Here is a 46,739-nt window from a genome sequence, read left to right as displayed (position 1 = left end):
GAGATGTTAAATAAGGGCGAGGCTGAAAATTTAGAAAACTAAACCCCCCATGTGGGGTGGCTCTCTTTTTTTAATCTCTCTTTTATTCTTTTATTTTTTTATTCCCTCTCTAACCTGTTAATTTAATTTTGTTTAAAATATATTATGTGTATAATCATAAGAATTTTAATCAAAGGTAGTGCCATGCTTATAAACGCTGTCATAGAAAAAGATGAGAATGGGTATTTTGCTTTTGTCCCCTTTCTAAAAGGTTGTGTATCACAAGGGAAAAGTTATGAAGAAGCCTTAAGAAATATTAAAGAAGCCATAGAGCTTCATTTGGGAGATTTAGAAGCCGATGAGTTAGCTTTTCTTTCTAAGAAAAATTCTGTAACCATTGAGATAGCTTTTGCCTGAATTGCCACGACTCACAGCTAAAGAAGCAGAGAAGTTATTATTGCAGAATGGATTTGTTTTCTCTAGGCAAAAGGGCAGCCATAGAATTTATGTGAAAGATAAAATCAGGTGAGTTTTGCCTTTTCATTCTGGCGAAATCTTGCACCCTAAAATAGTGAAAGAAATCATGGAAAATATCCTTAAATGAAATCTAAAGAAGTCTTAAAGATCTTAAACAATATAAAAACCCAACAAAAAGCGTTTTTAGTGGGTTTTTGCGTTTAAGAAATCGTGCGCAAATACCCGTTTTCGCTCAGCATGACATACAAGCGCCCCATGATTTCTTTCTTTTCTTCCATGTCCAGTTGGTTGTTGTCTTCAATTTTTTGTTTTAAAAGGCGCTCGATCTCTTTGGTGTCATAGTCCAAATCGTCTAGCACGTCTAAAATCGTTTGGGCTTCGCAAATATCTTCCACTTCATAATCGCCTTTTTCATCAAAAACCACGCTAAATTCCGTAGGGTGCGTGAATAAATTGTGTTTCATGCCTAAAACTTCTTGATACGCTCCCACTAAAAAGAACGCTAAAAAGTATTCTTCTTCATCTATGTCTATATCATGCAAAAACAAGGGTTTGGTGGAATCAAAAGCGATTTCCCCATCGCTATCGCAAGTAATATCCCACAAGCTCGCGCTCCTGGTGGGCTTTTCATCTAATTTATTCAAGGGCATGACCGGGAAATTCTGTCTCAAGCCCCAATAATCCGGCAAGCTTTGGAAAAACGAGCAATTCAATAAATAGCGCTCTTGGACCTGCTCTTGAATGCGTAAAATATCGTTATGATCCTTAACATAAAGCAATTGCACCGCTTTTTTGACGATCAAATGGGCTAAAACTTCAGTGTTGCTCCTGTCAATCAAATCAATATAGCCCAAATCAAAAAGCGTGAATAGCGACTCGGTGTGATCAAAACTATCATGCAAGTATTCAATGGCGTTTTTTTCATTGATATTAGCGAGCAAGTCTAGCATTTCATCAATCAAGGGGGGGTTATTATTTTCTTTGATTTTTAGGGATTTTTCATTGTATTCATGCGAAAACAATTCTAACACCGGAGCCACTAAAACGGCATGGTTAGCGGAAATGTAACGGCCTGATTCAATGAAAATATCCGGCTCTATTTCTTGCTTATTTTTCACAATTTCCCTCAATAAAAACACCACATCAGCGCTGAATTCTTCTAAAGTGTAGTTTTTATCTTGGTGGTGCTTGTGTTGGGTGTATTCTACGGCTAACCCCCCTCCAATATTCACGCTATTAAGATTTTTAGCGCCCATTTTACGCAATTCTGCATACAAGTTACCCGCTTCTCTTAAAGCCTTTTTTAAGGGCGAAATATCGCTGATTTGAGAGCCTATGTGGAAATGTATCATGTGGAAATGCTCTAGTAAGTCGTTTTCTTCTAAAAGGCGCATCGCTTCTAAAACTTCAGTGCTGCTAAGACCAAATTTAGAATTGATTCCCCCACTCTTTGCCCAAACGCCAGTGCCAGCACTGTGCAAACGGATGCGAATGCCAATTTTAGGGCATGCTACAAAATCGTTTTGTTTAGCCACGGCGATAATGGTTTTCAACTCATTCAAACCCTCAATCGTTAAAGTGATCTCATGCTGCATGCTTTTAGCGATAAAGCCAAGCTCAATCATTTCTTTGTCTTTAAAGCCATTCACGGTGATAGGGGCTGTGGGGTTAGTGTAACTCATCGCAATGATGAGCTCAGATTTACTCCCGGCCTCTAAACCATAATCCAAGCCCTTAGCCCCCTGAACTAAAGGCAAAACAAACGAGGGCATTTGATTGACCTTTAAAGGGAAAACCGCCTTAAAAGCCCCGCTGTATTGATACTCTTTAATCGCTGAAGAAAACGCATCAAACAGGCTTTTGATTTGTTTTTGCACCAAATGGGGGAATCGCACCAACAAAGGCCCTCTATAGCCCTTATCGCGCACGCTTTGAACGATTTCTAAAAGCGAGGGGTTTTTGCCATGACAAACTTTAACCAAGCCTTTTTCTATCTTAAATTCGTTATTGCTCCAAAAATTAATCCCATAATCATGGACTTCTTGCATTTTTTATCCTTTTATCACGATAAGGTTTTAAAGAGATGGGGGTTGTTTTTAAAATCTCTGATCGCTTCTTCATAAACTTTTTCAATTTGAATGACTGAATTTTCTAAAGTGTAATTTAAAGCGCTTTTAGCGTATTCGTTTTGCATTCTTTCTCTTTCAAGCTTGTTTTCTAACCACCAATCTATTTTAGAGCTCAAATCTTTAGCGTTATCAGGCTCAAATAACGATCGTTCATCTAGCGCAAATTGCCTGGTCGCGCTTAAAGGGCTATTAGCGATAACAGGCACAATCCCCACGCTAATGGCTTCTAAACACGCAATCGCTTCGCTTTCCACATTGGCCGTGTGCGCATAAAGGGTGCAAGTTTTTAAAATCTCTAACAATTCATTAGAATTGACAAACCCAAACTCCGTTTTTACGCCTAGTTTTTGGGCTAGAAGTTTGATTTTTTTCTCATCAGGCCCTTTGCCCTTGAGTAATAATACAATATCTTGTTTGTATTTGCTTAAAGCAATCGCTTTGATTAAAACGCTTTGGTTTTTTTCATTAGAATAGCGCCCTACCATAGCGATTTTAAAGGGTGTGGTGTCAAAAAGGCTTTTTTGTGGGTGTTCGCATTTAAACATGGGATCAAAGCCGTTAGAAATAGCGTATTTTTTCCCTCCATAATTGTATTTTTCTAATTCTTCTACAATGAATTTTGACGGGCAATGGATATGGTGGATATAGCGGTAATGCGAAGATTTAAACCACGAAAAAAGCGTCATGTTAAACCAAGAAAATTGCCCCAATTTCATGTTATAGGAAATATGCTCTGGCTGTAAATGGAAAGAGCCAATGTAAGGCACTTGCATTTCTCGCGCGATTTTTACGGCTGTTTTTTCTAGCAAAAAAGGCAAATAAGTATGGATTATATCCGCTCCCTTAAAAGCCTTTCTTAAGATTTTTTCATCCGGTTTAGCAAAAAGGATGTGTTGTTTGTGTGAGATTTCTGTAACTAGGGGGATATAGCGCTCTTTAAGGTTGTAATACCCTTCTTCTTCACTCCCTAAATTATCCACATAAGGGGCAACCACTCTCATCACATGCCCTCTTTTTTTCAGCGCTTCAAAAAAACGAAACGCTGTCATAGAAGTGCCATTACTGGTGTCTTTAAAGCTATCCACGACTAAAACAATAACCATTTAACTACTCTTCTTTAAAATTGAATTTAAAAGGCTTTTTATCAAACACCACGATTTCTATCATCCCCTCTAAAACCTGAATGTCTAACACAAACGCCTCTATTTTTATTTCAGCTTTTTTCACGCCATCTTGAATGACTTGCGCTTTAATGAGCGCTTCTTGATTCAATTCTAGGGGGGCGTAAAAATTGATGTTATTAGAAACCACCACGCTGTGCCTTTTATTCAACGCGCACAAGGCCGCATAATTGCACGCAATAAGCACAAACCCAGCATGCACAAAATTTTCTTCATACACCATGCTTTCATTGCCCTTGAAACGCGCATGGGCTATATCTTTTTCTAAAACGACTAGTTCAGTGCCAACGCTTGGTTTGAAATTCTTACAAGTCTCTAAAGAGTCATAATCCACACGAACGACTGATTCTTGCACTATTTAATCCTTTATTAAAGCTTGCTTGGTTTAAGCATCTTAAAATACCCCCTTAAAGGAGCGTCATACCCCTCTAAAGTTTTAGAATAATCCGTTTTATCCAAAAAATCTTCCAAACTCTGCCCCAAAATAAAATCCGTTTTACGCTGTTCTTTAGGCGTGGTCTTTGAAACGCTAAGAATCTCAAAATTTTCAAACCCCACCCTTTCGCACCACCCTTTTAGCGTGCTAACGCTAGGGATAAAATAAACATTTTTCATTTTAGCGTAAGTTTTTTTAGGGCAAAGGGCGATGTCTAGGGGCGAATTAATAATGAGCGTATCCAACACCAGCTCCCCTTTTATTTTTAAAGCATGATATAAGGCTTTTAAAGCCTCTAGCGGGCTTTTTCTGTGGTATAGCACTCCTAAGCAAAAAATGACATCAAAAGCGTTAGAGTATTTTTCATGCAGATCCTCTACCCCTAAAGACTCATAAATGATCTTTTGTTCTTTATCAAAAAAGGGGGCTAAAAATTCAAATTGTTTTTTGACTAAAACGCCCGGATCAAACCCCACCAAACTTTTAGGCTTATATTCTAGCATCTTAAACAAGTAATAGCCGTTATTGCAACCCACATCAGCCACAACCTTATCTTTTAAGGGAGTGGCGTTTTTGACTAGATCCCATTTAATGGAGCTATCCCATTCGCTATCAATCTTAATTTGAGAAATTTCAAAAGGGCCTTTACGCCATGGCCTTAGAGCCATGACTTCTTCTAAAAGGGTTTTTGGATTGAAATTATCGTTACAAATGAGCATGACTTACCATAGCGTGGGGGTTTTTCTAAAAAGAGGGGGGTTTAGAAGGGATTCTAAATGAGAATAGCTAATCCCATAAATAAAAGCGAAATTAAACGCTAAATTTTTTAATTGCTCTTTAAGGTTGTTATGAGTGGTGTAACAATAAGGGTTATTTTTTTCAAAGAAAGCCGCGCTGTTTTTACGACAAAACACGACAATTTTCCCCCACGACAAAGTCTCAAGGGCTTTTTGAAGCATCATTTCAAACAATTCTTTTGAAGTCTCAGCAACAACCACCCTTGCCGTTGTGCCATAAGGGGCTATTTCTAAATTTTTATTCACAAAAAAGGGTTTGCAATGATCTAAAGCAGGTTCTTTCTTGCTTAAAAGATTCAAATCAAATTCAATCTTTAATTTTTCGCACAATTGAATGACCCTTTTTAAAGGCTCTAAAAAGACGCATGGCATTTTTAATTCATACTCTTGTTTTTCATAGACTAAAGCGCTGCAAAAAAACGATTGGTTGAGAATCATTAAACGGCTTTCTTTTAGATATTCTTTCAAGCGCTCCTGCTTGTAAAACAAATGAAGCCACTCCAATTTATCAAAAAAGGCTATTTTACACCCATCTATAATGAATAAATCTTCAAGACTTTCTTTCAAACACCACACAAAATCGCTCACGATGATTTTAGAAGCGATCTCTAATTCTATGGGGCTTAACAACGCTCCGACCACGCGCTCGTTCAACAAGCAAAATTTAAACAAATGGTTCAAAGAATGCTCTATATCTTTAAGCTTGATCCATGCCACATCCTTATCGCTTAAAGGATATTCTCCTGTGTATAAGATCCCATAAGCCCCTAACTCTAAGGCTTTAGGAATGAGCGCATGATCTTTAGCGGCAAATAAAGAGCCTTTTTGGACTTTATTTAAGGACAAAACAATAGAATTAAAATAGCTGATTGAGGGCGTGTTTTGCAATTCACCCAAACTCAATTCTACGGCTTCATTCACCCCTAATCGCATTTAACTGATCAAACTTCCTGCGATTTTTTCTTTGGTAGGGCTGATTAAAGCCAGATTATCATTATCTCGCACCGCTAAAATCATGCCCTCACTCATTTCGCCCATGAGCTTGGCGGGTTTTAAATTGGCCACCACGCACACCATTTGTCCCACCAAACTTTCAGGCTCATAATCCAAAGCGATCCCTGAGATGATCTGCCTCAAACGATTTTCGCCTAAATCCACTTTTAAGCGCAGTAATTTATTGGATTTTTCAATCCTTTGAGCTTCTTTAATAAGCCCTACTTTAATCTCTACTTTTTTGAAATCCTCAATACTGATATAGTTTTCTTGTGTTGGTGGGGCTTTTTCTTTTTCTGCTTTTTTTTCTTTTTCTTGATTTTCTTTCAGTGGGGCTTTTTCCACTTTTTCCATTTTACAAAATAAAGGCTCAGTGTCTTGTAAAACCATATCTTGTAAATTTTTAAATTTAAAAAAGCGTTCGTAATTATTGGGCGTGATTTCTACATGAAAAGCGCTCGCTAATTTCATAGCGCTCTTTGGCATGAATGCATAGAGCAAGAAGCTTGATTGTAACAGCGCGTTTGCGATCAAACTCAACAAAGCTTCTAGTTTTTCTGATTCGTTGTTTTTGTACAAAACCCACGGCTCTTCTTTAGCGATGAGTTTGTTTAAAAAATCATAAACATTAAACAATTCCTCTAAAGCTTTATGCAACTGCATTTTAGGCACAAAAGAATTAGCGTTATCTAATATTTGATGCGCTTTTTCTAGCTCTTTAGGATAATACGCAGTGATTTTGGCGCTTTTTAAAGAATAATTGAAATATTTTTTAGCCATGCCTAGCAAGCGATTCAACAAATTCCCCAAATCGTTGTTCAAGTTCGCATTGATCCTTTCTACTAACGCTTTTTTAGAAAAATCCCCATCTTGTCCAAAAGGCACCTCACGCAATAAAAAATAGCGTAATTCTTCAATCCCATACTCCATGGCGAGCTTTTGAGCGTCTAAAACATTGCCCAAGCTCTTACTCATTTTCACGCCCTCTATCGTCCACCACCCATGCACACAGAGCTGTTTGAATAAGGGTAAATTCAAACTCATCAAAAAAGCTGGCCAATAAATGGCATGGAAGCGTAAAATATCCTTACCCACAATATGCCTAGTGCGTTCAAAATGCACCATTTTATTGTCTAAATCGTTCAAATACCCTAACGCGCTCGCATAATTCAATAAAGCGTCCAGCCAAACATACACCACATGTTTAGGATCGTTCATTTTTTTAGGTAAAGGAATGCCCCATTCAAAGCTCGTGCGCGTGATAGACAGATCCAATAAACCCTGCTCAATAAAAGAAGTTACCTCGTTTTTACGATAAATGGGCAAAATCGCTTCAGGGTTTTTAGCGTAAAATTCCAATAAAGGCTTTTCATACGCGCTCAATCTGAAAAAATAGCTCTCCTCTTCTAAAAGCGTGGTCTCTCTCAAGCAATCAGGGCATAGGACTTTACTATCTGTATTATCCACTTTAGAGATCGCGCAATAACTCTCACAGCTCACGCAATAATACCCGCTATAAGTGCCTTTATAAATATCCCCTTTTTCAAACATGATTTCAAAGGCGTTTTGCACGCATTTTTGATGCTCGCTGTCTGTGGTGCGGATAAAACCATCATAATCCAAATTGAAAAAATCCCACTGGTTTTTAAAAATCGCGCTAATGCTATCGGCGTAAGCTTTGGGGCTTTGATTCCTTAGTCTCGCGCTTTGTTCGATCTTTTGCCCATGCTCATCGGTGCCGGTTAAAAAAAAGACTTCTTCGCCTTGAAGCGTGTAATACTTCTTTAAAGTATCCGCAATCAAAGTCGTATAAGCATGGCCAATATGAGGGACATCATTCACATAATAAATGGGGGTTGTGATCAGTGATTTTTGCATCTTTATAATCGTGTTACCTTAAATTTGTTTGAAATCTCTTAATTTTAACATGCTTTTAAAAATTTAGAGAATAGAGGTTGAATTTATGCGTATTCATGGGGTGTTTTTAGCTTAAAATTCATTATAATTAACGCTCAAAAAATTGAAAAAAGAGTTCAAGGAATAGACAGATGATTTCAAAATTTTTGCTCAAAAGCATGTTCAAGCAGTGGAAAAACGGCGATTATCAGGTCGTTTTTTGGGATAATAGCGTTTATAGGAATGGCGAACATTCGCCTAAATTCACCCTTAAAATCCATCGCCCCCTAAAATTTAGCGATATTAAAAAAGACATGTCTTTAACGATCGCTGAGGCTTATATGGACGGCGTGATTGATATTGAAGGTTCTATGGATGAGATGATGCATTCTTTGTATTTGCAAACCAATTATGAGCATTTGCACAAACATGATAACGCTAAAGCTATCCAAAAGCCTGTCAAAGAAAGCTCCAACATTTCTAAACATTACGATCTAGGGAATGACTTTTATTCTATCTGGCTGGATGAAACCCTAAGCTATTCATGTGCGTATTTCAAAAAAGACGATGACACTCTCCATGCTGCCCAACTCCAAAAATTAGATCACACTTTAAAAAAGCTCCATTTAAAACCGGGTGAAAAACTGCTGGATATAGGCTGTGGCTGGGGCTATCTCTCTATAAAAGCCGCGCAAGAATATGGGGCGCAAGTGATGGGGATCACCATTTCTAGCGAGCAATACAAACAGGCTAACAAACGAGTCCAAGAGCTAGGGTTAGAGGATAAAGTAACGATCAAATTATTGAATTACCAGGATTTAGACGGGCGGTTATACCGCTTTGATAAGGTGGTGAGCGTGGGCATGTTTGAGCATGTGGGTAAGGATAATTTGCCCTTTTATTTCAAAAAAGTTAAAGAAGTGTTAAAAAGGGGCGGGATGTTTTTGCTCCACTCCATTTTATGCTGTTTTGAAGGCAAGACTAACGCATGGGTGGATAAATACATCTTCCCAGGTGGCTACTTGCCCTCTTTAAGAGAAGTGATGAGCGTGATGAGCGAGTGCGACTTCCACCTGCTCATGGCTGAAAGCTTACGAATCCATTACGCCAAGACTTTAGACATTTGGCGAGACAACTTCAACCACAATCTAGACCAAGTGAAAAGACTCGGCTATGACGAAAGATTTATCCGCATGTGGGATCTGTATTTAAGGACTTGCGCGTCCGCTTTCAGGGTAGGGAGCGCGGATTTATTCCAATTGCTTTTAACCAACAGCGTGGATAACACTTTCCCCTTAACCAAAGAATACATCTACCAATAATTGCAAGTTTTAGATTTTAGCCCCTTCTTTCAGGCTAACTTCTGGCAAACTCTCCACATACAAACTCTGTGATGGGAAAGCAAAACTCAAATGGTGCTTTTCTACAATCCCCATGATTTTTAGCATCACGTCTTCTTTGACTTCTAGCCACTCTTCCCAAACCACCGTCTTAGAAAAACAATACACTAAAATATTAATAGAACTGTCCGCAAACTGATCCAAAAAGACAAACAGATTGTTTTTATACCCTAAAAAATCGTCAATAGAAACAATATCTTTTTTAAACATGTAGCGGTAATCGCTCGCGTTTTGCAAAGTGCTATCGGCTCCATTAGCGATTTTGGGGTGGTTTTCTAACATTTCTTTAATGTCTTTCACGCAAAGCTGTAAGGCGCTTTGGCTGGAGCTATAAGTTAGGCCTATTTCCATTTTAATGCGCCTTCCCACTTTACGCCGGCTCCAATTCCTGATGGGTTTTCCGGCTAACTCTGAATTAGGCACGGACAAAAGAGCGTTATCAAAAGCCCTGATTGTGGTGCGCCTTAACCCCATTTCCACCACCGTACCTTCCACTTCACCGCACACGATCCAATCCCCTTGAGAAAACGAATTGTCTAACAATAAAATAACAGAAGCAAAAAAATTCGCCAACACGTCTTTAACCGCCAAAGCCACCGCTAACCCCCCAATCCCTAAAGAAGCGATGATGGCTGAAACGTTAAACCCTAGTTGCTTTAAAACCCCTAAAAGCGTGACAATGAAGATCAAAAAATACACGACTTTTAAGATCAAGTTGATCACTTCTTTTCTAAAATTGTGCGTGCTTTTGGTAGCCATATTCGTAACTAACGCTTCCCCATAGCCTTTAAAGAGTGCTATCACTAACCATGCTAAAAGCATGATATACACCGCGCCCACCCACATAGAAACTTTAGGGGGTGATGCGTTAGGGTAGTAGAAAATGTCTAAAGCTATATCGCAACTGAATAGGGCTAAAAAGACAGAAACGGGCGAAACAATGCTCTTTTGCACATTGACATGCATTGTTTTATTGCGTTGCATGATTTCAAAAATACGATCTAATAATAAGGCTAAAAGCCAAGTGATCAATTTCCTTAAGCCCAACAATAAAGCTAAAATCATCAAAGCCAGCGCGATCTTACTCACTTGCAAGCTATGGGCTGTGAAAGGCAAAAACTTGCTGATTTTGTTTAACACAAAATCCATATTCACTTCCATGATCAAGTTTTTAGGAAGCACTTCTTTAGGGTGGTTTTTGATGTAACGCAAGACTTCGGTATAGGTGTTCAAACGCAATTCATAATCGCTAAACATCTGCTCTAATTCATGCATTTTGACATTGCCTAAATTTTTAGGGAAAGTGTAGAGTTTGAATTGCCCTAAACGCAAAAGGAAAGCATCGCTGATACTTTCCACGTCTTTTTGTTCGCTAAAAATATCAATACTGCTCCTGATTTTATCTATAAAACGATACAAAATTTCATCTATCAACAAAATATCTAAAGACAATCTATCTTTCATGAAAGTGTAGAAATCATCGCCCTTAATGCTTTTAGACAAACGCTTTTTGATTTTTTCCTGCTCTTTTAAATTTTGGTTTATATCAATCCCGATCTTATCCCTTTCATTCAACACTTTAGAAGTCAAACTTTTAATCAAATCGTTCTTTTGGGTGTTATACAGAGAGATTTCAGCGCTTCTTTCAGGGTTTTTTTTGTAAGTTTCAATGACTTGATTGAGCTGGTTGATTTGATTGAAAATCAAAAACAAATCCACCGCATCTGTCTCATGCTCTTCAACCGCCCTCAAAGGATTTAAAAAGAGCGATAATACCAATACCCACCACAATAATAAACGCATGCAAAACCCCACTCAAACAAGATAAAATTTTTCTCACAATTTCTAGCGATTATACCAAAAATTAGAAACGCTTCGCCCCATAAAGTTACCCATGCAATTTGAAAGCGCTTTTTATTTATCCCTAAAAAGCGGGCTTTAACTCAATTGTGAGCCTCTTTTTAGATCGCTATATTACTTGATGCGATGCTTTGAGTATTTTTACATTTTATGATTGAGATTCAATTAAAAACAGAGCCTTAATTTTTAACAAGTCTTGCTTTATAGTAGGATTTCGCACAAGTCGTAGTCAAAAAGCTTTCCCTGTTCGGCGCGATAAAGTCACGGATAATGTGCATGTCTTTTATTCTTACATGTTTCACTTTTTAGGTTTTTATAACCGCTTTTATTGAATTTTTTCATGTAAGATCTGTGTTTTAGAGATTTCCAACCCTACCACTTGTCATTGGGCTATTTTGATGATCAATCTTTAGAAGAAAGAACCATAAAAATGTAGTACCCTATGCCTATAAGAAAAACAAGAATTAAGAAAATGAGTAATCCCCACTCTAAAGAATCCATAACTCCTCTTTAAAGAATGTCAAAAGTGGTGCGCTTGGCAGGACTCGAACCTGCGACCTACGGCTTAGAAGGCTGTTGCTCTATCCAGCTGAGCTACAAGCGCATTGAATGGTATTAATGTTAGGTGGTACGCCCGAAGGGAGTCGAACCCCTAACCCCCAGATCCGAAGTCTGGTGCTCTATCCAATTGAGCTACGAACGCTTACAATTCAAATAAAGGAATGACTAACATAAAACTTGGTAAAACGCTTATTTAATGAGATGGGGTGGAAGATGGGAATCGAACCCACGACCCTCAGGACCACAATCTGATGCTCTAACCGACTGAGCTACTCCCACCATTCAATGAAAGGAAGCGATATTCTACCAAAGAATTTTAAACAGAACAATAAATTATGCAAAAAAGTGGTCGGGGCGAAAGGATTCGAACCTTCGACCCCTTGGTCCCAAACCAAGTGCGCTAACCAGACTGCGCTACGCCCCGAAATTTTCACATGAAGCGTTATTATAACTGAATTTTTTGATTTTTGAGCGTAATTTTTCAAAAATGCCGCTAAAATCAAAAGCGGAACTCAAAAATTGTATTAATTCCAACTCCCCCACCCTTTTAAAAAGCTACTTTTTAAAAAAGCTCTCAATGATTTTAAGCTTTTTGTTTCTTAAAAACTACTTTCGTTTTTTCATTTCACTAGAAACTTTTTCATAACGTTCCATGTGTTTTTTGCTTAACTCTTTGGTAATATGCACCATCACTTTATGATAGGCTTGATTCATGATTTTTCTAATGGCTTGATCATGATCGGTTTCTTTAATCTTATGCACAAAAGTTTTGGGGACAAAACCTCCAGAATTGGTGCGTCGCAATTCCACTCTTTCAATCACAGCCTTAATCTTTGAAACATCAATACCAAAACTATGGATAATATCTTCACTTTTTGGCTCAACAAAATTCAAATTCAAATACCCCGAAGACATGTCTATCACCTTTTCTTCATTCGCCGCATCGTTTTCTTCCACAATATCTTCTAAGATAGCCACATTCCCATCCATGCGTAAAACGAGCAACGCTTTTTCTTTGATGTCTTGAGGGATTTCGCTAACGTCTTTAAATTGCGAAACGCTATAGCCTTTTCTCTCTAAAAAACTACTCAATTGGAGAAACAAAGATTTCTCAAACTCTTTTTGATAATTTTCAGGGATAACTTTATTAGCCTCTATCTTAGGATCGATTAAGACAACTAAATGGCCGTTTTTAGGCTCTTGCTTGCCTTTAATGGGGTAATGGAAATGCAACTCCACGGACTCGCCCATATTATTGTGCTGTTGCTTCATAGGCATTCCATCAGCTAGAGCCGTATAAAACGCCCCACTTGCTAACAACGATCCTAAAACGATTGCTAAACTACCTTTTTTCATTAACTTCCTTTCTTTCTTTTTATTTAAAATCAATTCCTAATCTTACCCAAAAAATCCCACTTTTAGCGCTATTTTTAAGATAATCATTCCCATTCAATCGTTCCTGGTGGCTTAGAGGTAATATCATACACCACCCTATTGATACCGCTCACTTCATTAGTGATGCGGTTAGAAACCTTTTCTAAAAAAGAATGCTCTAAAAATGAAAAACTCGCTGTCATGCCATCGCTCGCATTTACCGCTCTTAAACAAATAGCGTTTTCATAAGTGCGGTTATCCCCCATAACCCCCACAGAATTGACATTCAACAGCACGCAAAAAGCTTGCCAAACCTTGTCATACAAATTGGCTTTTTTAAGTTCCTCCATAAAAATAAAATCCGCTTCTTGCAAGCGTTTGATCTTACTCTCGCTGATCTCGCCTAAAATCCTTATCGCAAGCCCAGGCCCTGGAAAGGGGTGGCGCATTAAAAAATCCTGGCTAACGCCCAATTCTTTACCCAACAAACGCACCTCATCTTTAAACAATTCCCTTAAAGGCTCTATGAGTTTAAAGTCCATCCATTCAGGCAGTCCGCCCACATTATGGTGCGTTTTGATCACTTTTGAAGGCCCTTTAACGCTCACAGATTCAATCACATCAGGGTATAGAGTGCCTTGGGCTAAAAATTCAATCTTGCCTTTTAAATGGTGCTTTTTGGCTTCTTTTTCAAACACTTCAATAAAGGTTTCGCCGATGATTTTTCGCTTCAATTCAGGCTCGCTCACGCCCCTTAATTTAGACAAAAAGACTTCTTTAGCATCTATCGTGTTTAAAGGGATTTGCAAGTCTTTAAACATCGCTTGCACCCTTTCTTTTTCATTTTTACGCAACAAGCCATGATCCACAAAAACAGCGATCAAATTATCCTTAATGGCTCTGTGTAATAGCGTAGCGACCACCGTAGAATCCACGCCCCCACTCACCGCGCACAAAACCTTAGCGTTAGCAATTTTTTCTTTCAATCGTGCGATTTCTCTTTGAGCGAAATGCTGCATCCCCCAAGTTTTTTCACAGCCGCAAACTAAAAGGGCAAAATTTTCTAAAATCTTACCCCCTTCTTCGCTTTGAATGACTTCTGGGTGGAATTGCAAGCCAAAAATCTTATCGCTTTCAATCGCGCAATAGGGCGAATTAGGGCTTTTTGCAAGGGTAGTAAAGCCTTTAGGCAATTCTATGACTTTATCCATGTGGCTCATCCACACAAGGCTTTTAATCTTCACGCCTTCAAAAATCACAGAATTTTGAGCGATTTCTAAAACAGCCTTACCAAATTCTTGCTCATTCGTGCAAGCCACCACGCCCCCAAAAAAATCCACCAAATACTGCATGCCGTAGCAAATCCCTAAAATCGGCAAATTCAAATCAAAGATTTTCTCGTTAGGCTTGTAAGCGTCTTTAGCATACACGCTCGCTGGCCCCCCACTCAAAATCAAACCTTTAGGGGCTTTTTTTTGAATGTTTTCTATGCTTTCAAAAAAAGGGACTATTTCTGTATAAATCCCGCTCTCTCTCAATCTTCTAGCAATCAGCTGTGTGTATTGGCTCCCAAAATCTAATACTAAAATCATCGCTCATTCTTTATTTTTGTGGGATCTGTGTTTTATTGTATTGATTTTTGTAATTCACCCTATAGCTTTCAGCCAACTCAGGCGCTTTTTGCACAAACCAGCGTTCTAATTTTTCTAGTTCGTATCTGTAATTTCCACCTTTTGAGCAATATTGAGAATCAATCAGCGAAAACACATAGAGCGTCTTATTTTCTTTAGATTGGAATAAAAACTCCTTATGGAATAGCGCTTTTTTAGGCATGCCACTCATCAGAGTCTCAGGCAATAAAAAAGCGTCAAAATCACAAAGCACTTTTTTACTCAATTTGTTGCTTTTGGTAACCACAAAAATGATCTCTTTTTTCATGTCTTGTTTAAAAGCTAATGAAAGCACATTCAAAAAGGGCGGAGTCAAACTTTTATCCACCCTAACCTTAAAAGCTTTAGAATCCCCTAATAAGACCCCCATAAATAAAACCAACCCCACGCAACATTTCAAACTCGTTTGAAAAATATTCATCTTTTATCCTTTAAGTGTCAATATTGAAAACAGAAATTAAACGCATTGATTGGGTATTATAATATAAAAATTGAGAATTACGCTTTAGTTTGGCTAGTAGTCAAGTCTTTAGTTATTAAGTCTTTATTGGGTAAAAACACTCTCATGCTAGTATTTTCACTCCGTTTAAGCCCCAATGATGCTTGGTGTTGAAATAGAATGATAGGGTTTGACTAATTCATACCTTCTAAGTCTTCTAATATTGACTAAAGCGGTATTGGCTGAAATGGCTTGTGTCATGCTGCTTGTGGGGCGTAAAGAAGTGAGCGTATTCACATGCCCTGCATTGCATCGTGGGTTTCTAACCCTCCCATCTTCTGGGTCATACCATGCCCCTTTTTGGATACTCAAAACCCCTTGACGGATATTCTTAGTTACAAACGCCCCTGCTAACAACCTCCCCCTAGCGTTAAACACTTCTACAATTTCACCATGCCTAATGCCTAATTTATTAGCGTCTAGTTCGTTGATCATTACAGGCTCTCTGCCTTGAATTTTATACACATTCCTAACCCAAGTGTTATCAAGCTGTGAATTGACACGGTATTTTGGGTGCGGAGAGATTAAATGGAACGGATAAATCTCAGCCATTTTAGAGCCTAGCCACTCAGCTGGCTCAAACCAAGTGGGATGCCCTTTAAAATCAGCCAGTTTAAAATCCGCGCATTTTTGAGAAAAAATTTGAATTTTCCCGCTCTCTGTATCCAGCTTATTATTAATAGGGTCTTGCCTGAATTTCGCATGACGCACAAACTTTCGCGCATTTTCAGGGATTTCAAACTCCACAAAGCCATCCCTCCAAAATTGATCAAACGATTTCAAAGTAGGGCCATCGCTTTTTTCATAAAGGCTCTTAATCCATTCCATGTAACTCTTAGATTCAGTGAATCGCTGCTCTGTTTCATTGCCCCCAATGCGTAAAGCAAGCTGTCTGAAAATCTCATAATCGTCTTTGGATTCATAAACAGGCTCTACCACCTTACGCATGGCATAAACCACATTCTTAGAATAACTCCCCCCAAAAGTAATATCATCTCTTTCCATAGTGCTAGTGGAAGCAAAGACAATATCAGCAAATTTCGCTGTAGGCGTCCACCAAGGCTCATGCACGATCACGCAATCTAAGGTTCTTAAAGCGCGAATCAGCTCGTTCGTATCAGCTTCATGCCCTAATAAATCCGTCCCGCAATTGTAGATCATTTTGATTTTAGGTAATTTAAGTTTTTTACCCATAAAATCAATTTCTTTATCCGGATTCAAAATCGCTTCAGAAACTCTAGATGCTGGAATAACGCTTTTTACAGAATTATGCCCTTGCGAAATCATAGGAACAATTCTTGCCCCCGAGCTCGCTTGAGCGTTTCCTCCATAATGCATAGAAAAGCCAAAGCCCCCACCAGATAAGCCCACTTGACCAATCATACTAGCTAAAACAATTAACGCCCAATCCGGTTGCTCGCCATACTGAGCTCTTTGCATGGCCCAATTACCCGCTAAAAAAGTGCGTTTAGAGACAAACAAATCCGCTAATTCTTTGATCTTTTCTGCGCTCACTCCAGTGATTTGAGACGCCCATTCTAAAGTCTTAGGCGCATTATCGCCCTCTCCTAGCAAATAGGGTAAAAATTTATCAAAACCATCAGTGTATTTAGCGATAAACGCTTTATCATATTGATTGCTCGTATAAAGATAATGCATCATGCCTAGCATTAACGCTACATCAGTGTTAGGGCGAATGGGTATCCATTCAGCATTAAAGGCTTGAGCGGTTTCGGTATAAATGGGATCGATACTAATGAATTTAATACCGGCTCTTTTATACTTAGGGTAGTAGCTGTCATTGACATGGTTTGGCACAAAATAATCAATGCAGTTGCACTTGAGTAAATCCGCCCCCCACATGACATACACCTTACAATTTTTAATCATCTCTTCATGCGTGGTTTGTTGCGAATAAACTTCCATATCCCCTACAATCATAGGGTTTATTCTTGCGGCCGCACCATTACTATATTCCCCATCAGTGCCAATAGCCCCCCCTAAAGTCGTATTAAAAAAACGCCATGCTAAATGATGACAACGATGCAAGCTGCCCGCATGCCCCCAACCACCATAACTGGCATTATAGATATTTTCTTTAGGGATTTCTTTAAGCTTTTTAGCCGCTAAATCCAACGCCACATCCCAACTCACGCGTACAAACTCTTCTCTCCCGCGCAATTCTTTGTGGTTTTTTTTGTTTTCTAAAAAGCTCTTACGCACGCAAGGATACTTCACCCTACTATCTGAATACACCCTATCTGCCATCGCTTTTAACATCATAGTAGGGTTATAATCGCTCTTTTGAGGGACAATATCTTTAATTACTCCATTTTGAACCTTTGCGATAAAGGGGCCAAAATGCGTTGCATGCGGAATGGATTCCACTTTTTCAAAACTATTAATGGCTTTTAAAACATTAACGCTAGCGAACGCGATTGGGATTTTTTTTAGGATACTCCTGCGTGAAATGGACATGATTCTCCTTCAAGCTTGCATTCTGTTAAAATACCCCAAATTCTAACATATATTCACATAAAATTATCGCTAATAAGCTCTCAAAGCATGGGCGTTAATTGAAAACTACTTTTTATTCACGCTGCTCATGTCAGCGACTTTCCCCCACATCAAGCGGTATTTCCTCTTCATAAATTCAATTTCTTCTCTCGCTTGGTTGAGTTCATCTCGCAAAAGATCGATGGTTTTTTTATCTTCTTCATAGACTTCTTGCATAGAGATTAAAGCGTCTTTTAAAAACATGTTTTCATTTTTAAAGGCTGAAATCGTTTCATCTTTAGCGCCAATGACTTTATCATGCAAGTTTAAAATCGTGTTAATGGTCTTTTCCACAAACACAGGCTCTAAAGAACGCCCGTTCATATCCATAGAAATCAAATTATTTTCTACCTTTTTGATTAAAGCGTTTGTCCCGCTGCTCGCATCAATTAAAAGTTTGTTGTGGCTTATTTTGCTCTTGATTTTACCAAGATTCACTAATTCCAAAATCCTTTCTTTAGGAAGCCCTGAAAGGCGGCTGAACTCTTCTAATTCAAGCCATGCTAAAGCGCTCAAATCTTCTAAAACCACCGGCTCTTTAGACTCTTTTTCTTTATCCTCTACCTCTTGTTCATTTTGTTGCACCGCTTGCGCTTTATTCAAATCTAAAATATCCAAATTTTTCCTTAAAAATAGTTTTAGCTTAACGCAATTTTTTAACCGCTTTTTTCAAGCTGTCTAGCAAATAATCAATATCATTTATGGAATGCGTGAAGTGCAAACTCACTCTAAGCCATCCGGGTTTAGCGTTAAAATCGCTTGACTTTTGAGCGTTAAGATTCAATAAATCATGCCCATAAGGCCCCGCACAAGAGCAACCTGCCCGGGTCTCAATAGCGTATTCATAGCTTAAGATTCTCGCTAAATCATAGGGCGAAATCCCTCCAATATTAAAAGCCACTACCCCCACACGACTCGCTGTTAAATTCCCATAAATATTAATAGCGGGCAAGTCTTTTAAGCCATGCATTAGCACTCTTAAAAGGTTGTTTTCTTTCTTGTGGATAAAATCCAAACCGCATTCATCTCTCAATTGATACGCTAGAGCGCTCCTGTAAAATTGCAACAATCCTGGCGTGCCAAATTCTTCCCTCAAAGGCAATTCATCAATAAATTCATGCCGTGTGCGATTAGCGTATTTAATCACGCCCCCTGCGCTAAAACTCGGGGCGATCTGCGTGTCAATCAAATCTTTAGAAATGCCTAAAAGACCGCACCCTCCAATGCCCCCTAAAAGCTTATGAGGCGCATAAAAACCGGTTTGGTACTCGCAATCTTTAGGGTTAGCATGCGCGCTAAAATTCGCTAAATCCAAAGCTAAAGTGGCCTTATATTCCTTACACAATGATGAAACTTCTTTTAAGGGCGTAAGCAGTCCGGTTACATTAGAAGCCGCACTCATAGAAACCAGGCTGTTAGGGGATTTTTTTAAAGTTTGCTCTAAAATTTCTAAATCCAATAAACCATGTTCATTCAAAGGGATACGCACCACTTCACACAAGCCTTCACGCCAACTAATTTCATTAGAATGATGTTCATAAGGCCCTACAATCACACGCTTTAAAGCCATATCTTTCAAATACGGCTCTAAATTTTTCTTCGTTTTTGAAGGGATACACACCCCTAAAATTTCTTGAAATTTCTTAATCGCTGAACTCGCCCCATACCCCGCACTCAAGACGCAATGATTAGTGCTCAAATTTAAAGAATGCTTCAACTTTTCTTGGCATTCTTTTAAAAGCATGCCCATTAAAATCGCATGTTTAGAAGCGATGGAATGAGCGTTCGCGTAATAAGGCAGTAAGGATTTCACGCGCTTTTCCACTAAAACGCTCGCCAAACCTGAAGCCCCCCAGTCAAAATAAGACACCCCTTTTTTTAAAACAATACTGGATTTAACCTGTTCTAAAGGGCTCTCGTTAGGGTTGAGTAAGGGAGCAAAACTCCTGTTTAAAAACGCTTGCACGAAATACCACCAACGCTTTTAATGCATATCCTCGCTTAAAATATGAAAATGCAAATGCATCACCTCTTGCCCTGCGTTTTTACCCACATTCGTTAAAAGCTTGTAACCCTTCTCTTTGATGCCTAATTTTTCCACCACTTCAAAAATAAAACTTGTCATTTGCGCCATAAGCTCTGGGGTGATGCCATTAAAATCCTGAATGCTTTGCTTAGGGATCACTAACGCATGCACTTTGGCTTTAGGGTTAATGTCATAAAAGGATAAAAAACGATCGTTTTCTAAAATCTTAGAACAAGGGATTTCGCCTTTGATTATTTTTTCAAACACATTCATGCTTTTTTGCTACCTTTTAAGGTTTTTCTTTTATTAAAGTTGTATTATAGCTTTTTAAAAATAAAATATAAGGATCGTTATTGCACACCTTAATAGAGCGATTAGAAAAGGTTACTAATAGCAAAGAGTTAGAAGAAGCGCGCTTGAATGCTTTGGGCAAAAAGGGGGTTTTTGCGGATAAATTCAACCAGCTCAAACATCTGAACGGCGAAGAAAAAAACGCCTTTGCTAAAGAAATCCACCATTATAAACAAGCGTTTGAAAAAGCCTTTGAATGGAAAAAAAAGGCTATTTTAGAGTTTGAATTAGAAGAACGCTTGAAAAAAGAAAAAATTGATGTGAGTTTGTTTAACGCTATTAAAACAAGCTCTTCTCACCCTTTAAACCACACTAAAAATAAAATCATTGAATTTTTTACCCCATTAGGATACAAGCTTGAAATCGGCTCTTTAGTGGAAGATGATTTCCACAATTTCAGCGCTTTAAACTTGCCCCCTTACCATCCTGCAAGAGACATGCAAGACACTTTTTATTTTAAAGATCACAAGCTTTTAAGGACCCACACTTCGCCCGTTCAAATCCACACCATGCAAGAACAAACCCCACCCATTAAAATGATTTGTTTAGGCGAAACCTTCAGGCGCGATTATGATTTGACCCACACGCCCATGTTCCACCAAATTGAAGGGCTTGTCGTGGATCAAAAAGGGAATATCCGTTTCACGCACTTAAAGGGCGTGATCGAAGACTTTTTGCATTATTTCTTTGGCGGCGTGAAATTAAGGTGGCGCTCTAGCTTTTTCCCTTTCACAGAGCCAAGCGCTGAAGTGGATATTAGTTGCGTGTTTTGCAAGCAAGAAGGCTGTAGGGTTTGCTCGCACACAGGCTGGCTGGAAGTGTTGGGTTGTGGCATGGTCAATAATGCGGTGTTTGAAGCCATAGGGTATGAGAATGTGAGCGGGTTTGCTTTTGGCATGGGGATTGAAAGATTAGCCATGCTGACTTGTCAAATCAATGATTTACGCAGTTTCTTTGAAACTGATTTGAGAGTGTTGGAGAGTTTTTAATGAAACTGAGCGTCAATGATTTGAATGTTTTTGTCAATACGCCTAAAGATATAGCCAAACTCTGTGAGGATTTGAGCCGCTTAGGTTTAGAAGTGGAGAGCTGTATTTCTTGTGTTGCCCCTAAAAATGTGGTTGTGGGTAGGGTTTTAGAAAAAGCCCCCCATAAAAACGCTGAAAAACTCAGCGTGTGTCAAGTGGATATTGGCAAAGAAGTGTTGCCAATCGTGTGTGGGGCTAAAAATGTCGCGCCAAACCAATTCGTGCCAGTCGCCCTCAAAGGAGCGATCATAGGCTCAACCACCATCGCTAAAACGGAGCTTAGGGGGATTGAAAGCCATGGCATGATTTGCTCTAGCACTGAATTGGGCTTCCCTAAAATCAATGATGGCATCTTGGAATTAGATGAGAGCGTTGGGGAGTTGGTTTTGGGGAAAGAATTAAATGAATACGCCCCTTTCAACACGCATGTTTTAGAAATTTCATTGACTCCCAATCGTGGGGATTGCTTGAGCGTTTTAGGTATTGCCAGAGAGATTAGCGCCTTTTATCACACGCCCCTAAAACCTATTAAGGCTTTAAATTTTACGCCAAAAAGCGATTTTGTCACGCTTAGTGTGGGTGAAAATATTGAATCGCATCTGGCTTATTATTTGATTTATAATCATTCTTTAAAAACCCCTTTAAATGTCAAACTTTCGCTCGCTCATAATAACGCCTTAAGTGAGAACGATCTGAACAATTTCATAGAATTCAGCGCGCATTTTAGTGGGGTAATAATGAACGCTTATAACCTAAATACAACCCCTATGGATTTGAGCGTGAAAAACGATGAAAACAACCTTGAAAGCGTTTATATCAACCATCAAAAACGCTCCACGATCGCTATCAAGCATCAAGTTCAAAAAGATTTGAGCGAGCATTTGCTTTTAGAGGCAAGTTATACTGATCCGATAAGCCTGTCTTTAAAATTACACGCCCTAAAAGATAAAACGCTTCAAAAAGACAACGCCCTTATTTATAGAAGCGCTAGGGGGAGCAACCCTAATTTATCAGATGGCTTGAATTTTTTAAGCGCTCAGTTAAAAGCCACGATTTTAGAAAGCAAACAAACTGAGCATTCTTTAAAAGATCGCACCCTTAAATTCCAACTTGAAGACATTACTGAAATTTTGGGGCTTGCTGTAGAAGAAGAAAAAATTCAAGGCATTTTAAAAAGTTTAGGCTTTAAAGTTAGCATAAAAGTGTCAAACTCAAAACCCCAAATTTTAGAGATTATCGTTCCCAACTTCAGGCATGACATTAAAACGATCCAAGATATTGCTGAAGAAATCTTGCGCTTTGTAGGGATTGATAATTTGATCTCAAAGTCTCTTAATTGCATCAGTAATAAAAATTCAAACCCCCATTATGACACGCACCGCTTTTTTGAAAACCTTAAACACAAGGCTCTCGCTTGCGGTTTTAAAGAAGTCATTCATTACGTGTTTTACTCTAAAGAAAAACAGCAAAAACTAGGCTTTGAAGTTTTAGAAGATCCCCTAGAATTGCAAAACCCTATCACAACGGAATTAAACACCCTAAGAACGAGCCTTGTTTGCGGGCTTTTAGACGCCAGTTTAAGGAATAAAAATTTAGGGTTTAAAAGCATCGCCCTTTATGAAAAAGGGAGCGTGTATAACGCTAAAAGAGAAGAAGTCCAAAAACTAGGCTTTTTAATAAGCGGCTTACAAAAGAAAGAGAGCTACCCTGATGCTAAGGGCAAGGCGTGGGATTTTTATTCTTTCGCTGAATGCGTTTCAAGAATTATAGGGGATTTTAGCTTGGAAAAACTAACCACTCAAACCCCCATTAACCACCCCTACCAGAGCGCTAAAATCATTCAAAATAATGAAGTCATAGGCGTGATCGCTAAGATCCACCCTAAAGTGATCCAGGAATTAGATTTGTTTGAAAGCTATTACGCTGAGATAGACGCTTCTAAACTCAAACGCCCTGCCATGCTATTAAAGCCCTTTAGTATTTACCCTAGCAGTGTGAGAGATTTGACTCTCATCATTGATGAAAATACCGCTTTTAGCAAGATTAAAAAAGCCCTAGAAGACGCTCAAATCCCTAATTTAAGCGAGATTCTACCCCTTGATATTTTTAAAGAAAGCGATAACACCATAGCCTTAAGCGTGCGTTGCGTGATTCATTCTTTAGAAAAAACCCTGAACGATGAAGAGGTCAATTCAGCCGTGCAAAAAGCGCTTGAAATTTTAGAAAAAGAATTTAACGCCCGCCTTAAAGGATAATATAAAGGATAGTATGTGATAGAGCTTGACATTAACGCTAGCGATAAATCGCTCTCGCACAGAGCCGTTATTTTTAGCTTGCTCGCTCAAAAGCCTTGTGTTGTGCGGAATTTTTTAATGGGAGAAGATTGTTTAAGCTCTTTAGAAATCGCTCAAAATTTAGGGGCTAAAGTGGAAAATACCGCCAAAAATTCTTTTAAAATCACGCCCCCAACGGCTATAAAAGAGCCTAACAAGATCTTAAATTGCAACAATTCTGGCACTAGCATGCGTTTATACAGCGGGCTTTTAAGCGCTCAAAAAGGGCTTTTTGTTTTAAGCGGGGACAATTCCCTAAACTCACGCCCCATGAAAAGAATCATTGAGCCTTTGAAAGCTTTTGGGGCAAGGATTTTAGGGAGAGAGGATAACCATTTCGCCCCCTTAGTGATCTTAGGGAGCCCTTTAAAAGCTTGTAATTATGAAAGCCCTATCGCTTCAGCTCAAGTCAAAAGCGCTTTTATTTTAAGCGCTTTGCAAGCTCAAGGCACAAGCACTTATAAAGAAAGCGAGCTTAGCCGTAACCACACAGAAATCATGCTTAAAAGTTTGGGAGCTAAGATTCAAAATCAAGACGGCGTTTTAAAAATTTCACCCCTAGAAAAACCCCTAGAAGCCTTTGATTTTACCATAGCCAATGATCCGTCTAGCGCGTTTTTTTTCGCCCTCGCTTGCGCGATTACGCCAAAAAGCCGCCTTCTTTTAAAAAATGTCTTGCTCAACCCCACTCGCATAGAAGCTTTTGAAGTATTGAAAAAAATGGGCGCTTCCATAGAGTATGCGATTAAGTCCAAAGATTTAGAAATCATCGGCGATATTTACATAGAGCATGCCCCTTTAAAAGCGATCGCTATTAATCAAAATACCGCCAGTCTTATTGATGAAATCCCTGCTTTAAGTATCGCTATGCTTTTTGCAAAAGGCAAAAGCATGGTCAAAAACGCTAAAGATTTACGATCTAAAGAAAGCGATAGGATAAAAGCGGTTGTTTCTAATTTCAAAGCTTTAGGGATTGAGTGCGAAGAGTTTGAAGACGGGTTTTACATAGAGGGATTAGGAGATATAGACCAATTAAAACAGCGCTTTTCTCAAAAAAAACCCCCCCTTATTAAAAGCTTTAATGATCACAGGATTGCGATGAGTTTCGCTATTTTAACTTTAGTTTTACCTTTAGAAATTGATAATTTAGAATGCGCAAACATTTCTTTCCCACAATTCAAACGCTTACTCAATCAATTCAAAAAAGGGAGTTTTAATGGAAATTAAAATGGCTAAGGATTATGGTTTTTGTTTTGGCGTCAAAAGAGCGATACAAATCGCTGAAAAAAATCAAAACAGCTTGATTTTTGGCTCGCTCATTCATAACGCTAAAGAAATCAATCGTTTGGAAAAAAACTTCAATGTGAAAATTGAAGAAGATCCTAAAAAAATCCCTAAAAACAAGAGCGTGATCATAAGAACCCATGGCATTCCTAAGCAGGATTTAGAATACTTGAAAAACAAGGGGGTCAAAATCACCGATGCGACTTGCCCGTATGTGATCAAGCCCCAACAAATTGTGGAGTCCATGAGTAAAGAAGGGTATCAAATCGTGCTTTTTGGGGATATTAACCACCCTGAAGTCAAGGGCGTGATCAGCTATGCCACTAACCAGGCTTTAGTCATCAATTCGTTAGAAGAATTGCAAGAAAAAAAGCTCCAACGGAAAGTGGCTTTAGTTTCTCAAACCACCAAACAAACCCCAAAACTCTTGCAAATCGCTTCTTATTTGGTGGAAAGATGCACTGAAGTGCGTATTTTTAACACGATTTGCAACGCTACTTCTTACAACCAAAAAGCCGCTTTGGATTTGAGTAAGGAAGTGGATATTATGATAGTCGTGGGCGGTAAGACTTCTTCAAACACCAAACAGCTCCTAAGCATCGCCAAACAGCATTGCAAAGACAGCTACTTGGTAGAAGATGAAAACGAATTAGAGTTAGCGTGGTTTAAGGATAAAAGATTGTGTGGGATTACCGCTGGGGCTTCCACGCCGGATTGGATTATAGAAAATGTCAAGCAAAAAATCAGCACGATTTAACACGTTTTGAAAATTTTCTTTAAAAAAACCGCTAATTGTTAATTTTTAAACGATTTTGTAAGCCAAAAAAGGATACAATGCCCTTAAGGATTTTATATTTATTTTATAGTAAGGCAGTCAATGAGCAAGATAGCAGACGATCAGTATTTTAATGACGAGGAGGAAGACTTCGCAAAACTCTTAGAAAAAGAAGAAACTCTAGAAAAAGGCACTATCAAAGAAGGGTTAATCGTTTCCATCAATGAGAATGATGGGTATGCCATGGTGAGCGTGGGCGGTAAGACAGAAGGCCGTTTGGCTTTGAATGAGATCACCGATGAAAAGGGGCAATTGATGTATCAAAAAAATGACCCCATTGTCGTGCATGTGTCCGAAAAAGGCGAACACCCTAGTGTTTCCTACAAAAAGGCCATTTCCCAACAAAAGATTCAAGCTAAAATTGAAGAATTGGGCGAAAACTATGAAAACGCCATTATTGAGGGCAAGATCGTAGGCAAGAATAAAGGAGGCTATATCGTGGAGTCTCAAGGCGTGGAGTATTTCCTCTCCCGCTCGCACTCTTCTTTAAAGAATGATGCAAACCATATCGGCAAACGCATTAAAGCGTGTATCATTCGTGTGGATAAGGAAAACCATTCTATCAATATTTCTCGCAAACGATTCTTTGAAGTCAATGACAAACGACAGCTTGAGGTTTCTAAAGAATTGTTAGAAGCTACAGAGCCAGTATTGGGGGTTGTGCGCCAGATCACCCCTTTTGGTATTTTTGTAGAAGCTAAGGGGATTAAGGGCTTGGTCCATTATTCTGAAATCAGCCATAAAGGGCCAGTCAACCCTGAGAAATACTACAAAGAGGGCGATGAAGTCTATGTCAAAGCCATCGCTTATGATGCAGAAAAAAGACGCCTTTCGCTCTCCATAAAAGCGACCATAGAAGACCCATGGGAAGAGATCCAAGACAAGCTAAAACCCGGATACGCCATTAAGGTGGTGGTGAGCAATATTGAACATTATGGGGTGTTTGTGGATATTGGTAATGATATTGAAGGCTTTTTGCATGTTTCTGAAATCTCTTGGGATAAAAATGTCAGCCACCCTAGCCATTACTTGAGCGTGGGGCAAGAGATTGATGTGAAAATCATTGACATTGATCCTAAAAACCGCCGCTTAAGGGTTTCTTTAAAACAACTCACTAACAGGCCTTTTGATGTTTTTGAATCCAAACACCAAGTAGGGGATATTGTAGAGGGCAAAGTGGCGACTTTAACGGATTTTGGGGCGTTTTTGAATTTGGGTGGGGTGGATGGTTTGCTCCACAATCACGACGCTTTTTGGGATAAAGATAAAAAGTGCAAAGACCACTATAAAATTGGCGATGTGATCAAAGTGAAAATCCTTAAAATCAACAAAAAAGATAAAAAGATTTCTTTGAGTGCGAAGCACTTGGTGACTTCCCCCACAGAAGAATTCGCTCAAAAGCATAAAACAGATAGCGTGATTCAAGGCAAAGTGGTGAGTATTAAGGATTTTGGCGTTTTCATTAATGCTGATGGCATTGATGTGCTGATCAAAAATGAAGATTTAAACCCCTTAAAAAAAGATGAAATCAAAATAGGCCAAGAAATCACATGCGTGGTGGTTGCGATTGAAAAATCTAACAACAAGGTGCGTGCTTCTGTGCATAGGTTAGAGCGCAAAAAAGAAAAAGAAGAATTGCAAGCTTTTAACACGAGCGATGATAAAATGACTTTAGGGGATATTCTTAAAGAAAAACTCTAAAGAGTGATTTTAAAAGCATGAGAATGGCATGAGATTTAAGGGTGTTGTTGCTTTTATTTCCCTAGCTGTCGCTCTTGGCGTTTTAGCTTATTTGTTTTTAAGCGTTAAAAAAGAAACGCCCGCTACTTCTCATGCGATCTCTCAAACACATGCGATCTCTCAAACCAATGAAGGCCTCTCTCAAACAGATGCAAAAAGCCATGAAATCAACCTAGAAGAAAGCCCCAATAATCCTAATACCCCTAACGATGAAAAAGCCCCTCATAACGAAGAAGATCGCAATAACTCCCTTTCTCAAAACCTTGATGCACAAGAATCTATCAATTACCCCGTTATAGAGCATCATTTTGAAATCCCTTTTGAAGAAAAAAAAAGAGAATATTCAAAGCTTATCATTAAGGATTTAAAGGACTATCAATGGTGGTGCTTAAAAGAGATCCTTAAGAAAGAACAAATTGATTACGCTTACGATAGCACCAAAAACCAACCCAATCTCATCATCTATTTAGACAAAAACAAAAAAGAACGCTTTTTAGCTGATTTAGACTATTATAAAATACGCTATCATGCTGTTTTTTAAATTCAAAGGATAAAAATGTATCAAGTAGCCATTTGCGACCCCATCCATGCTAAAGGCATTCAAATTTTAGAAGCTCAAAAAGACATTATCTTGCATGATTATTCCAAATGCCCTAAAAAGGAGCTTTTAGAGAAACTCATCCCTATGGATGCGCTCATCACTCGCAGCATGACCCCTATCACAAGCGATTTTTTAAAGCCCCTAACCCACTTAAAATCCATCGTGAGAGCGGGCGTGGGAGTGGATAATATTGATTTAGAAAGCTGCTCTCAAAAAGGGATTGTAGTGATGAATATCCCTACCGCTAACACGATTGCTGCTGTGGAATTGACCATGGCGCATTTGATCAATGCAGTGCGCTCGTTCCCTTGCGCGAACGATCAAATCAAACACCAAAGGTTATGGAAAAGAGAAGATTGGTATGGCACGGAATTGAAAAATAAAAAGCTAGGCATTATCGGTTTTGGGAATATTGGCTCTAGGGTGGGCATTAGGGCAAAAGCTTTTGAAATGGAAGTTTTAGCCTATGATCCTTATATCCCTTCTTCAAAAGCCACTGATTTAGGGGTCATTTACACAAAAAATTTTGAAGACATTTTGCAATGCGACATGATCACTATCCACACCCCTAAAAGTAAAGAAACGATTAACATGATAGGCGCTAAAGAGATTGAACGCATGAAAAAAGGGGTTATTTTGATCAATTGCGCTAGAGGGGGGCTTTATAATGAAGACGCTCTTTATGAAGCTTTAGAAACCAAAAAAGTGCGTTGGCTTGGCATTGATGTCTTTTCTAAAGAGCCTGGCATTCATAATAAGCTTTTAGACTTGCCCAATGTTTATGCGACCCCCCATATTGGCGCGAACACTTTAGAGTCCCAAGAAGAAATTTCCAAACAAGCCGCTCAAGGGGTTATGGAATCTTTAAGGGGTTCAAGCCACCCGCATGCTCTGAATTTGCCCATGCAAGCTTTTGATGCAAACGCAAAAGCCTACTTGAATTTAGTGCAAAAACTGGGTTATTTTTCCAGTCAAATCCATAAAGGCGTGTGCCAAAAAATTGAGATTAGTCTTTGTGGGGAGATCAACCAATTCAAAGATGCCCTTGTAGCCTTTACGTTAGTGGGGGTGTTAAAACCTGTTGTAGGGGATAAAATCAATTACATTAACGCCCCCTTTGTGGCCAAAGAAAGAGGCATTGAGATTAAGGTTAGCCTTAAAGAAAGCGCTTCGCCCTATAAAAACATGCTCTCTTTAACTCTCAATGCGGCTAATGGTGCGATCAGCGTGAGCGGCACGGTGTTTGAAGAAGATATTTTAAAACTCACTGAGATCGATGGGTTTCATATTGATATAGAGCCAAAGGGTAAAATGCTTTTATTCAGGAATACGGATATTCCAGGCGTTATTGGGAGTGTGGGGAATGCGTTCGCTAGGCATGGCATTAACATCGCTGATTTTCGTTTGGGGCGCAACACGCAAAAAGAAGCCCTAGCACTCATTATTGTAGATGAAGAAGTTTCTTTGGAAGTTTTAGAAGAGCTTAAAAATATTCCTGCATGCTTAAGCGTTCATTATGTGGTTATTTAAGGTAGTTGGATGCGAGATTTTTTAAAGCTTTTAAAAAAGCATGATGAATTAGAAGTCATTGACACCCCCCTTGAAGTGGATTTAGAAATCGCTCATCTGGCCTATATAGAAGCGAAAAAACCTAATGGAGGCAAAGCCCTTTTATTCACGCAACCCATAAGAAAAGAACATAGCCAAATCAAAACCTTTGGCATGCCTGTTTTGATGAACGCTTTTGGATCTTTCAAACGATTAGATCTTTTGTTAAAAACCCCCATAGAAAGTCTGCAACAACGCATGCAAACTTTCTTGCACTTTGACGCCCCTAAAAACTTCACTGAGAGTTTGAAAGTCTTAAAAGATTTATGGGATTTAAGACACATTTTCCCTAAAAAAACCACTCGCCCTAAAGATCTCATCATCAAGCAAGACAAAGAAGTCAATTTGTGGGATCTACCCGTTTTAAAAACTTGGGAAAAAGATGGCGGGGCTTTTATCACTATGGGGCAAGTCTATACCCAAAGCTTGGATCATAAAAAAAAGAATTTAGGCATGTATCGTTTGCAAGTTTATGATAAAAACCATTTAGGCTTGCACTGGCAAATCCATAAAGACTCCCAACTCTTTTTCCACGAATACGCTAAGGCTAAAGTCAAAATGCCCGTCAGTATCGCTATTGGCGGGGATTTGCTCTACACATGGTGCGCGACAGCCCCCTTACCTTATGGGGTTTATGAACTCATGCTCTATGGGTTTATGAGAGGAAAAAAAGTGCGCGTGATGCCATGCCTAAGCAACTCTTTAAGCGTGCCAAGCGACTGCGACATTGTGATAGAAGGGTTTGTGGATTGCGAAAAGCTAGAGCTTGAAGGGCCTTTTGGGGATCACACTGGCTATTACACCCCCATTGAGCCTTACCCTGTTTTAGAAGTCAAAACCATTAGCTATAAAAAAGATTCCATTTACTTAGCCACTGTGGTGGGTAAGCCTCCTTTAGAAGATAAATACATGGGGTATTTGACCGAACGCTTGTTCTTGCCCTTGCTTCAAATGAACGCCCCCAATCTCATAGATTATTACATGCCAGAAAATGGGGTGTTCCATAATTTGATTTTAGCCAAAATACACACGCGCTATAACGCTCATGCCAAGCAAGTCATGCATGCTTTTTGGGGTGTGGGGCAGATGAGCTTTGTCAAACATGCGATTTTTGTCAATGAAGACGCTCCTAATCTAAGAGACACCAACGCTATCATTGAGTATATATTGGAAAATTTTTCTAAAGAAAAAATTCTTATCTCTCAAGGCATATGCGATGCGCTAGATCATGCAAGCCCTGAATACGCTATGGGAGGGAAACTCGGTATTGATGCGACCTCTAAAAGCAATACCCCCTACCCCACGCTTTTAAACGATAACGCCTTATTAGCGCTTTTACAAGATAAAATGCAAAATATCGTTCTTTTGAAGCAATATTACCCGCACACCCGTAACCCCATTTGCGTCATTAGCGTGGAAAAGAAAGACAAAAGCGTCATTGAACTGGCTAAAAACTTGCTCGGTTTTGAAGAGCATTTACGCATTGTCATCTTTGTAGAGCATACCAGCAACGATTTAAACAACCCTTACATGCTGTTATGGCGCATCGTTAATAATATTGACGCTAAGCGTGATATTCTCATCTCTAAACATTGTTTTTTTATAGACGCTACCAATAAGGGCGTTATGGATAAACATTTTAGAGAATGGCCTACAGAAACCAATTGCTCCATGGAAGTCATAGAGGATTTGAAAAAGAAAGGGCTTTTAAAAGATTTTGAAACTTTAAATCAAAAATTCCACCTCACGCATTCTTTCAGCACGCACAAAGAAGATCTATAAAGAATAGCCATAAAGAAGGATTATGTTAGATTATCGCCAAAGGATTGATGCTCTCATCACCAAAATAGAAAAGGCTCGCACCGCCTATTCAAGACACCACATTGTCAAAATCGTGGCTGTTTCAAAAAACGCTTCCCTAGAAGCTATCCAACATTACTACAACTGCTCTCAAAGGGCTTTTGGAGAAAATAAAGTTCAAGATTTAAAAATTAAAATGCATTCTTTAGAGCATTTGCCCCTTGAATGGCACATGATAGGCTCTTTACAAGAAAATAAAATCAATGCGCTTTTGAGTTTAAAGCCCGCTCTTTTGCATTCTTTAGACTCTTTAAAACTCGCTTTGAAGATAGAAAAGCGTTGCGAAATATTGGGCGTCAATTTAAACGCTCTTTTACAGGTTAATAGCGCATATGAGAAAAGTAAAAGCGGGGTGGTGCCTGAAGAAGCGCTAGAAATTTATTCTCAAATCAGTGAAACTTGCAAGCGCCTCAAGCTTAAGGGGCTTATGTGTATAGGGGCGCACACAGATGATGAAAAGGAAATTGAAAAATCCTTTATCACCACCAAAAAGCTTTTTGACCAAATAAAGAATGCGAGCGTTCTTTCAATGGGCATGAGTGATGATTTTGAATTAGCGATTGCTTGCGGGGCGAATCTTTTAAGGATTGGCTCTTTTTTGTTCAAAGAGTAAGATGCTAAAAACTTATGCGCTTAAAAATGGGGCTGTTTTTATCTCTGATGCGCATTTTTTGCCTAAAAGCCCTCATTTAATCCATACGCTTCAAGAACTTTTAAGCGCCAAACCCCCACAAGTCTTTTTCATGGGCGATATTTTCCATGTTCTTGTGGGCTATTTACCCCTAGACAAAGAGCAGCAAAAAATCATTGATTTAATCCATGCGTTAAGCGAAATTTCACAAGTCTTTTATTTTGAAGGCAACCATGATTTTTCCATGCGTTTTGTATTCAATTCTAAAGTAATGGTTTTTGAGCGCCAAAACCAGCCCGTATTATTCCAATATGATAACAAACGCTTTTTACTAGCTCATGGGGATTTATTCACCACTAAAGCGTATGAATTTTACATCACGCAGCTCACTTCCACTTGGGCGAGATTTTTTTTAACTTTTTTAAATTTTGCGAGCTTTAAAACCTTATACCCTTTTTTGAAAAAACGCATCTATCAAAAACCCATCCGTCTTTGGGAATTAGAGCCAAAAGAATTAAAAGCCTTTATTGAAAAGCGCCTAAAAGCCTATCAAAACTACATTAAAGATCTTAACATTGATAGTATTGACGGCATTATAGAGGGGCATTTTCATCTCAAAAGCAGCGCAAAAATCCCCTTGAATGCGCCTATTTATCGCCCACTACCTTCCTTTTATTACGAACAAAGCCTTTTTAAGGTATCATCAAGCGTTTTAGAACCATCTCAAAATAAGGACGCCTAAATCATGGCAGAAAAAACAGCTAACGATTTAAAATTGAGTGAGATAGAACTCGTGGATTTTCGTATTTATGGCATGCAAGAGGGCGTCCCTTATGAGGGGATTTATGGCATTAATGTGGCTAAAGTCCAAGAAATCATCCCCATGCCTACTATTTTTGAATACCCCACTAATCTAGATTACATTATCGGCGTGTTTGATTTGCGCTCCACGATCATTCCGCTTATTGATTTGGCTAAATGGATAGGGATTGTCCCGGATAAAAGCAAGGAAAATGAAAGAATCGTCATCATCACTGAATTTAACAACGTTAAAATGGGCTTTTTAGTCCATTCTGCTAGGCGTATCAGGCGCATTAGTTGGAAAGATGTGGAGCCTGCATCCTTTAGCGCTTCTAATAGCATTAACAGAGAAAATATCACCGGCACGACACGCATTGAAAACGACAAAACCCTGCTCATTTTGGATTTAGAAAGCATTTTAGACGATTTAAAGCTTAATGAAGACGCTAAAAACACCAAAGATACCCCTAAAGAGCGTTTTGAAGGCGAAGTGTTGTTTTTAGACGATAGCAGAACGGCGAGAAAAACCTTAAAAAACCATTTGAGCAAATTGGGTTTTAGCATCACGGAAGCTGTGGATGGGGAAGACGGGCTGAACAAATTAGAAATGTTATTCAAAAAATACGGGGACGATTTAAGAAAACATTTGAAATTCATCATTTCAGATGTTGAAATGCCTAAAATGGATGGCTATCATTTCTTATTCAAGCTCCAAAAAGACCCTAGGTTCGCTTATATTCCTGTGATTTTTAATTCTTCTATTTGCGATAATTACAGCGCTGAAAGGGCTAAAGAAATGGGGGCTGTGGCGTATTTGGTCAAGTTTGATGCAGAAAAATTCACCGAAGAAATTTCTAAGATTTTAGACAAGAATGCGTAATTTTTTTTATAAAATTGTAAAATACTCTTATCTCAAACGCTAAAAAGGGGTTTAAATGGATGATTTGCAAGAAATAATGGAAGACTTCTTGATTGAAGCCTTTGAAATGAACGAGCAGTTGGATCAGGATTTAGTGGAATTAGAGCATAACCCTGAAGATTTGGACTTGCTCAATCGCATTTTTAGAGTCGCCCACACCATTAAAGGCTCTAGCTCGTTTTTGAATCTTAATATTCTCACGCACCTCACGCACAACATGGAAGATGTCTTGAATCGCGCCAGAAAGGGCGAAATCAAGATCACGCCGGATATCATGGATGTCGTGTTGCGTTCCATTGATTTGATGAAAACCTTACTCGTAACGATTAGAGACACCGGATCGGATACTAATAACGGCAAGGAAAACGAGATTGAAGAAGTAGTCAAAAAGCTTCAAGCCATTACGAGCCAAAATTTAGAGGGCGCTAAAGAAACTTCAGGGACTAAAGAAGCCCCAGAAAAAAAAGTAAAAGAAGAAAATAAAAAAGAAGCGAAAGAAAATCAGACAGAAACAAAAGCCCCTATTACAGAAAACCTTACAAGCGATAACCCACTAGCCGATGAGCCGGATTTGGATTACGCCAACATGAGCACTGAAGAAGTGGAAGCGGAAATTGAACGCCTGCTTAACAAACGCCAAGAGGCCGATAAAGAACGAAGAGCTCAAAAAAAGCAAGAAGCCAAACAAGAAGTTACCCCAACAAAAGAACCCCCAAAAACAGAAACCCCCAAAGCCCCTAAAACAGAAACTAAAGCTAAGGCTAAAGCCGATACTGAAGAAAATAAAGCCCCCTCTATTGGCGTGGAGCAAACCGTTAGGGTGGATGTGCGCCGCTTGGATCACTTGATGAATTTAATCGGTGAGCTTGTGTTAGGAAAGAATCGCTTGATCAGGATTTATGGCGATGTGGAAGAACGCTATGATGGGGAAAAGTTTTTAGAGGAATTAAACCAGGTGGTTTCTTCTATTTCAGCGGTAACGACAGACTTGCAGCTTGCGGTGATGAAAACCCGGATGCAACCAGTGGGCAAGGTGTTCAATAAATTCCCTCGCATGGTAAGGGATTTGAGCCGGGAATTAGGCAAGAGCATTGAATTGATTATTGAGGGTGAAGAAACCGAGCTTGATAAATCCATTGTAGAAGAGATTGGCGATCCGCTCATCCACATTATCCGCAACTCATGCGATCATGGGATTGAGCCTTTAGAAGAAAGACGAAGGCTTAACAAACCTGAAACCGGTAAAGTGCAATTGAGCGCGTATAATGAGGGCAATCACATTGTGATTAAAATCTCTGATGATGGTAAGGGGTTAGATCCTGTGATGCTTAAAGAAAAAGCGGTTGAAAAAGGGGTGATTAGCGAAAGAGACGCTGAAGGCATGAGCGATAGGGAAGCGTTTAACCTCATTTTCAAGCCAGGCTTTTCTACCGCAAAAGTCGTTTCTAACGTTTCAGGCAGAGGCGTGGGCATGGATGTGGTGAAAACCAATATTGAAAAGCTTAATGGGATCATTGAAATCGATTCAGAAGTGGGGGTAGGCACGACTCAAAAGCTTAAAATCCCTCTCACTCTGGCTATCATTCAAGCTTTACTCGTGGGCGTTCAAGAAGAATATTACGCTATCCCGCTTTCTTCAGTTTTAGAAACCGTGCGCATCAGCCAAGATGAAATTTACACCGTTGATGGCAAAAGCGTGTTGCGCTTAAGAGATGAGGTGCTTTCTTTGGTGCGCCTTTCTGATATTTTTAAAGTGGATGCTATTTTGGAATCCAACTCAGATGTGTATGTGGTCATCATTGGTTTGGCTGATCAAAAAATTGGCGTGATCGTGGATTATTTAATCGGTCAAGAAGAAGTGGTCATCAAATCTTTAGGTTACTATCTTAAAAACACTAGAGGCATTGCTGGCGCTACGGTGAGAGGCGATGGGAAAATCACTCTTATTGTAGATGTGGGAGCGATGATGGATATGGCAAAAAGCATCAAGGTCAATATCACTACCTTGATGAACGAATCCGAAAACACGAAGAGCAAAAATTCCCCTAGCGATTATATTGTCTTAGCGATTGATGACAGCAGCACGGACAGAGCGATTATCCGCAAATGTTTGAAACCATTAGGTATCACGCTCTTAGAGGCGACTAACGGCTTAGAGGGCTTAGAGATGCTTAAAAATGGCGATAAGATTCCGGACGCTATTTTAGTAGATATTGAGATGCCTAAAATGGATGGTTACACTTTCGCTTCCGAAGTGCGTAAATACAATAAATTCAAAAACCTGCCCTTGATCGCAGTAACCAGTCGGGTAACTAAAACCGATAGGATGCGTGGCGTTGAATCCGGCATGACTGAATACATCACCAAACCTTATAGCGGTGAGTATTTAACCACCGTAGTGAAGCGCAGTATTAAATTAGAAGGAGGCGAATCGTGAGCAATCAATTGAAAGATTTATTTGAAAGACAAAAAGAAGCTAATGCAGGTTCTAAACAAGAAGACAATGAAGAAATTTTGCAATTCATTGGCTTTATTATTGGCGATGAAGAATACGCCATTCCCATTTTGAATATTTTAGAAATCGTCAAACCCATTGGTTACACGCGAGTCCCTGAAACCCCAAACTATGTGCTTGGCGTGTTCAACTTAAGGGGCAATGTCTTCCCTTTGATCAGCTTGCGTTTAAAATTCGGCTTGAAAGCTGAAAAGCAAAACAAAGACACTCGTTATTTGGTGGTGCGCCATAACGATCAGATCGCTGGATTTTTCATTGATCGCTTAACTGAAGCCATTCGCATCAAGCAAACGGATATTGACCCGGTGCCAGAGACTTTGAGCGATAACAATAATTTAACTTATGGTATTGGGAAACAAAACGACAGACTCGTAACCATTTTAAGAGTGGAAGAAATCTTAAAGAAAGACTTTTAAAAATTTTAGTTTATCCATAGCCCCTATGGGCTTTGAGAAAGACTTATCCCGTTAAAAAGCTTGATTAAAATCAAGCGATAATGTTTGATTGAAAATAGAGTCTTTTTTAATCTTTTCTCTTAAAAACAGCGTGAAACTTTTTTAAACGGATTAAAAAGAACTTTTTATTTTTTAGTCTTTATCACCAACGCTTTTTAACAAGTGGGGCTTTTTGCGTTGAGATTCACTAAATTGTAGCCCCCTCCTTTTAAGGATTTCCTATTTCAACACTTTTAAAAGCGCTTCATAATTGGGCTCTTCTAAAATGTTTTGAACGATTTCTTTATAGATAACCACTCCCTTATCATCAAGAACAAACACCGATCGAGCGAGTAAGCCTTGAAAAGAGCCTTTGCCCAACAGCACGCCGTAATTTTCCCCAAAAGCCTTATACCTAAAATCGCTTAAGATTCTTAGGTCCTTAATGCCTTCAGCACCGCAAATTTGCCCTTGAGAAAAAGGCAAGTCCATAGAAATAACGCTAAAACTCACAGAAGGCAGTTTGCCGGCTTGCTCATTGAAGTGTTTGGCTTGGAGCAAACAAACCGATCCGGTTAAACTAGGAAGCGCACTAACGACTTGAAAATGTACGCCTTGCTTCAACAAATTGACTTCTTGCAAATCGCCATTGACCAATTTCACATCAGGGGCTTTATCGCCCACTTTTAAGGGTTTCCCTTCTAACTGATATGTTTCTTCTTTAAAAGTAACTTTTTGCATGGTTAAATCCTTTCTAATTGAATTGCTATATTGCGTTAGAATAATAGTCCATTAAGATTAACTTTTAACAAATTTAAAAAGAATTTGTTTAAAAAGTCGTTTTCATTTTAAAAAACCCCTTAAAATCCACAAAATTTGCATAACGATCCATTTTTAAGAAAAGATTTACCAAAAAGTATTAAAAAATGATTACAATACGGCTATCTAATCACAAGGAGAAAACATGTTTACATTACGAGAGTTGCCTTTTGCTAAAGACAGCATGGGAGATTTTTTAAGCCCTGTGGCGTTTGATTTCCACCATGGGAAACACCACCAAACTTATGTGAATAATTTGAATAACTTAATCAAAGGCACGGATTTTGAGAAAAGTTCTTTGTTCGCTATTTTGACAAAATCTAGCGGAGGCGTGTTTAATAACGCCGCTCAAATTTACAACCACGATTTTTATTGGGATTGCCTAAGCCCCAAAGCGACTGCCCTAAGCGATGAGTTAAAAGGGGCTTTAGAAAAAGATTTCGGATCGTTGGAAAAATTTAAAGAAGACTTCATTAAGAGTGCGACCACTTTGTTTGGCTCTGGTTGGAATTGGGCAGCGTATAATTTAGACACTCAAAAAATTGAAATCATTCAAACCAGCAACGCTCAAACCCCAGTTACGGATAAAAAAGTGCCGCTTTTAGTGGTGGATGTGTGGGAGCATGCTTATTATATTGACCACAAAAATGCACGCCCTGTGTATTTGGAAAAATTCTATGGGCATGTCAATTGGCATTTCGTCTCTCAATGCTATGAATGGGCGAAAAAAGAAGGCTTAGGCTCAGTGGATTACTACATCAATGAGTTGGTGCATAAAAAAGCTTAAGCGTTATTTTGCATAGAGTGGTTTAAAGGTTTTTAAACCACGCTTCTTTTTTGAATGAAAGACACTCTGTTTAACAAATCTCTAAACAAACGCTTTTGCTTTGATGAGAAAGTCGCCCATGTTTTTGACGACATGCTAGAGCGTTCCATTCCTTACTATCATGAAATGTTGAATCTAGGGGCGTATTTTATCGCTCAAAATTTAAAAGAAAATATCTATCCTAAGTCCTTGCCTAAGTCCTTGTCTAAGCCCTTGATTTATGATTTAGGCTGTTCTACTGGGAACTTTTTTATCGCGCTTAACCAACAAATCCAACAAGATATTGAGCTTGTAGGGATTGACAATTCCATGCCCATGCTTAAAAAAGCGCAAGAAAAATTAAAAGATTTTAACAATGTCCGTTTTGAATGCATGGATTTTTTAGAGGTTGAGTTTAAAGAAGCGAGTGCGTTTTCATTGCTTTTTGTGTTGCAATTTGTCCGCCCCATGCAAAGAAAGGTGCTGCTTAAAAAGATTTATAACAGCCTTTCGTTGAATGGGGTTTTATTGGTGGGCGAAAAGATCATGAGCGAAGATCGGATATTAGACAAGCAAATGATAGAGCTATACTACCTTTATAAACAAAATCAAGGCTACAGCCACAATGAAATCGCTTTCAAAAGGGAAGCGTTAGAAAATGTGCTTGTGCCTTATAGTCTAAAAGAAAATATCGCGCTTTTAGAAAGCGTGGGGTTTAAGCATGTAGAAGCGCTGTTTAAATGGGTGAATTTCACGCTGTTAGCCGCCAGAAAAACATGAGTTTTTTGAAACAATAAATATATAAAACATGAGTTTTTAAAAAATATCCACAGGATCCATGTTCACGCTGCAAGGGATATTAGGGGCGGTTTTTAAAAACGCATGCACGCTTTTGATTAGGCTTAAAGGGTCTTTGGAACGCAATAAAATCAGGTAGCGGTAAGAAGAGGCGATTTTTTCAATGGGGGCTTTGAAATTAGAGAGCGTTACGCCCTTTTCTAAACACGAAGAAAGGGTTTGAGAGGCTTTTAGGCTCAATTGTTGGGCTTTTTCTTCGTTTTTATGCTTGAACTCCAACAAACACAGCCTTGAAAAAGGCGGATAAAGTTCGCACCTTTCTTGCAATTCGTATTGTAAAAAATCTTCATAATCTTCTAAGAAATTTTCTAATAGATCGGTTTCGGTGCTTTGAATGAACACTTGGCCAGAAATTTGCCTAGCGCTCCTCCCAGCGATTTGATAAAGTAACGACACGCCTTCTTCTAAAGCCCTATAACTATTAGATTTAATGATATTGTCTATGCCTAAAACAACCGCCAAACTCACTTTAGCGTAATCATGCCCTTTGCTTATCATTTGAGTGCCGATTAAGATATTCGTTTTTTGAGCGTTGAAATCGTTTAAAATATTGTGGAGTTTTTTTGGCGTGCTGGTGTGATCTTTATCCAAAATCGCTATTTTAGCGCCTTTCAAAAGGCCTTCCAACTCGTTCAACACTTGCATGGTGCCTATCCTTTTACCCACTAAAACTTCGCTTTGACACGCGTTGCAAATTTTAGGGATAGGGCTTGAAAAATGGCAATAATGGCACATGAGTTTGTTGGTTTTTAAATGCAAGCTCATATTCACGCTGCAAAAAGGGCATTGAACGCTTTTATAGCAATTTTGGCACAGCAAGGTTTTGAAATTAGCCCTTGTAGGCACAAAAATAATGGCTTGCTCGTTCTTGTCTATCACTTGTTGCAGCGCTTCTAGGAGTTTGGGCGTGATAAAACGCTCCGTTTTTTCAAAAATAATGTTTTTTTGCGTGGGGGTGTAGCGCCCCTTTAAGCGCACTAAAGCCTTATCTTTAAAGCGTTTGTAACTATTCAAACTTGGCGTAGCAGAGCCTAAAACCACTTGAATAGGGAATTTATGGGATAAATACAAGCATAAATCCCTAGCGTTATACATAGGGCTTTGATGAGACTTATAAGAAAAGTCATGCTCTTCATCTACAATGATTAAACCCAGCTCTTTAAGGGGCAAAAACAACGCGCTTCGTGTACCTACCACTAATTTGATTTCTTGCGAATAAAGCTTTTCTAAAAATTGTTTTTTTTGATTTTGAGAGAGTTTGCTATGCCATAAGCCTAAATTTTCTTTAAAAACTTTTTTAAGGCGTTGTTGCATTTGAGGGGTGAGGGCGATTTCTGGCACTAACAATAAAGCGCTTTTTTTTTGCTCTAAAGTTTGAGCGATTGCATGCATATAAATCTCGGTTTTCCCGCTGCCCGTATCGCCAAAGAGCAAGCTTGCTGAATGTTTTTGCAATTCTTTTAAGGCGTTGGTTTGCGTTTGGCTTAAAACATTGAGGGTAGGCTCAATTTTTTCTAACCCCACTAAATCGCATTCTTTAAAAGGGGTGAAAAGGCTTAAGACTGAAGAAAGATTAGCCGAGTAATATTGAGCGATAAATACAGCGAGCTCTATTTGAAAGGGGAGTAAAAAATAAGGGGTTTTTTCCAATTCTAGGCATTCAAAAGAGGGTTTTGAAACTTCTTCAAGAACGACGCCCAAAAGCGTTTTATTCCTTAAAGGGATATTGACTAACGCTCCTTTAAGGTGTCGTTCTTTAGAAAAGTAAGTTAAAGGGGGGGTTTTATTTTTTAAAGGAGCGATTAAGTGATAGAACATGATGAGATTTTTTCTAAAAGCTTTTGGAGTTCATTGTGCAAATACTCGTTTTGACAACTTTCATGCAAATAATCCTTTAAAAGCTCTAATGCGTTTAATTCTTGATTATGGAAACGCTCCTTTAGGGTGCGTTTCATCTCATCGCTAAAGGTGTTGTTGAGAGAGATTTTATAGCGTTTGCCCAAATAAGTGATTTCTAAGCTATCGTTTTCTAAAGACATGTTTTTAATGGTTTATGACAATAAATCAGAGATTTTGTCATAAAGACCTTGAATGCCCTTATCTTTAGCACTCAATTCATCGTATAAAATAGCGATTTGAATGTCTTTTTCTTCATTTTGCGCATTTAGGGTGGTGTTTGCTTGTCGTAAAGCGTTCAACTCTTCTTCTTGTTTTTGGATTTTTTCAATCAATTCATCAATTTTAGCGCCCAACTGGTTCAATAAACTTAAAGATTGCATCATAAGCCTTTCATGGTTTTTAAAAGTTATTATATCAAAGCTATTAAATTATCGCAAAATACCCCTATCCCCTTAAGGCAATGGCTTTTACTATAAAATAAAGTAACTAAAACCCCATGTTTTAAACAATTCTTATGGCGGTATTTAGTATTATTTTTGATTACCATAAAGCAACAAGACAGAAAGCTTGACATGGGAGTGGTGAATGCAAAAAAGTATATTAAAAATGACTCTGTTGTTGGTTTTTCTCTTTTTAAGAAGCGTTGTTGGTTTAGAAGATAAAAAAGCCGATCCTAAAAGCGTTCAAAATACGCCCAAAAATTCACCCCCTATCCAATTAAGGCTCGATCAAGCCTATGAAGATCTGATTAAAATGTTAGACAATATGGGAAAAAGCACGCAGTATGAGTTCCCCAAAATCAAAGAAATCCTGGAGCAGAGCGAAGAAGAATGGCTCAAAGTCGCCCATGAAGAATGCGTGGCGTTGGTTATGCTAATAAGCCCCAAGGCTTCTATTGAAAATAGCCCGATTTATAAGAATTGCTATGAAGCTTATGTGAAGCAAAGAATCCATGATTTATATGATTTTTATATAGAAAGCAAAAAGGTGAAAAGAAAAATCAAAAAAGCCCATAAGCAAGAGATTGCTATTAAGCAATCCCAGCCTTTAAAAAAAGAGTCGCCTAAAAACGAGAATAAAAAAAGCTTAGTCAAACCTAGCTTAAAAGACGCGAAGATCCCTAAAGGGTATTATTTGCAAATTGGGGCTTTTTTGAACGCGCCCAGTAAGGATTTTTTGCAAACGCTCAAAACTTTCCCTTACCAAATGGAGAAAAAAGACTCCCTCACGCATTATTTTATTGGCCCTTATCAAACGAAAGAAGAAGCCCTAAAACAGCTTGAAAATGCGCTCAAAAGCTTTAAAAATAAGCCTGTGTTGGTGGAAAGGTAATTTTGACTCAGTTTGATTAGATCTTATAAAGCCACCCAGCTATTAGCGCGACAAACAAACTCGCGCCCAAAAACACATAGCCTATCATTTTATAAAGGGGGATAAAATTTTTTTGAATCTCTTCTTCTGCAATAATGATTTTAGAAACCCCTAAGCGGTTAGTTGGGGTGCTGTCTGTGAGGTAAAAGCCTTGTTTTTTAAACGCAAAATAAGGGGTTTTGATCGCGTCATTTTTAAAAGAGGCCACAAACGCCCCAATATTAGAAAACTTGACTTTGTTGTCCCCATCTAATAAGACAAAGGGGGTGTTTTTGAATCGTTCTTCTAAGATTTTTAAAGGCTCTAAAGAAGAGGCATTATCCAATTCTAAAAGGCTTTTAGCAATTGCATCAGCGGTGTATTGCATGCGTATTTGGGTGTTTTCTAAGAGGTTATTTTTCGCATAAAAGAAAAATAACGCTAACAAAACCCCCACTAAAAGCAAGGTAGAAAGGGCATAAATGATTAAAAAACGCTTTTTAAAAGAATGGGGCATGACAAACCTTTATAGCAAGTTGGATAACACAGCTTTTTAGTGATTGAATTAAAAACGCTCAAAAACAACCCTTTTTTTTACCATATTTATTTAATTTTATGGTAAATTTTTGAAAAATTGTTATAATTCCTACACTTTTATTGGTAAAGGAGTTTAGAACATGCTTGACATATGGATAGATATGATAATTTGTATTTTTTATTTGCTCTTTTTTACGACTCCTTACATTGTAGGCGATATTTTGCAATTGAAATTTATCCGTCAAAAGCTCTGCGAGAAGCCTGTTTTACTCCCACAAAAGGATTATGAAGAAGCGGGAAATTATGCCATTAGGAAAATGCAATTATCCATTATTTCTCAAATTTTAGACGGGATAATCTTTGCTGGTTGGGTCTTTTTTGGTTTGACGCATTTAGAAGATCTCACGCATTATTTAAACCTTTCTGAAACGCTAGGCTACTTGGTGTTTGCCTTGTTGTTTTTAGCGATTCAAAGCGTTTTATCCTTACCCATTAGCTACTACACCACCATGCATTTGGATAAGGAATTTGGCTTTTCTAAGGTGAGCTTGTCGTTGTTTTTTAAGGATTTTTTCAAAGGGTTATTGCTCACTTTAAGCGTGGGGTTGTTGTTGATTTACACTCTTATTATGATCATTGAACATGTGGAACATTGGGAGATTAGCTCGTTTTTTGTCGTGTTTGTTTTTATGATCTTGGCTAATCTTTTTTACCCTAAAATCGCCCAACTTTTCAACCAATTCACCCCCTTGAATAATAGGGATTTGGAGAGTCAAATTGAGAGCATGATGGATAAGGTGGGTTTTAAATCCGAAGGCATCTTTGTGATGGACGCTAGCAAGAGAGACGGGCGTTTGAATGCGTATTTTGGGGGCTTGGGTAAAAACAAGCGGGTGGTGTTGTTTGACACTTTGATTTCTAAAGTTGGGACAGAAGGGCTTTTAGCCATTTTAGGGCATGAATTAGGGCATTTTAAAAATAAGGATTTACTGAAAAGTTTAGGGATTATGGGAGGCTTGCTCGCTCTTGTTTTTGCTTTGATCGCTCATTTGCCACCGATCGTTTTTGAAGGCTTTAATGTTTCACAAACGCCAGCGAGTTTGATTGCGATCTTGCTCTTGTTTTTGCCGGTATTTTCTTTTTACGCTATGCCTTTGATCGGGTTTTTTAGCCGAAAGAATGAATACAATGCGGACAAATTTGGGGCGAGTTTAAGCTCTAAAGAGGTTTTAGCCAAAGCGTTAGTGTCTATTGTGAGCGAAAATAAGGCGTTCCCCCATTCGCACCCTTTTTATGTTTTCTTGCATTTCACGCACCCGCCCTTATTAGAGCGCTTGAAAGCTTTGGATTATGAAATTGAATGACCCTTTCACAAGCCCTAAACAAAGCCAAAAAAGAATTATCGCAAAAAGGTTTTAGGGGGGGATTAGAGTCTGAAATTTTATTGGGCTTTGTCTTGCAAAAAGAAAGGGTTTTTTTGCACACGCATGCTTATTTAGAATTAAACCACGAAGAAGAGGTGCGCTTTTTTGAATTGGTAGAAAAGCGTTTGAATGACTGCCCCATAGAGTATTTATTAAAAAGCTGTGATTTTTATGGGCGCTCTTTTTTCGTGAATGAGCATGTTTTAATCCCACGGTCTGAAACCGAGATTTTAGTCCAAAAAGCCCTTGATATTATTTCTCAATACCATTTAAAAGAAATAGGCGAAATCGGCATAGGGAGCGGATGCGTGTCCGTGAGTTTGGCTTTAGAAAACCCTAAACTTTGTATTCATGCGAGCGATATTTCACCCAAAGCTTTAGAAGTGGCGTTAAAAAATATTGAACGCTTTAATTTAAAAGAGCGTGTTTTTTTAAAACAAACGCGCCTTTGGGATCATATGCCCATGATAGAAATGCTTGTCTCTAACCCGCCTTATATCGCTAGAAATTATCCTTTGGAAAAATCCGTCCTCAAAGAACCGCACGAAGCCCTTTTTGGGGGGGTTAAAGGCGATGAAATCTTAAAAGAAATCATTTTTTTAGCCGCTGGATTAAAAATCCCTTTTTTGGTTTGTGAAATGGGGTATGACCAGTTAAAGAGCTTGAAAGAATGCTTGGAGTTTTGCGGTTATTTTGCAGAGTTTTACAAGGATTTGAGCGGCTTTGATAGAGGGTTTGTGGGCGTTTTAAAAAGTTTTTTAAGATAAATTAAAACTTAATTACCCTTTTAGTGTTACAATAAAAACACTTAAAACAATAAAGGATGCCGATCATGTATGTTGAAAAAATTCTCCAATCTTTACAGAAAAAATACCCTTATCAAAAAGAGTTCCATCAAGCCGTCTATGAAGCTATCACTTCTTTAAAACCCCTTTTAGACAGCGATAAACGCTATGAAAAGCATGCGATTTTAGAGCGTTTGATTGAGCCTGAAAGGGAGATTTTTTTTAGGGTGTGTTGGCTAGATGATAACCATCAAGTCCAAGTCAATCGGGGGTGTAGGGTTGAATTCAATTCGGCTATTGGCCCTTATAAAGGGGGCTTGAGATTCCACCCTAGCGTGAATGAAAGCGTGATCAAGTTTTTAGGCTTTGAGCAAGTGTTAAAAAATTCGCTCACCACTTTGGCTATGGGGGGCGCTAAGGGGGGGAGCGATTTTGACCCTAAAGAAAAGAGCGAGCATGAGATCATGCGTTTTTGCCAGGCGTTCATGAATGAATTATACCGCCATATTGGAGCCACGACTGATGTGCCAGCTGGGGATATTGGAGTGGGCGAAAGAGAGATTGGCTATTTGTTTGGGCAATACAAAAAATTAGTCAATCGTTTTGAGGGCGTATTGACCGGTAAAGGACTCACTTATGGGGGGAGCTTGTGCAGAAAAGAAGCTACCGGCTATGGGTGCGTGTATTTTGCTGAAGAAATGTTGCAAGAAAGGAACAGCTCTTTAGAGGGTAAGGTTTGCAGCGTTTCTGGGAGCGGTAATGTCGCTATTTATACCATTGAAAAATTGCTTCAAATAGGAGCCAAACCGGTAACGGCGAGCGATTCTAATGGCATGATTTATGATAAAGACGGCATTGATTTAGAGCTTTTGAAAGAAATTAAAGAAATCCGTCGTGGGAGGATCAAAGAATACACCCTACAAAAACCAAGTGCGAAATACACCCCCACAGAAAATTACCCCAAAGGGGGGAATGCTATATGGCATGTGCCTTGTTTTGCGGCTTTTCCTAGCGCGACTGAGAATGAATTGAGCGTTTTAGACGCTAAAACCCTCCTTTCTAACGGGTGCAAATGCGTGGCTGAAGGGGCGAACATGCCCTCAAGCAATGAAGCGATTGAATTGTTTTTACAAGCTAAAATTTCTTATGGCATAGGCAAGGCGGCTAATGCTGGGGGGGTGAGCGTGAGCGGCTTGGAAATGGCGCAAAACGCGAGCATGCACCCTTGGAGTTTTGAAGTGGTGGATGCGAAATTACACCACATTATGAAAGAGATTTATAAGAATGTCTCTCAAACCGCTAAAGAGTTTAAAGACCCTACTAATTTTGTTTTAGGGGCTAATATCGCTGGTTTTAGAAAAGTGGCGTCTGCGATGATAGCGCAAGGGGTTTGATGGGTTTGTTTTACAAACTTATTTTTTTATCCATCTCCTTATTGCACGCAACAAAGGCAAGGATTTTTGATAAGCTTTGCGATAGATTTTAAAA

41 protein-coding genes, 4 tRNA genes and 2 pseudogenes are annotated in these 46,739 nt (G+C 38.8%); 22 read left to right on the top strand and 25 right to left on the bottom strand.

Annotated elements, in window-relative coordinates; translation table 11 throughout:
- Positions 1-183 precede the first annotated feature (183 nt).
- Both G6069_RS05740 and G6069_RS05735 read left to right on the top strand, forming a co-directional pair.
- A complete protein-coding gene (locus G6069_RS05740; RefSeq protein WP_079360308.1) occupies positions 184-396 on the top strand; it encodes a type II toxin-antitoxin system HicB family antitoxin in 213 nt (70 codons plus the stop codon).
- A pseudogene (locus tag G6069_RS05735) lies at positions 389-583 on the top strand (type II toxin-antitoxin system HicA family toxin). Before G6069_RS05740 ends, G6069_RS05735 begins: the two are co-directional and overlap by 8 nt.
- A gap of 73 nt (positions 584-656) precedes the next feature.
- Here the strand turns inward: G6069_RS05735 and speA are convergent.
- Genes speA through metG form a run of 6 tightly spaced genes read right to left on the bottom strand, consistent with a single transcriptional unit; the run spans position 657 to position 7,870 of the window.
- Entirely contained in the window at positions 657-2,504 is a 1,848-nt protein-coding gene (gene speA / locus G6069_RS05730; RefSeq protein WP_077656473.1) for an arginine decarboxylase, read from the bottom strand.
- 14 nt (positions 2,505-2,518) lie between these two features.
- Positions 2,519-3,688, bottom strand: a complete 1,170-nt coding sequence (locus tag G6069_RS05725) for a glycosyltransferase family 4 protein (protein ID WP_197293652.1) — start codon at positions 3,686-3,688, stop codon at positions 2,519-2,521.
- Positions 3,689-3,692: 4 nt separating this feature from the next.
- Positions 3,693-4,121 (bottom strand): hotdog domain-containing protein, encoded by a 429-nt coding sequence (locus tag G6069_RS05720; protein WP_001158316.1) that lies wholly within the window; start codon positions 4,119-4,121, stop codon positions 3,693-3,695.
- A 14-nt stretch (positions 4,122-4,135) separates the two neighbouring features.
- Complete coding sequence (gene cmoB, locus G6069_RS05715; protein WP_197293651.1) at positions 4,136-4,921, bottom strand: tRNA 5-methoxyuridine(34)/uridine 5-oxyacetic acid(34) synthase CmoB; 786 nt, start codon at positions 4,919-4,921, stop codon at positions 4,136-4,138.
- Between the two features lie 3 nt (positions 4,922-4,924).
- A complete protein-coding gene (locus tag G6069_RS05710; protein ID WP_197293650.1) occupies positions 4,925-5,932 on the bottom strand; it encodes a ferrochelatase in 1,008 nt (335 codons plus the stop codon).
- Complete coding sequence (metG, locus tag G6069_RS05705; protein WP_197293649.1) at positions 5,933-7,870, bottom strand: methionine--tRNA ligase; 1,938 nt, start codon at positions 7,868-7,870, stop codon at positions 5,933-5,935.
- Positions 7,871-8,040: 170 nt separating this feature from the next.
- On the opposite strand from metG, the gene cfaS reads away from it, so the two are divergent.
- Entirely contained in the window at positions 8,041-9,210 is a 1,170-nt protein-coding gene (cfaS, locus tag G6069_RS05700; RefSeq protein ID WP_197293648.1) for a cyclopropane fatty acid synthase, read from the top strand.
- A gap of 9 nt (positions 9,211-9,219) precedes the next feature.
- Here the strand turns inward: cfaS and G6069_RS05695 are convergent, their stop codons facing one another.
- From G6069_RS05695 to G6069_RS05640, 13 genes are all read right to left on the bottom strand, one after another.
- The gene (locus G6069_RS05695) at positions 9,220-11,091 is read right to left on the bottom strand and encodes a mechanosensitive ion channel family protein (protein WP_197293647.1); all 1,872 of its coding nucleotides are present in this window, start codon (positions 11,089-11,091) and stop codon (positions 9,220-9,222) included.
- A 584-nt stretch (positions 11,092-11,675) separates the two neighbouring features.
- Positions 11,676-11,752, bottom strand: a tRNA-Arg gene (locus G6069_RS05690).
- 22 nt (positions 11,753-11,774) lie between these two features.
- A tRNA-Arg gene (locus tag G6069_RS05685) sits at positions 11,775-11,851 on the bottom strand.
- Between the two features lie 60 nt (positions 11,852-11,911).
- A tRNA-His gene (locus tag G6069_RS05680) sits at positions 11,912-11,988 on the bottom strand.
- 67 nt (positions 11,989-12,055) lie between these two features.
- Positions 12,056-12,133: transfer RNA gene (locus tag G6069_RS05675), tRNA-Pro, on the bottom strand.
- 182 nt (positions 12,134-12,315) lie between these two features.
- The gene (gene hpaA2 / locus G6069_RS05670; RefSeq protein ID WP_197293646.1) at positions 12,316-13,065 is read right to left on the bottom strand and encodes an HpaA2 protein; all 750 of its coding nucleotides are present in this window, start codon (positions 13,063-13,065) and stop codon (positions 12,316-12,318) included.
- Between the two features lie 19 nt (positions 13,066-13,084).
- A complete protein-coding gene (locus tag G6069_RS08120) occupies positions 13,085-13,192 on the bottom strand; it encodes a neuraminyllactose-binding hemagglutinin-like domain protein (protein WP_079295566.1) in 108 nt (35 codons plus the stop codon).
- Entirely contained in the window at positions 13,149-14,675 is a 1,527-nt protein-coding gene (gene guaA / locus G6069_RS05665; protein WP_197293645.1) for a glutamine-hydrolyzing GMP synthase, read from the bottom strand. Before guaA ends, G6069_RS08120 begins: the two co-directional genes overlap by 44 nt.
- Positions 14,676-14,685: 10 nt before the next feature.
- Positions 14,686-15,174, bottom strand: a complete 489-nt coding sequence (locus G6069_RS05660; RefSeq protein ID WP_001020235.1) for a hypothetical protein — start codon at positions 15,172-15,174, stop codon at positions 14,686-14,688.
- 165 nt (positions 15,175-15,339) lie between these two features.
- Positions 15,340-17,730 carry a molybdopterin guanine dinucleotide-containing S/N-oxide reductase gene (locus G6069_RS05655; protein ID WP_197293644.1) on the bottom strand — a complete coding sequence of 797 codons (2,391 nt, stop codon included), beginning with the start codon at positions 17,728-17,730 and terminating at the stop codon, positions 15,340-15,342.
- Between the two features lie 105 nt (positions 17,731-17,835).
- Positions 17,836-18,426 carry a DUF3972 domain-containing protein gene (locus tag G6069_RS05650; RefSeq protein ID WP_000352070.1) on the bottom strand — a complete coding sequence of 197 codons (591 nt, stop codon included), beginning with the start codon at positions 18,424-18,426 and terminating at the stop codon, positions 17,836-17,838.
- Between the two features lie 25 nt (positions 18,427-18,451).
- Positions 18,452-19,774 carry an aminotransferase class V-fold PLP-dependent enzyme gene (locus G6069_RS05645; protein ID WP_197293643.1) on the bottom strand — a complete coding sequence of 441 codons (1,323 nt, stop codon included), beginning with the start codon at positions 19,772-19,774 and terminating at the stop codon, positions 18,452-18,454.
- Between the two features lie 18 nt (positions 19,775-19,792).
- Positions 19,793-20,107 (bottom strand): histidine triad nucleotide-binding protein, encoded by a 315-nt coding sequence (locus G6069_RS05640; protein WP_097696552.1) that lies wholly within the window; start codon positions 20,105-20,107, stop codon positions 19,793-19,795.
- Positions 20,108-20,187: 80 nt separating this feature from the next.
- On the opposite strand from G6069_RS05640, the gene pheS reads away from it, so the two are divergent.
- The 13 genes from pheS (at position 20,188) to cheW (ending at position 36,756) form a co-directional block, all read left to right on the top strand.
- Positions 20,188-21,174 (top strand): phenylalanine--tRNA ligase subunit alpha, encoded by a 987-nt coding sequence (gene pheS / locus G6069_RS05635; RefSeq protein WP_097684757.1) that lies wholly within the window; start codon positions 20,188-20,190, stop codon positions 21,172-21,174.
- On the top strand, positions 21,174-23,468 hold the full coding sequence (gene pheT / locus G6069_RS05630; protein WP_197293642.1) for a phenylalanine--tRNA ligase subunit beta: 2,295 nt from the start codon (positions 21,174-21,176) through the stop codon (positions 23,466-23,468). The genes pheS and pheT overlap by 1 nt, the downstream gene beginning before the upstream one ends.
- Before the next feature lie 15 nt (positions 23,469-23,483).
- Positions 23,484-24,773 (top strand): 3-phosphoshikimate 1-carboxyvinyltransferase, encoded by a 1,290-nt coding sequence (gene aroA, locus G6069_RS05625; RefSeq protein WP_197293641.1) that lies wholly within the window; start codon positions 23,484-23,486, stop codon positions 24,771-24,773.
- The gene (locus G6069_RS05620; protein WP_000403563.1) at positions 24,763-25,587 is read left to right on the top strand and encodes a 4-hydroxy-3-methylbut-2-enyl diphosphate reductase; all 825 of its coding nucleotides are present in this window, start codon (positions 24,763-24,765) and stop codon (positions 25,585-25,587) included. The genes aroA and G6069_RS05620 overlap by 11 nt, the downstream gene beginning before the upstream one ends.
- A 120-nt stretch (positions 25,588-25,707) precedes the next feature.
- Entirely contained in the window at positions 25,708-27,366 is a 1,659-nt protein-coding gene (locus G6069_RS05615; RefSeq protein ID WP_197293640.1) for a 30S ribosomal protein S1, read from the top strand.
- A 28-nt stretch (positions 27,367-27,394) separates the two neighbouring features.
- Positions 27,395-27,946, top strand: a complete 552-nt coding sequence (locus G6069_RS05610; protein ID WP_197293639.1) for a hypothetical protein — start codon at positions 27,395-27,397, stop codon at positions 27,944-27,946.
- 15 nt (positions 27,947-27,961) lie between these two features.
- Entirely contained in the window at positions 27,962-29,536 is a 1,575-nt protein-coding gene (gene serA / locus G6069_RS05605; RefSeq protein WP_197293638.1) for a phosphoglycerate dehydrogenase, read from the top strand.
- A gap of 9 nt (positions 29,537-29,545) precedes the next feature.
- Entirely contained in the window at positions 29,546-31,396 is a 1,851-nt protein-coding gene (locus G6069_RS05600; RefSeq protein ID WP_197293637.1) for a menaquinone biosynthesis decarboxylase, read from the top strand.
- A 22-nt stretch (positions 31,397-31,418) separates the two neighbouring features.
- On the top strand, positions 31,419-32,087 hold the full coding sequence (locus G6069_RS05595; protein WP_197293636.1) for a YggS family pyridoxal phosphate-dependent enzyme: 669 nt from the start codon (positions 31,419-31,421) through the stop codon (positions 32,085-32,087).
- Position 32,088: 1 nt separating this feature from the next.
- The gene (locus tag G6069_RS05590) at positions 32,089-32,847 is read left to right on the top strand and encodes a UDP-2,3-diacylglucosamine diphosphatase (RefSeq protein ID WP_197293635.1); all 759 of its coding nucleotides are present in this window, start codon (positions 32,089-32,091) and stop codon (positions 32,845-32,847) included.
- A gap of 3 nt (positions 32,848-32,850) precedes the next feature.
- Positions 32,851-33,786, top strand: coding sequence for a chemotaxis protein CheV3 (cheV3, locus tag G6069_RS05585; RefSeq protein WP_197293634.1), 936 nt, complete (start codon positions 32,851-32,853; stop codon positions 33,784-33,786).
- 55 nt (positions 33,787-33,841) lie between these two features.
- Entirely contained in the window at positions 33,842-36,262 is a 2,421-nt protein-coding gene (cheAY2, locus tag G6069_RS05580; RefSeq protein WP_197293633.1) for a chemotaxis histidine kinase/response regulator CheAY2, read from the top strand.
- Positions 36,259-36,756: a chemotaxis protein CheW gene (cheW, locus tag G6069_RS05575; RefSeq protein WP_000070759.1), complete on the top strand. Its 498-nt coding sequence runs from the start codon at positions 36,259-36,261 to the stop codon at positions 36,754-36,756. The genes cheAY2 and cheW overlap by 4 nt, the downstream gene beginning before the upstream one ends.
- Before the next feature lie 258 nt (positions 36,757-37,014).
- Here the strand turns inward: cheW and tpx are convergent, their stop codons facing one another.
- Positions 37,015-37,515, bottom strand: coding sequence for a thiol peroxidase (gene tpx / locus G6069_RS05570; protein ID WP_187936659.1), 501 nt, complete (start codon positions 37,513-37,515; stop codon positions 37,015-37,017).
- Between the two features lie 223 nt (positions 37,516-37,738).
- Here tpx and sodB point away from each other — a divergent pair, with 223 nt between their 5' ends.
- A complete protein-coding gene (gene sodB / locus G6069_RS05565; protein ID WP_000494624.1) occupies positions 37,739-38,380 on the top strand; it encodes a superoxide dismutase [Fe] in 642 nt (213 codons plus the stop codon).
- A gap of 54 nt (positions 38,381-38,434) precedes the next feature.
- Positions 38,435-39,178, top strand: coding sequence for a carboxy-S-adenosyl-L-methionine synthase CmoA (gene cmoA / locus G6069_RS05560; protein ID WP_197293632.1), 744 nt, complete (start codon positions 38,435-38,437; stop codon positions 39,176-39,178).
- Positions 39,179-39,214: 36 nt separating this feature from the next.
- Here the strand turns inward: cmoA and G6069_RS05555 are convergent, their stop codons facing one another.
- The 3 genes from G6069_RS05555 to zapB are packed head-to-tail and all read right to left on the bottom strand — an operon-like array spanning position 39,215 to position 41,535.
- Positions 39,215-41,074, bottom strand: a complete 1,860-nt coding sequence (locus G6069_RS05555) for a primosomal protein N' (protein WP_197293631.1) — start codon at positions 41,072-41,074, stop codon at positions 39,215-39,217.
- Positions 41,059-41,295: a hypothetical protein gene (locus G6069_RS05550; protein ID WP_000051172.1), complete on the bottom strand. Its 237-nt coding sequence runs from the start codon at positions 41,293-41,295 to the stop codon at positions 41,059-41,061. Before G6069_RS05550 ends, G6069_RS05555 begins: the two co-directional genes overlap by 16 nt.
- Before the next feature lie 12 nt (positions 41,296-41,307).
- Positions 41,308-41,535, bottom strand: a complete 228-nt coding sequence (gene zapB, locus G6069_RS05545; protein ID WP_001191194.1) for a cell division protein ZapB — start codon at positions 41,533-41,535, stop codon at positions 41,308-41,310.
- 205 nt (positions 41,536-41,740) lie between these two features.
- Here zapB and G6069_RS05540 point away from each other — a divergent pair, with 205 nt between their 5' ends.
- A complete protein-coding gene (locus tag G6069_RS05540; protein WP_197293630.1) occupies positions 41,741-42,487 on the top strand; it encodes an SPOR domain-containing protein in 747 nt (248 codons plus the stop codon).
- 16 nt (positions 42,488-42,503) lie between these two features.
- Here G6069_RS05540 and G6069_RS05535 read toward each other — a convergent pair whose 3' ends face one another.
- Positions 42,504-43,022, bottom strand: a complete 519-nt coding sequence (locus tag G6069_RS05535) for a hypothetical protein (RefSeq protein ID WP_197293629.1) — start codon at positions 43,020-43,022, stop codon at positions 42,504-42,506.
- Positions 43,023-43,182: 160 nt separating this feature from the next.
- Between G6069_RS05535 and G6069_RS05530 the strand changes: the two genes are divergently transcribed.
- The 3 genes from G6069_RS05530 (at position 43,183) to gdhA (ending at position 46,645) form a co-directional block, all read left to right on the top strand.
- Positions 43,183-44,406 carry a M48 family metallopeptidase gene (locus tag G6069_RS05530; protein ID WP_180651243.1) on the top strand — a complete coding sequence of 408 codons (1,224 nt, stop codon included), beginning with the start codon at positions 43,183-43,185 and terminating at the stop codon, positions 44,404-44,406.
- Entirely contained in the window at positions 44,403-45,233 is an 831-nt protein-coding gene (locus G6069_RS05525; protein ID WP_197293628.1) for a peptide chain release factor N(5)-glutamine methyltransferase, read from the top strand. The genes G6069_RS05530 and G6069_RS05525 overlap by 4 nt, the downstream gene beginning before the upstream one ends.
- Positions 45,234-45,298: 65 nt before the next feature.
- Positions 45,299-46,645, top strand: coding sequence for an NADP-specific glutamate dehydrogenase (gdhA, locus tag G6069_RS05520; protein ID WP_197293627.1), 1,347 nt, complete (start codon positions 45,299-45,301; stop codon positions 46,643-46,645).
- Between the two features lie 18 nt (positions 46,646-46,663).
- Here gdhA and G6069_RS07985 read toward each other — a convergent pair.
- Positions 46,664-46,739, bottom strand: a pseudogene (locus G6069_RS07985) (fucosyltransferase); the annotation flags it as partial.

This window comes from Helicobacter pylori (genome assembly GCF_017594925.1).
Classification (GTDB): Bacteria; Campylobacterota; Campylobacteria; order Campylobacterales; family Helicobacteraceae; genus Helicobacter; species Helicobacter pylori_DP.
The sequence above is the reverse complement of the archived record's forward strand: the minus strand, read 5'-3'. Positions and strand labels throughout refer to the sequence as shown.

Excerpts from the sequence above, each read along its gene's own strand:
- G6069_RS05740 (WP_079360308.1), top strand. The coding sequence starts at position 184 with ATGCTTATAAACGCTGTCATAGAAAAAGATGAGAATGGGTATTTTGCT.
- speA (WP_077656473.1), bottom strand. The coding sequence starts at position 2,504 with ATGCAAGAAGTCCATGATTATGGGATTAATTTTTGGAGCAATAACGAA.
- G6069_RS05725 (WP_197293652.1), bottom strand. The coding sequence starts at position 3,688 with ATGGTTATTGTTTTAGTCGTGGATAGCTTTAAAGACACCAGTAATGGC.
- cmoB (WP_197293651.1), bottom strand. The coding sequence starts at position 4,921 with ATGCTCATTTGTAACGATAATTTCAATCCAAAAACCCTTTTAGAAGAA.
- G6069_RS05710 (WP_197293650.1), bottom strand. The coding sequence starts at position 5,932 with ATGCGATTAGGGGTGAATGAAGCCGTAGAATTGAGTTTGGGTGAATTG.
- metG (WP_197293649.1), bottom strand. The coding sequence starts at position 7,870 with ATGCAAAAATCACTGATCACAACCCCCATTTATTATGTGAATGATGTC.
- cfaS (WP_197293648.1), top strand. The coding sequence starts at position 8,041 with ATGATTTCAAAATTTTTGCTCAAAAGCATGTTCAAGCAGTGGAAAAAC.
- G6069_RS05695 (WP_197293647.1), bottom strand. The coding sequence starts at position 11,091 with ATGCGTTTATTATTGTGGTGGGTATTGGTATTATCGCTCTTTTTAAAT.
- hpaA2 (WP_197293646.1), bottom strand. The coding sequence starts at position 13,065 with ATGAAAAAAGGTAGTTTAGCAATCGTTTTAGGATCGTTGTTAGCAAGT.
- G6069_RS08120 (WP_079295566.1), bottom strand. The coding sequence starts at position 13,192 with ATGATATTACCTCTAAGCCACCAGGAACGATTGAATGGGAATGATTAT.
- guaA (WP_197293645.1), bottom strand. The coding sequence starts at position 14,675 with ATGATTTTAGTATTAGATTTTGGGAGCCAATACACACAGCTGATTGCT.
- G6069_RS05660 (WP_001020235.1), bottom strand. The coding sequence starts at position 15,174 with ATGAATATTTTTCAAACGAGTTTGAAATGTTGCGTGGGGTTGGTTTTA.
- G6069_RS05655 (WP_197293644.1), bottom strand. The coding sequence starts at position 17,730 with ATGTCCATTTCACGCAGGAGTATCCTAAAAAAAATCCCAATCGCGTTC.
- G6069_RS05640 (WP_097696552.1), bottom strand. The coding sequence starts at position 20,107 with ATGAATGTGTTTGAAAAAATAATCAAAGGCGAAATCCCTTGTTCTAAG.
- pheT (WP_197293642.1), top strand. The coding sequence starts at position 21,174 with ATGAAACTGAGCGTCAATGATTTGAATGTTTTTGTCAATACGCCTAAA.
- G6069_RS05620 (WP_000403563.1), top strand. The coding sequence starts at position 24,763 with ATGGAAATTAAAATGGCTAAGGATTATGGTTTTTGTTTTGGCGTCAAA.
- G6069_RS05615 (WP_197293640.1), top strand. The coding sequence starts at position 25,708 with ATGAGCAAGATAGCAGACGATCAGTATTTTAATGACGAGGAGGAAGAC.
- G6069_RS05610 (WP_197293639.1), top strand. The coding sequence starts at position 27,395 with ATGAGATTTAAGGGTGTTGTTGCTTTTATTTCCCTAGCTGTCGCTCTT.
- serA (WP_197293638.1), top strand. The coding sequence starts at position 27,962 with ATGTATCAAGTAGCCATTTGCGACCCCATCCATGCTAAAGGCATTCAA.
- G6069_RS05600 (WP_197293637.1), top strand. The coding sequence starts at position 29,546 with ATGCGAGATTTTTTAAAGCTTTTAAAAAAGCATGATGAATTAGAAGTC.
- G6069_RS05595 (WP_197293636.1), top strand. The coding sequence starts at position 31,419 with ATGTTAGATTATCGCCAAAGGATTGATGCTCTCATCACCAAAATAGAA.
- G6069_RS05590 (WP_197293635.1), top strand. The coding sequence starts at position 32,089 with ATGCTAAAAACTTATGCGCTTAAAAATGGGGCTGTTTTTATCTCTGAT.
- cheV3 (WP_197293634.1), top strand. The coding sequence starts at position 32,851 with ATGGCAGAAAAAACAGCTAACGATTTAAAATTGAGTGAGATAGAACTC.
- cheAY2 (WP_197293633.1), top strand. The coding sequence starts at position 33,842 with ATGGATGATTTGCAAGAAATAATGGAAGACTTCTTGATTGAAGCCTTT.
- tpx (WP_187936659.1), bottom strand. The coding sequence starts at position 37,515 with ATGCAAAAAGTTACTTTTAAAGAAGAAACATATCAGTTAGAAGGGAAA.
- sodB (WP_000494624.1), top strand. The coding sequence starts at position 37,739 with ATGTTTACATTACGAGAGTTGCCTTTTGCTAAAGACAGCATGGGAGAT.
- cmoA (WP_197293632.1), top strand. The coding sequence starts at position 38,435 with ATGAAAGACACTCTGTTTAACAAATCTCTAAACAAACGCTTTTGCTTT.
- G6069_RS05555 (WP_197293631.1), bottom strand. The coding sequence starts at position 41,074 with ATGTTCTATCACTTAATCGCTCCTTTAAAAAATAAAACCCCCCCTTTA.
- G6069_RS05550 (WP_000051172.1), bottom strand. The coding sequence starts at position 41,295 with ATGTCTTTAGAAAACGATAGCTTAGAAATCACTTATTTGGGCAAACGC.
- zapB (WP_001191194.1), bottom strand. The coding sequence starts at position 41,535 with ATGCAATCTTTAAGTTTATTGAACCAGTTGGGCGCTAAAATTGATGAA.
- G6069_RS05540 (WP_197293630.1), top strand. The coding sequence starts at position 41,741 with ATGCAAAAAAGTATATTAAAAATGACTCTGTTGTTGGTTTTTCTCTTT.
- G6069_RS05535 (WP_197293629.1), bottom strand. The coding sequence starts at position 43,022 with ATGCCCCATTCTTTTAAAAAGCGTTTTTTAATCATTTATGCCCTTTCT.
- G6069_RS05530 (WP_180651243.1), top strand. The coding sequence starts at position 43,183 with ATGCTTGACATATGGATAGATATGATAATTTGTATTTTTTATTTGCTC.
- G6069_RS05525 (WP_197293628.1), top strand. The coding sequence starts at position 44,403 with ATGACCCTTTCACAAGCCCTAAACAAAGCCAAAAAAGAATTATCGCAA.
- gdhA (WP_197293627.1), top strand. The coding sequence starts at position 45,299 with ATGTATGTTGAAAAAATTCTCCAATCTTTACAGAAAAAATACCCTTAT.